This is a genomic window from Clostridium sp. D46t1_190503_E9 (assembly GCF_015555225.1).
Classification (GTDB): Bacteria; Bacillota; Clostridia; order Clostridiales; family Clostridiaceae; genus Clostridium.
In genome coordinates, this window is record NZ_JADNKB010000013.1 from 1 (window position 1) to 57671 (window position 57671).

Below are 57671 nucleotides of genomic sequence, written 5' to 3' on the forward strand. Positions count from 1 at the left end.
TGATAGGTCAGAGGTGTAAGTGTGGTAACATATTTAGCTGACTGATACTAATAGGTCGAGGGCTTGACCAATAAAAACAGGCTTAAAATTAATTCATGTGCAATTTTCAGAGAACACTCTGAAATCTGGTGATGATGGCGTAGAGGAAACACTCCTTTCCATTCCGAACAGGAAAGTTAAGCTCTACAGCGTCGATGGTACTGCATGGGAGACTGTGTGGGAGAGTAGAACGTTGCCAGGTTATATGGCTCGATAGCTCAGTCGGTAGAGCAGAGGACTGAAAATCCTCGTGTCCCTGGTTCGATTCCTGGTCGAGCCACCAGAATAAAAAGCACTAACATTAGTTAGTGCTTTTTTATTATGCTCTGTAATTTTATTATTTAAGTTCTTCTAGGACAGCATCAATATGTCCTTTAACTTTAACTTTTCTAAACTCTTTCACTAAATAACCTTTTTCATCAATTATAAATGTACTTCTTTCTATACCCAAAACTTTTTTACCATACATATTTTTTTCTTTGATAACATCGTATAATTCGCAAACAATCTTATCTTCATCACTTAATAAAATGAAAGGTAAATTAAATTTTTCAATAAATTTATTATGTGAATTTAAGTTATCTTTACTTATTCCAAGAACTATAGCATTTTGATCTGTTATTTTATCTATATTATCCCTAAAATCACATGCCTCTGTAGTGCATCCTGGTGTATTATCTTTAGGATAAAAGTATAGTATAACTTTTTTTCCTCTATAATCACTTAATTTATGTTCCTTTCCATCAGATCCCATAAGAGTAAAATCTGGCGCTAATTTTCCTATTTCCATTATATAATATCCTCCTTTTAAGCTTTATTTAATTATAATACCATTAATAATTATTATCAACAAATAATGCGAATCTTAATCGTAATTTAGACTAATTAGATAAATATTTATTGCAACTTATATATTTTATTATAAACTCTGTTATAATTAATAATGATTAAAATTTAAAATTTAAAATAAAGGAGATATTTCAATGGAAGATAAAATTTTAGCTACCATAGCGGGTAGAGAGATTAAGGAATCAGATTTACAAAATATGATAATGAGATACCCAGCTGATAAAAGAGCATATTTTGAAACAGTAGAGGCAAAGAAGCAATTATTAGAGCAAATGCTTTCTTTTGAATTAATCAATATGCTAGGCAAAGAGTTAAATATAGAAGATACAGAAGAATATAAGGAAAATGTAAAACAAGCAGAAAAGGATATATTAACTCAGCTAACACTAAATAAATTATTATTAGAAGTTACTGTTACAGATGAGGATGCATTAAATTATTATAACAATAATAAAGGAGAATTTACTCAACAACCAACAGTTTCTGCTAAGCATATATTAGTAGATTCAAAAGAACTTTGTGATAAAGTTAAGAGTGAAATAGATTCAAATGAATTAACTTTTGAAGAGGCAGCTATGAAATACTCAACTTGTCCTTCAAAAGAAGAAGGTGGAAATCTTGGTGCATTTGGAAGAGGTATGATGGTTCCTGAGTTTGAAGATGTAGCTTTCAAATTGGATATAAATGTTGTAAGTGAACCAGTTCAAACACAATTTGGATACCATTTAATAAAAGTTGAAGATAAAAATGAAGGAAAAGAAATGGCATTTGAAGAAGTTAAGCCTCAAATAGTTAATAAGCTATTACAAGAAATGCAACAAAGAAAGTATCTAGATGTTGTAAAAGAATTAGAAAAGAAATATGGAGTTACTAGAGCTTAAAAATAGTGAAAAAAGGAATTGATATATCAATTCCTTTTTTATTTATAATAGTTCATTAAAGCTAAGTATGTATTTATCTGATAATTCTATTAAAGCATCTTTTTGACTTTCAGATACTTTATCATATATTGAATAAACGTGCATACCGGCAAGCTTAGCCCCTTTAACAGCTTGTACTATATCTTCGAATACTAAGCAATTTTCAGGCGATATACCTAGTTTTTTAGCTGATAATAAATAGATATCAGGATTATCCTTTGATTTCTTTACTTCTTCAGTTGTAGTTATCGCATCAAAATATTGATATATATTATTATTTTTTAATGTTGCTTCTAATAATTGAACAGAATTACTAGTTGCTAATGCTATTTTAATGCCTTTTTCTTTTAATAAATCTAAATATGAAATGACGCCTTCTTTTAATTTGATTGTATTGGAATAGTGATAAAAAGCCATATCATGCCATGTTGAAATTATTTTATCTATATCATCATTTATATTAAATTTGTTTTTAAAGTAGGTTGCTGTTTCCGTTAAAGTAAGATGAGTTATCTCTTCTTGAAGATTTTCAGGGACAGGATAACCAAAGTTTCCTAGGTATTCTTCATCTATTTGTGCCCATATTCCCATTGAATCTATTAATGTTCCATCTAAATCAAATATGACTGCCTTAATATTATTCATATATGTAAACCTCCTTTTAAATACTGTTCAACAATATTATAGTAAGCTAAATATATAGCTTAGATGTAGTAATAATTTTATTAAAAGTTTTATTTATATATAAAAAACTTAAAAATTTATAGCAATAATGAAATCTTTTTCATATACTGATTGTAAGTAGAATTTTGAAAAGGGGATAAGATTTATGTGGATATTAATATTGTGTGCCTATATATCAATAATACCAATAGTATTAATTTCTTGTAAATCTATTGGATTTGACGATAAACTTAATGAAGTACATGATTATATAGATTGTAACTAGCTATATAAATAAATCCATTTCATAAATTATAAAAAAATAAGAAATCCTCTCGAATAGAGAGGATTTCTTTGGTCGGGGTGACAGGGATTGAACCTGCGACCTCATGGTCCCAAACCACGCGCGCTCCCATCTGCGCCACACCCCGAAGTACATTATAATTATAGTAAGTATAATCTATTATGTCAACACTTTTAAAATAAAATATTAAATTATTTATGTGAAACCTATTATGATTAAGTTATAGTATTAATATAAAATTATAATGATTTTATATAGCCAAATAGAAGTAGAGTTATATTTATAATATCTTTACTTATGACTATTAAATATGGTATCTTTTAAGTAAATTATAAACTTTGTTTAGGGTATATCGTATATTTACTTTTAATTAGTTTAAGATCGTTAAAAGTAAATATTAATGAGCTTAATGAAACGTTATGAAATTATTTTAAGATTTAAAGTTTATATAAGCATAATTTAATTGGAGGTCAAAGTAATGAGAGGAAGTACTATAGTTATTATTTTAGGTAGCATAGGATTTATATTAATGGGATTTTTATCATTAAAAAGTAAAAAAATGAAGAATTTTCTGAAGGATAGTGGAGTCTATAGTGATATTGAAAAGTTTATGAAGCTTAACGGAATATTTAATATATCTATAGGTTTTGCAGGAATTATTTTAGGCGCATTAGATTATATATTCATAGAACAATCAAAGTATATAGTAATAATATTTATACTTACTATTGCTATTGCATCTTTTGTTCAAAATAAGATGCTTAAAAAATACAGGAATATATAATTTCATATATTCCTGTATTTTTATTTGAATGAACTTTTTATAGCAATAGTATTATTAGCAATGTCATTAATAATTTTATATAGAAGTTATTAATGACATTGCTAATAAATTTATATAGAAATTATTCATAAAACTATTATAAAAACGATAGTATACAACATATAATTATAGAGAGATTTAGATAAAATTAGTTATATTTACATAACTAAGCATTATCCAGATATGTACAGTATACATTTACACTGTCTAAATATCTCATTTTTTAAAAAATTACCATTGTCCAAGCTTTCCATAAGTGTTATAATGGTAATATATCACGTAGGGAGAGGGGGATGGTCTAAGGACCAAACACTTATGAAAAAGAGGATTTTATCTATTGTTATGGCTGGTGCTTTAACAATAACTTCAGTAACACCAGTTTTTGCTACTCCTAATCAGGAAGTAATAGAAAATCAACAAAAGTATGATGACATAAATAAGAAAATAGAAGATATTCAAGGTAAGATATATGGTTTAAATGAACAAATAGCTCCATTAGAAGAAAAGGTGAACAATAATCAAAAGCAAATGGATTCTATTAAGGATGAAATTGAAAACACTAAGAAAGAAATCGAAACTTCAAAGGTTGATATTTCAGAAAAAGAAGAAGTATTAGGAAAGAGATTAAGAGAGCTATACAAATCAGGTGGACAAGGTAGTTATTTAACACTTTTATTTAGTGCAGATAGTTTTAGCGATCTTATATCTAAATTAGATTCTGCTACTAGACTTGTAAATATTGATAAGAAAATAGTAAAAGATTTAGTAGATAAGAAAGAAAAGTTAGATGAGAAGGTTACTTCTTTAGAAGAAAAATCAAATGAAATAGCTAAAATAAATGAGGAAACTAAAAAAGTCTTAGCTGAGTCAGAAGGTAAGAAGAAGGAGCAAGAAGCTCTTGTTGCAGATGCAAAAGCTGAACAAGCTAAATTTGATGAAGAGTTCTTATCTGTTGCAGAAAGAAGTTTAGTTGAACCACAACTAGCAATACTAGAATCATCTAGTTCTATTACTGAGCTTCAAAGTGCTATAAGCCAATTAAGAAGTATCAGAGATAATCAACTTAAAAGCCCTATCGTAACAGAAGAGATTAATAATGCAATAGAAGCTGCTAAGGTTAAAGTAGAAGAGCTACAAGCTCAAGAAAATGCAGCTAGTATACCAAATAGAGGACCTGGATCTGGATCATCAGCTACAGGTAATGCAATAGTAGATTTTGCATATGGATATATTGGTAGACCTTATGTTTTTGGAGCTACAGGACCAGATAGTTTTGACTGTTCAGGATTTACTAGCTTTGTATTTAGAAATGCAGCAGGAATAGATATAACAAGAACTACTTATACTCAAATAAATGTTGGAACTCCAGTTTCATATGGAGAATTACAACCAGGAGATTTAGTATTTACTTATGGTTCAGACCACGTTGGAATATATGTAGGTGGAGGTCAATATATACATGCTCCTCAACCTGGAGATTATGTTAAAGTTTCACCAGTTACATCATTCTACGCTGCGAGAAGAGTACTATAATTAGAATTTTATTAATATTGTATTATAAACTCCGTCAAAATTTGGCGGAGTTTATTTGTTTATATCATGTAAATTGAACTTTAATAAAATATTTATAAAGTAATTGATTTATATGATATAATTTAGAAAGATTACAAAGCAATAATATAGATATAAATAAAGATAATGAATTTGTAATTAATAGTATTAGTTTATAATAATGGTTGATAATAAGAATATAGTTATAGAAATAATTCGAGGTATTTAAAATGAATAAAGATGTGAATTTATTAGAAGATGAATCTATTGATGATTTACAATTAGATAACTTATATCTGATTCAAAAAAAATCAGGCTTTAGATTTGGTGTAGATGCAGTTTTACTGTCAAACTTTGCAAATGTAAAGAAAAAACATAGAGTTATAGATTTATGTACAGGTACTGGAATAGTTCCTTTTTTATTATATGGAAAATATAAGCCAGAAGAAGTAATAGGAATAGAAATTCAAAATGAAATGGTTGAAATGGCTAAAAGGAGCAGTAAGTATAATGAATTAGAAAGTGTTGTTAAATTTGAAAATGCTGATTTAAAGGATATCAAGTTTTTAAATCAATTAGGAAAATTTGATGTTTTAACAGTTAATCCTCCATATAAATTAAATAACTCAGGAATATTAAATCCTAATGATAAGTTAGCAATAGCTAGGCATGAAGTTTTATGTACATTAGAAGATGTGATAATAGCAGCTAGAAAGCTTTTAAAGGATAATGGAAGAATGTATATGGTACATAGACCTGAGAGATTAATAGATATATTTGAGCTTATGAGAAAGCATAAGATTGAACCTAAGAGAGTTCAAATGATCCAGCCAAATAGTAAAAAGGCTCCTAATATAGTATTAGTTGAAGGTCAACGTGATGGTGGAGCATATTTGAAATGGGAAGCACCACTATATGTATATAATGATGATGGTAGTTATTCAGATGAATTAAATAGAATATATGGTAGGGAGGAATAGATTTATGGAAAAAGGTAAGTTGTATTTAGTACCAACTCCAATAGGTAATTTAAAGGATATAACATTGAGGGCATTAGAAGTATTAGAAAATGCAGACATCATAGCTGCAGAAGATACTAGGCAAAGTTTAAAACTATTAAATCATTTTAATATAAAGAAAAGTTTATTTAGCTATCATAAACATAATGAACAAGGAAAAAGTGAAGATATAATAAATAAATTAAATGATGGAATGAATATAGCACTTATTACTGATGCCGGCACTCCGGGGATATCTGATCCAGGAAGTGTTATAGTTGAAAAGTGTATAGAACAAGAAATAGAATTTGAAGTATTACCAGGAGCAACAGCAATAACTACTGCTTTGGTTTACTCAGGTTTAGATACAACAAAGTTTATATTTAGAGGTTTTTTACCTAGAGAAAATAAAGATAGAAAACCTGTAGTTGAAGAAATTAAAAATGTTAGAGATACTATAATATTATATGAAGCTCCACATAGATTATTAGATACCTTAGAATATTTATTAAATAATATAGGTGATAGAAAAATTGCAATATGTAGAGAACTTACGAAGCTTCATGAAGAAATTTATAGAGGTAGAATATCATTAGCATTAAATTATTTTGTAGAAAATAGACCAAGAGGTGAGTTTGTTTTAGTTATTGAAGGTAAATCTGAGGATGAAATAAAAGCTGAAAAAGAGGCTTTATGGATCGATTTAACAATAGAAGAACATTTAATAAAGCTAATAGAAAGTGGAATAGAAAAAAAAGAAGCTATAAAATTAGTTGCAAAAGAGAGAAATATACCTAAAAAAGAAGTTTATAAATACTCAACAGAACTATAATTAAATCCCCTATGATTTTATAAAGTCATAGGGGATTTAATTATAAATAACTTTTTAAATATAAGTATTAAAAATTATTTTTTTAATTCAGTTAAGCAATTTTTACAGATGTTTTTACCTTTATAGTTTACAACATCTCTAGCATCTCCACAGAAGATACAAGCTGGTTCATATTTCTTTAAGATTATTTGCTCTCCATCTACATAGATTTCTAAAGCATCTTTTTCAGCTATATCTAATGTTCTTCTTAATTCAATAGGAATAACTATTCTTCCTAATTCATCTACTCTTCTTACTACACCAGTTGATTTCATTATATTTCCTCCTTAAAACAAGTTTCGACATCTTGCAAGTTAATATTACTAAAAATGTAATTAAAAGTCAACAGAAAAGAGAAATATTTTAAAAAAATACACATTTAATTTGCCTTTCAAAGTCATAAATACAATATACTACCATAAATTAGAAAAGTCAATACTATTTAATCAAATTTCTAGGGAAATAGTAAAAAAATGTAGAATGGCTTGTCTACTAACTTATAAAGAAGAAAGAAGAGATCTTAGAAAAATAAAATTAAAAAAAAACTAATAAAAAAAGAAAAAAATGTAAAAAATAATAACAGATATGAGGTTTAGATTAAAAATTAAAAAAGCGACAATTATTTTTTATTGACTTTTAAAGAAATAATAGAATAAAATTAAACAGGCAGAAGTAACTTGTAATAAGTTTATATATACTATATAATTAAAATAAGAATAAGTTTTTAGAGGTGGATATAATGGTAAAAAAAATAGATACTAATTATATAACAGAAATTGCAGAAGAAATGTCTAATAGTACCATGGTTGGCTATAATGATTTACCTAAATATGATCTATTTTTATCTCAAGTTATAGATTTTTTAAATGATAAATTTATAGAGGATAAATATACAAATAATATAGTGCAAAATTATATAAAGAGCGAAGTTATTAGCAAACCAGAGGATGGAAAAAAGAGAGGCTATACTAAAATACATCTTATACAATTAGTACTATTAAGCTACATGAGGCCAGTATTGACAACGGAAGAAATTAAAAAGGTTTTCAGTTTGGCATTTAATGAAATAAATGATAGATCAGATGATATAATATCTTGGGAAAATGCATATAAGATATTTTCAGAAACTCAAAGTGAAAGCTTTAAAGATTTCCTAAGTAAGCCGGCTGTAAATGAAGAAAAGTTAGATAGTATAATTGCAGAATTAAAATTAAATGAAAAAGATGAAAATAGTATAAGAACATTTGTTATTGTAATGTCACTTATTGCACAAGCGAGTGCTATAAAAAAATTAGTTCAAAAGATAGTGAATGAATATCATTCAGAATAAATATTATAAAAACTATATTAAATTAATATATAAATTAAAAAATCCTCACTTAAGTGCATATGTAAATAGTGGGGTGATTTTATGGAAGAGGTAGTTAATTTAGTGGCTAATCTAGGTTTTCCTATAGCAATTTCCTTATATTTATTAATAAGAATAGAAGGAAAGCTGGAGAGTCTTACTAATAGCATAAATAATCTATCACAAACTATTAATTCAATTAAATAAAAGCTTTCAAAATAAGGTATTGTTAATAATAAGTAGCAGTACCTTATTGATTTTATATCCTATTAAATATTAGTTTTTAGGATTATAATATATATATATATATTTTGCTTAATGAAATAATTAATTAATACTAGCAATATATTAAATAGTTAATATGCTTATTTAAATGAAATAGTAAAAGTAGAAGCATGGATTATTTAAAATATATAGATAGGAAAGAACTTTAATGAAGAAAAAAATAATTATTAAAGAATCTGTTAGAGGAATAATAGAATATGTCTTGAAAACTGGTAGTTTAGATGATAGATATATGGGGAAAAGTAGAGCTTTAGAAGGTACATTAGCACATCAAAAGCTACAGAGCAGTAATGAGGATATATATAGTCAGTATCAGAAAGAAGTAAGAATGGAACATGCCTTCGAAATTGAAGATATAACATTATTAGTAGAAGGAAGAGCTGATGGTATTATTATAGAAGATACTAATATTTACATAGAAGAAATAAAATCCACAATGAAATCACTTATATTTATAGAGGAAGATTATAATGAATTACATTGGGCTCAAGGTAAATTTTATGCATATATATATTCTATTCAAAATAAATTAGAAGAAATAAGCGTAAGATTAAGTTATTTTAATATAGAAACTGAAGAAGTAAAAAGCTTTGATAAGAGATTTAAATTTAATGAATTAGAAGAGTATATTGATTTTATAATAAATGAATATAAGAAATGGATATTATTAAAGTCTAAATTAAATAGTCTAAGAAATGAATCTATAAAAACATTAAAATTTCCCTTTGATAATTATCGAAAAGGTCAAAAGGAGTTAGCAGTTACTTGTTTTAATACAATAAAGGAAAATGCTGTGCTATTTGCTCAGGCACCTACAGGAATAGGTAAAACAATATCTACTATATTTCCTGCCGTGAAATCTTTAGGAGAAGATAGAGGAGAAAGAATAGTATATTTAACTGCTAAAACAATAACTAGGACGGTAGCAGAAGAGGCAGTGAATAAATTAAAGGATAATGGACTTAAATGCAGAAATATTACATTAACATCTAAGGAAAAAATATGCTTTAAAGATAAAACTAATTGCAATCCAGAGAATTGTGAATATGCAGTAGATTACTATGATAAAGTAAATAATATTATATTTGATATGCTGGGAAAAGAAGATGATTTTACGAGAGGAAAAATCGAAGAATATGCGAGAGATAATAAAGTATGCCCCTTTGAGTTATCATTAGATTTGAGTTTATGGTGTGACATAATAATATGTGATTATAATTACGCTTTTGATCCTAGGGCTAAACTGAAACGCTTTTTTGAGGAAGATGTTGATAAAAATATATTACTTGTGGATGAAGGTCATAACCTTGTGGATAGAGCTAGAAATATGTTCAGTGCGGAAATTTATAAGGGTAAGATAATGCAAGCAAGTAAACTTATAAAGGGTAAAGTACCTAACTTATATAAGGTACTAAATTCTATTAATAAGGAATTAATAGAAATACGAAGGGAAGTTCAAGAAATTGAAAGTAATAGTATTTATAAAAAAGAGCAGTATAAAGATTTATATAAATTGCTGAGAATATTTTTAAAGGAATGTGATGAATACCTTATAAAGTCTGTAAATACAGAAGGCTATGATGAAATAAGAGATTTATATTTTGAAGTAAGAAGTTTCATATCAATTTCAGAACTATATAGCGATGAATACGTAACTTTAGTAGAAGTTACTAAGAATGATGTTAAGGTTAAGTTGTTTTGTGTTAATCCATCTAAGAATTTATCTAAAGTCGTACAGGGAAGTTATTCTACTACAATTTTTTCGGCAACACTAACACCAATTAATTATTATATAGATTTGCTTGGGGGCAATGAAAAGAGCTATAGAATGAAATTACCATCACCATTTAAAAAGGAAAATTTAAAAATCTATGGTCATCCGCTTAATATGAGATTTAAGCAAAGGGAAAATAATATTGATAATCTATGTGAATTGATTTACAAATTTGCAAATGAACAAATTGGTAATTACATGGTTTTTTTACCTTCTTATCAATATTTAAAGCAGATATATCAAAGATACATAGAGTTATATGGTGATAATAATACTATTTGTCAGGATGAAGTCTTAACTGAATCTCAAAAGGAGGATTTCATAAATAAGTTTCAAGATGGTGCAAATATTCTAGCTTTTTGTGTTATAGGAGGAATATTTTCTGAGGGGATAGATTTGCCAGGGAATAGGCTAATAGGAAGTATAATAGTTGGAGTAGGATTTCCTAAAATATCTAACGAAGGAGACATAATAAAAGATTATTATGAGGAAAAGGGATTTGATTATGCATATATATATCCAGGAATAAATAAAGTAATGCAAGCTGCTGGAAGAGTTATAAGGACTGAAACAGATAAGGGGAGAATATTACTCATAGATGATAGATATTTTACTTTAAAGTATAAGAATTTACTTCCAAAAGAGTGGGATATAATTAAATAAAATAATAAAGGGAGAGTATAAATGAGAGTTATTGATTTAAGTCACACTATAAATAAGAATATGACTACATATACAAAAGATGAGAAACCTGAAATATATAATATAGCTACAATTGAAAAAGATGGATTCAATGAGAAACTCTTGAGACTATGTACGCATACAGGAACTCATATAGATGCACCAAGTCATATGATTAACAAAGGAAAAACCATTGAAGAATTTAATATAAGTGAATTTATAGGAATAGCATTTATGATTGATATTTCTAATATTAAGGAAGTAAAGATTAGTGATTTAATTCAATATGAAGAAAAATTGAGAAATTGTGATTTCTTAATATTAAAAACAGGATGGGAGAATTATTGGGGAACCCAAAATTATTTTAATGACTTTCCAAGCCTAACAGAAGAGGCAGCTAAATGGATTTGTGATTTTAGTTTAAGAGGTATAGGAATAGATGCTATTTCAATTGATAAATTTGATAGTATAGATTTTGAAATACACAATGTTGTGTTATCTAGAGGTAAACTCATAATTGAGAATCTAACGAATTTGGATAATATAAATGCTGATGAATTTACTTTAGTAGCTACTCCGTTAAAGATAGAAGATGGAGATGCTTCACCTGTTAGGGCAATCGCATTAACGAATTAATGTTTAAAAAGTACAAATACAATTATAATTTAATTGTAAAATTAGAAATATAGGAAATATAGATAACAGGTATTAAGTATATACCTGTTATCTATATTTTATATTTTAATATGAATTAATATAAGTTTCGGTTCTATAAATTAAAGGTTAGTTTATAAAATTGATAGTTATATAGTTAGCTAAAGATTATTTTATACATAAGTTGTAACTAGCAGTAAAGGATTCTCCAACACTAAGTTTTTGAATTCCCTCCTTATCTTTAAACTCTCCATCAAAATTATCAAAATCTGAGTGCCCATACCAAGGCTCTATACAAACAAAAGGCGCTCCTGTTGGTTTAGTCCATATAGCTAAATAAGGAAAACCTGAAAAATCCATAGATAAACTTTTATTATGATTCTTAGATTTTAAACTTATTATATTTGAATCTAAATCACCAAAAACTATAGCATCATCTTTAAATAAATCTAAAGATAAGTTTATAATACTTTCATTATTAAAAAATGGTTTTTTAATACCTGTGAAGTAGCCAGAGTTACCGTTAAGTTCCATTGAATCAGAATTTTCTTTCTTGTTGAACTCAAAGTAATAATCTTCAAATTTTTCTCCGTCCATTAATGGGCACATAAATGCAGGATGTCCACCAATTGAGAAGTAGATATCTTTGTTATCAAGATTTGTAACATTATAACCAACATTAACTCCATTATCTAAAAGTTCATATGAAAGCTTTAAAGAAAACTTATATGGATATACTTTTAATGTATCTTCAGACCATAAAAGTTCAAATACAATATGATTATTGTCTTTTTCAATCATATTAAATTCTCTAGTCCTTGCTAGACCATGTTGTGGTAATTCATATTTTTTATTATCAACAGTATATTCTCCATTTTTAACTTTTCCAACTATAGGGAATAATATTGGAGAATGATACTTCCAATACTCTGCATTTCCATTCCATAAGTATTCAATTGAATCTTTTTTGCTAATTAAGTTATTAAGTTCTCCACCAAAGGTATCAGCAGAAATTTTTATGTTTTCATTTTCTAATATATAATTCATCATAACACCCTTTCCATTTTAAATAGTTTACATAGAGATTATACTATATTGGAAGTTTTTTAGAAAGAAATAGATAGCTTTGCTTATATATTTTAAATTATTGTAGTATTATATATAAAGTAACAAAAATAAGATAGAATATTATAAATTAATATATTTAATAAATTTGATATATAATATAAAATATTAAATAATAAATAATGTGGTGGTTTAATGAGTAAGGATAAGAATGAGAATAAGAGGTCTGTTATAGATAGCATAATATATTTCATTGTAAAAATTAATAATGATGATATATTTGCTTTAGGGGCTCAACTTGCATATTATTTGATATTAGCTTTTTTCCCATTTTTAATATTTTTATTAACATTAATAGGATTTAGTAGATTAAATTCAGTAGATATTTTAGATGGATTAAGGGCTATATTGCCAAATAATGTTTTTACTTTGGTAGATACTACAGTAATCGAGATAGTAGATACTCAAAATGCAGGCTTATTAGGAGCATCTATTGCTATTACAATGTGGTCTGCATCTTCAGGATTCAGAGCTGTAATAAAAGGCGTTAATAAGGCTTATGATATTAGGGAACATAGATCTTTTATAAAAAGAGCATTTATAGCAATATTTTTTACATTAGCTTTAGCGTTAATAATAATGTTAACTTTAGCTATGTTAGTATTTGGAGAAGTAATAGGTAAATATTTAATATCAGTATTTCCATTTCATAATATAATAAAGAATATATGGAATATAAGTAGGTATATAATAGTAATACTTGCTATGATATGGATATTTGCATGTATATATAGATACACTCCAGCTAAAAAGATTCCTTGGAGAGAGGTTTTTCCAGGTGCTATCGTAGTTACTTTGGGATGGATAATAGTTTCGTTGGCATTTTCATATTATATTAATAATATAGCTAATTATTCTAGATTATATGGAAGTTTAGGAGCAGTATTTATATTAATGACTTGGCTCTATATTACATCAATGATATTAATTCTAGGAGCTGAAATAAATTCAGTTTTATCAATAACAAAAATAAAGTAGTTTCAAAAGTTAAGAATCTAAATGGTTTCTTAACTTTTAACTTAGAATAAAATATTTACTTGAAATGAATAATATTTTGTTTATTTTTGTATAGAAAAATACTAAGTGGATATACTCAAAGAAGAAATATTCAGGAGGTGCAAAAATGAATAAAATAGTTTTATTAGGAAAATTAATAAAGGACCCTGAACTTAGAGCATTAGAGGGAAGCGATAAAGTATTTACTAGATTTATAATTGCTGTAGATAGAAATTTTAAGGCGCAAGATGGCACAAGAAAGGCAGATTTAATCCCAGTTACAGTTTGGGGAAGAAAAGCAGAGGTAGTCTGTCAATATATGAGGAAAGGAAGTTATATAAGTTTAAGTGGAAGATTAAGAACTGGAAGCTATGAAGATAAGGACGGAAATAAAAAATATATAGCAGAAGTTGTTGCAGAAGATTTTAAATTCGTAGGAAATAGAAGGATTGATAAAGAATTAGAACAAACCGAGAATTTAGATAACTTTGCAAATTAAAGCTTAAAATATAAATTAAAATAAATAGTGTAAAAGGGTAAGCAATAAAATAGAGCTTACCCTTTTACATTTAGTATGATACTTCAAATTAAAATTTATATTGTACCTTTACTTAATACAGTTGACTTATCTTCTTCATTTTGAATTCCATTTATTATTTTAACTGAAGAAGATATATCACCAATTAGTATTCCGCCTACAAGTTTATTGTTAGCAAAGAATAGTTTTGAATATTTATTATTAGCATTATCAACATAACCTATTTTTTCTAAAGTAGGATCATCGAAGTTTATAGTTCCAGCAGAGAATATTTGAGTATTCATTGCTGCAAAGACTGTTGATGAAACAAATTTTTCGAATTTAATATTATCACCAGTAGCATTAGCACCAGCAACTTTTCCCATCTCTATTGCAGCTGGCCAGTTTCCATAATAAACTCCATCTAGTTCAGCTACATCACCACAAGCATAAATATCTTCTACGTTTGTTTGCATATATTGGTCTACGACAATACCTCTATTACATTCAATTCCTACAGGTTGAGCTAAGAAGATATTAGATCTAACTCCAACTGAGTATATAATAGTATCTACATCAATTATCTTTCCACTCTTTAGTTGAATTGATTTAACTCCAGTTTCATCTGCATTTATGAAATCAACAGCTTCTCCTAATAGTACATTGACTGAAGTTTTATTAACTAAGCTTTCAAATAATTTAGAGCCTTCTGTGTCTAATTGACGAGGAAGCATTCTTTCTGCTAACTCAACTACTGTAACATTAATATCACGTTTTTGAATCTCCCAAGCAGCTTCTAATCCTAATAATCCACCACCAATAACAACAACATTTTTTGAATTTGGCAATTCATTTTTTAGGTTTTCTACATCAGATAGTTTTTTGATTGTATGAATTCCCTTAATAGTAGTATAAGTCCAAGAATTTATTTCTACGTCTGAATCATTTAATTTAACTTTAGTTGGAGGAACAAAGTTGTAGCTACCGTTTGCTAAAACTAGTTTATCATAACGAATTCCTTGTTTATTATCTAATTTTATTGTTTTTGTTTCTTTATCTATGCTATCTACATTAGCTCCAAGAATTTCAATTATATTATTTTCTTTATACCAATTCTCTTTTGCAAGATAGAAAGTATCATCAATTTCTTCTGTTATTAAATCAGAAAGTTGAGTTCTAACATATGAATGTTCTGGTTCATTTGATATAAGCTTAATAATAGCACTAGAATTTCTTTCTTTTATAGCTTTCGCAGCATAGAACCCTGCAGCACCATTACCTATGATTACGTAGGTCTCTTCTGTATCAATTGAGTAATTTGTTTCTTCCCTCTTAATTTCAATAAATTGATCGCTTCCAGCTCCGCATACAGGACAAATTTCAGGAACTGTTTCAGATTCGAAGATTTCTCCGCAAATTACGCATTTCCATAGCTTTAGGCCACCTTCTGTAGGGATTTCTTCTACAGTTGTTTTAGTCTTTGTCATAGGTGTAAAAGTCTTCTTACCTACAATAATTTCTCCAAATCCTAATCCGAAATCATAAGCTTCTTTTAATTCATCATCTGATGGTTTGAAATTTATTTTTAGGCTAGGTCCATAAAGTTTCATATTTAATTCTTTAAATCTTGCTTCCATCCTAGGGATAGCTTCGCCACTCCAACCGTATGATCCAAATGCAGCGGCTAATTTTCCACCGTGAACAATTGGATTTAATTTTGAAAGTATATCACGAATTGGCTCAAGTAATTCACCAACTATAGTAGGTGAACCGCATAATAATCCGTCAGATTCTCCTATACTGTTAATTATATCACCCATTTCATGATGTATAACGTTGAATAATCTAACTTCAATATTTCCAGCAGCTTCTATACCTTTAGCTATTTCTTTAGCTAATGTCTCAGTGTAGCCATATGCTGAAACATAAGGGATTGTAACAATTTTCTTTCCATCTTCAGCTGGACTTGCAGGAGTACTCCACTCTCTATAAGTTTCAACTATTTTCATTGGTTCCTCAACTAGAACTGGACCATGTCCTGGTAAAATCATATCAATTTTTAAGTTTTCAATTTTATTAATAGCTTTTAATACATATGGCTTATATGGTCCAAAAATACAATCGAAGTAGTATTTTAGTGCTTCCATATAATGATCTTTATTTTCAACTTTACTATTTATTATTGCTTCGGATGAATAGTGAGATCCAAATGAATCACAAGTTATTAAAATTTCATCTTCAGGAACATAAGTGTAGATTGAATCTGGCCAATGTAGGAATGGAGCTGAAATAAATTGTAAAGTTTTATTTCCTAAACTTAAAGTATCTCCATCTCCAACTGTTATAGATTCAAAATCTCTATTTGCAATTTTTTTCATGAATTTAATTGCGGGAGCGGAACCTACTACTTTAGCATTTGGTGAAATTTCTAACAACTTAGCAACTGATCCAGCATGATCAGGCTCTGTATGGTCAACGACAATATAGTCAATATTAGAAATATCTATATCTAAATCTCTTAATCTTTCTATATATTCATCAAAAAACTCAGCCTTTACAGTTTCAAATACAGCAGTCTTTTCACTACCTTTAACTACGTATGAGTTATAGCTTGTTCCATAAGGTGTGTACATAATAATATCAAAAATTCTCAAATTTGGGTCAAGAGCTCCAACCCAGTGTATATCCTTTTTAAGCTCTAAAGATTTCATAAATCAACACCTGCCTTAAAATTAATATTATATAATAATAATTATCACAAAAATTATTATATGTCTAATTATTAACAATATCAATAACTATTTAAAATATTTATTATAAATTTACATTTTATATTCTTACATTATATAAAATATTTTTTTTATATTTAAATACTAGCATTAAATATATTTTAACAATAATAAGCTAATATTATTACTAAATCAGCAATATAACTATAAATTAGATAAACCGAATAATGGAAAAAGACCAAATTCGACAAACGATAAACGATATTTTTAGACAAATATTTTATTTAACTTAATAAATTGTGGATATTTTAAAATTGTTGAGAAAATAATGTAAAAATTTAGAGGAATATTTTGCAAACACGACAAACAATGTTTGACATTGTTTTGATATTATCTATGTTATGTTTTTAATGTAATAGTTAATTGTTCTATTTAGTAGCTTATGAAGGGGGAAATGAAATGTATATTGTTGATAGCTTGTATAATGTTATAAAAAGTGAAGAAAAAGAAAGTAGATATGCTTATAGGATGATAAGTGAGGATTTTTATGGTGGACAAGCTTTTGGTATAGAAGCGGAAAGGCAAGATTTAATAGAAGGAAATGTAATAAATATAGAAAGGGATGAAATTAAGAAGATTTCAAATATAGAAGAAAAAGTTAAAGATCTTCTTAGTTTGATACATGATAATCAAGTATCTCCAATACACCTTGTTGACATATTAGGAGAATATGTTGATGAATATGTATCAGATTTTAATTTGTAATTTTAAAGTAACAGTAAAAATCATATAAAATCTAATATTTATAGTAAAATATAATTAGAGGTGATTTTTATGATAATTGGAATAGGAACGGATATAATTGAAATAAATAGAATAGAAAGAGCTGTAGAAAAGACAAATGGTTTTTTAGAAAGGGTATTTACAAATAAAGAAATAGAAATGTTTAAAGAAAGAAACATGAGGGCAGAAGTAATTGCAGGAAATTTCGCAGCTAAAGAAGCAATAAGCAAATCATTTGGCACAGGCATAAGGGGGTTCTCGTTAAGAGAAATAGAGGTTTTAAGAGATGAGTTAGGGAAACCAGTAGTATTTTTAAGTGATAATATAGATAAATTAATAGGAAAAGAATATAAATTGAATTTATCAATATCACATAATAATACATCAGCAATAGCTTTTGCTATTTTGGAGGAATCATAATGTATATAATGTCAACAAATAAATGTAAAAAAGTAGATAAATATACTATAGATGAGATTGGTATACCAAGCATAGTTCTCATGGAAAATGCAGCAAATGAAGTAGTAAATAAGGTGATTAATTTAAGGGGAAAATTTATTGTTTTTTGTGGAAACGGAAATAATGGTGGGGATGGATTAGCCATTGCAAGAAAATTAATTTTAAATAACAAAGATGTTCATGTAGTTATTATAAGTAGAAATAGCAAATATTCTAAGGATTTTTCTATTAATCTAAATATTTTAAAACAAATTACTACTAATATTACTTATGTATCTACTGATGAAGACATTAAAAGTTTAATACCCATAATTAGTAATTACAACATTACGATAGATTGTATTTTTGGAGTAGGATTAAACAGAAATTTAGATTCTTTTTATGTAAAATTAATTAATATTATAAATGAATGTTCTGATATGAAAGTTAGTATTGATGTTCCTTCAGGGTTAAATGCAGATAGTGGGGAGATAATGGGAGCATCTATAGAAGCTGATATAACTTATACATTTGAAGTGGTAAAAAGGGGATTTATTGAATATAAAGCATTAAGTTATTTAGGGGAACTTAATGTATTAAATATAGGTATCCCAGAGTATGTAAAGAGAGTGAATTCGGAAAATATATTTATTTTAAATAGGGATCAATATTCAAAATTATTGAAAAAGAGAAGTTTATATGGTCATAAAGGAAAGTACGGAAAAATTGCGATTTTAGCAGGTAGTAAGGGATATACAGGAGCAGCATATATAGTTACTGAATCATGCGTTAAATCAGGAGCTGGGTTAACAACTTTAGTATCTTCAAAATATGTACAAGATAAATTAAGTTGTAAGTTGATTGAAGCGATGACTTTAGATATAGAGGAGGTTGATAAGGTAAAAAAAATATTGAATGATTCTGATGTAATTGCAATTGGCCCTGGCATGACTGAAGAAAAAGTATATAAGGATATATTGAGTGATATAGGGAGTTATGGGGATAAGTTTTTCGTAGTTGATGCAGGTGCACTTCAATTAATGTCAAGAGATAAGAATATTATGAATGTTTTAAAGGGGAAAGCGATATTTACTCCACATCCGGGAGAAATGGCAAGGATTATAGGGAAATCTATATCTTTTGTTGAGGATAATAGAATAGAGGTAGCTAAGAGATATGCAAAGGAAAATGAGATTATAGTTGTATTGAAGGGATATAATACTGTAATCACAGATGGTAATGATGTTTACATAAATAATTCAGGTAATAGTAAAATGGCTTCAGGGGGGATGGGGGATTGTCTAACTGGAATTATTTCAGCCTTAATAGGGCAGAGACATTCACTTATAAATTCAGCCTTACTTGGCACATATATACATGGATTAGCAGGAGAATTTGCATCTCATGAAAAATATTGTACAGTAGCATCTGAAGTTATAGAAAATATATCTAAAGTTATGAATTATATAGTTGGTTAAGGATTAAAGTATGAATAAAATCTGATTAAAGCTAATATTAGTAATTATAAATAGTAAAGCTTTAGGAGGATTTATGAAAAAGAAATTATTATTAATACTTATGGTATGTATACCTTTTATATCAATTATTTTAGTAATATTATTTAGAGCTACAGCAGAACCAACTAATGAGGAGATAATAAAATCATTAAAAGAAATAGAATGCTATAGTACAAGAGTAGAATATATAGTGAAAAATGCTAGAGGAGAAGAGAGAGAGGAAACTACACAATATTATTTAAAAGATATTGGTGGAAGAATTGATTTTGGGGAAGATAGATCAAAAATATATAAAGATAATAAAGTTATAGTGAAAGATAGTATTTCAAATAAAGAATATGCTATGGAAGATGATATGGATGAGATACATTCATTAGCCTTTTTAAATAAATTATTATCATATCCCATAGATGAAAATGGAATTAAAGAGGGACAAGAAGAATGGGGAGATACAGCTTATATAGAGTTTACATGTGAAGTGTTTTTAAAAAATGATCATTTAGATAAAATTAAAATTTTTATTGATAAACAAGAAAAAACTCCAATAGGAGCTATTATTTATGATAAGGATGGAAAAGACAGAATAAGAATTGTATATAGAGATTTTGAAAAATTAAAGCAATTAGAAAGCGGATTGCTAGAGTAAATAAAATAAAAATAACCAGTTCAATATTTAAATTTGATATTAGTACACGTTAAGAAGTTAAAGAAAATGGAGTACATAAGTATAAAAAATAGTTTTCACATTAAGAAAAAATAAAAAGCCAGGTAGATAAAAATCAAACAAATATAAAAAAGGGGAAGAAAATAATAATTATAATATTTCTCTTTTAATAAGCTATAAAAATACAAAAAAATATAAAAATAGAAAATTAATCAAAAAAAGTGAAACATAAGTTTTGACAAAGTGACATAATTTGCAATATAATTTATTCATACATAGATTTTTACTACCTGGAGGCAAATTATGTCTAAAAATGTTAAAAACCTACATTTTATAAAAAATGCAGTTAAAATTAAAAAAAATAGTCAATTTATTGAATGTAATTTAATAGAATATAATGAAAATCAATTTAATATGGAATTTTTAAAATTAATGAAAGCTGGCTATGAAGAGATGGCAAAAATTAATTTGGAGCTTTCACAACTTCCTTTCGAGTGCGGATGTGCAGATATTAATGAATATGAGAACTGGCTTTGCGGAGTGTGATATTTCTAATGACGACTATGGTAGTAAAAAGAGGGGATATTTTTTATGCAGATTTAAGTCCTGTTATTGGTTCAGAGCAAGGTGGAATTAGACCAGTTATAATAATTCAAAATGATATAGGTAATAAGTATAGTCCAACAGTTATAGTAGCAGCTATAACATCACAGATTAATAAGGCAAAGTTACCTACTCATGTTGAAATTTCTTCAGAAGAATATGGATTAAATAGAGATTCTGTTGTTTTATTAGAGCAGGTAAGGACTTTGGATAAAAAAAGATTAAAAGAAAAAATAGGGCATATGACAGATGCTGACATGAAAAAAGTTAATAAAGCTTTATTAATTAGTTTAAATCTTGCATAAAGTTTTATTTATTATAAAAGAGTATATTAAATACTTAAGGAACCCACAATGGGTTTCTTTTATTTTTATATAAAAAAGAATAAAGTGATATACTATATAGCAATAGTATATCACTTTTGGCGAAAATATATATCTTCATATAAAAAATAGAATAAATAGTATATACAAAAGAATTATATTATGCTAAAATAATTTTAGAAAATATAGCACAATATAGTTACAGGTAAATTAAAATCTTAGGAGGATATAAAATGATTAAAAATGTTGAAGAATTAAGGTCATTAGCTAAAACTGTACGTGGAGATATAGTTTCAATGTTGACAGAATCATGTTCAGGGCATCCAGGTGGTTCATTATCAGCGGCAGATATACTAACTACATTATTTTTTGGAGAAATGAACATAGATCCGAAAAATCCTAAGGATGCAGAAAGAGATAGATTTGTTTTATCTAAAGGTCATGCAGCTCCTGTTTTATATAGTGTATTGGCGAGAAGAGGATATTTTCCTGTTGAGGAGTTAAATACTTTAAGAAAGATTGGATCAAGATTACAAGGACACCCAAGTATGAAATGCTTACCTGGAGTAGATATGTCTACTGGATCATTAGGTCAAGGTATTTCAGTAGCTGTAGGAATGTCTTTAGCCGGAAAGATAGATAATAAAAATTATAGAGTTTATACACTTTTAGGCGATGGAGAGCTTGAGGAAGGTCAAGTTTGGGAAGCTGCTATGTCAGCAGCTCATTACAAGTTAGATAATTTAACTGCATTTATTGATTTTAATGGATTACAAATAGATGGAGATATAACAAAAGTTATGAATCCTTCACCAATAGATAAAAAGTTCGAAGCTTTTGGTTGGAATGTTTTGGTTATAGATGGTCATGATATAGATGAAATACTTAATGCAATAGAAAAAGCTAAAAATTACAAAGGGAAGCCAACTGTAGTTGTATGTAAGACAATAAAAGGAAAAGGTGTTTCATTTATGGAGAATCAAGCAGCATGGCATGGAACAGCACCAAGTAAAGAACAATGTGAGCAAGCACTAGCAGAAATTGGAGGTAACAATTAATGAGTAAGAAGATTGCAACAAGAGAAGCTTATGGAAAAGCGTTAGCATCATTAGCAAACGTAAATGAAAATATAGTAGTTTTAGATGCAGATCTTTCGAAATCTACAAAAACTGCAGATTTTAAAGCTGTTTGCGAAGAAAGATTTTTTAATATGGGAATAGCAGAAGGAAATATGATGGGAGTTGCTGCAGGTTTATCTACTTGTGGTAAAGTACCTTATGTGAGCACTTTTGCTATGTTTGCAGCAGGAAGAGCATTTGAGCAAATTAGAAACTCTATTTGTTACCCAAAGTTAAATGTTAAAATATGTGCAACTCATGCTGGATTAACAGTAGGAGAAGACGGGGCATCTCATCAAGCTATAGAAGATTTAGCTTTAATGAGAAGTATTCCTAATATGACTGTAATATGCCCTGCAGATGCTGTAGAAACTGAAGCAGCTATTAAGGCAATTGCAGAATATGATGGGCCATGTTATGTTAGATTGGGAAGAGCAGCAGTGAATGTTATAAATGATGAAAAAACTTATGAATTTAAAATAGGAAAAGGTGTAACATTAACTGAAGGAAATGACGTGACAATAGTTGCAACAGGAATAATGGTAGATGTTGCATTAGAAGCAAAGGAAGAATTAAAAAAAGAAGGAATTAATGCAAGGGTAGTGAATATTCATACATTAAAGCCTATAGATAGAGAAATATTAGTTAAGGCTGCAAAAGAAACAGGTGCTATAGTTACTGTTGAAGAGCATAGCATAATTGGAGGTCTTGGCTCAGCAGTATCAGAAATAATAACAGAAGAAATTCCAGTACCAGTATTAAAGGTTGGAGTAAATGATGTATTTGGAGAAAGTGGATTGCCAAACCAATTATTAGAGAAATATGGATTGACAGCTACTAATGTTGCAGAAAAAGCTAAAAAAGCAATTTCTTTAAAAAAATAATAAGCTTACTATAATAATTTAAAATAGATCACTAAAAATAGCTATATTTACCACTAAAGCTGTAGAATTATCTACAGCTTTTTATTTTAAATTTTAAATTACAATTAATAAAATTAGTAATATAATAGTAAATGAAGTTTATTTAATTATTGTAAGAAAATATTAATATAAGGTTTGGATAGAAAATAATAAAATGAGGAAAAATAATAAAAATTCTCTAAGAAAGGGGGATATATATGAATGATAAAATAAAAGAATATGTATTAATATTGCTAGGGGTATTCTTAGTTGCACTATCTTTAGAATATTTCTTTATACCTAACAATATTGCAGCAGGGGGGCTAACAGGTCTTGCAATAGTAATAAATTATTATATACCAGCTATATCAACTGGGCCTTTAGTATTTATTATGGATTTGTTGTTGTTTGTTGTTGGGTTTATTTTTCTTGGAAAAAATTTTGGAGTAAAGACTATAGTTTCAAGTTTTAGTTTAGCGGGAATGATGACTATAATTGAAAAATTCTTTAATCCTCAAGCTATAACAAATGATTTAATGTTAGCTTCAATATTTGGAACTTTAATTACTGCAATAGGTATGGCTATAGTATTTAATGCTAATGCATCAACTGGAGGTACAGATACAATAGCTAAGATACTAAATAAATTTTTTCACATTGATATAGGTAAGTCTTTATTAGCTGTAGATTTTATAGTAACCTTATTGGGGGCTATTACTTTTGGTATAAATATAGGGTTATATGGACTTCTTTCAGTAATAATTAATGGAATTGCAATTGATAAGGTGATTGAAGGATTCCATGCATGTAAAGAAGTAACGATTATAAGTAGTAAGCATAAAGATATTGCAAAGTTTATAATGAATGACTTAGAAAGAGGATGCACATATTTAAAAGGTGTTGGTGGCTTTACAGAAAAAGATATTTACGTTTTATATGCAGTTTTAGGAAGAAGCGAGTTTATAAAATTGAAGCAATACATAGGAAAAGTAGATGAAAAAGCATTCATAACAGTTGGTGAAGTTCATGAGGTTATGGGAGAAGGTTTTAAAAATATACAATAATAGTTGAGGATGGGACTATTTATTTAGGAGGAGAAGGACAGGACGTATGAAAAAATTAAAAGAATATATTTTATCTACAATAGGAGTAGCAATAGTTGCTTTTGGACTAGAATATTTTTTCTTTCCACTCGATATAGCAGCAGGTGGAGTTTCAGGTTTAGCTTTAGCTATAAACCAATTAATAGATATTAATCCAAGTATATTAGTTCTTATATTTAATTTTATTTTATTTGCTCTTGCATTTTTCTTAATTGGGGGATCTTTTGGAGCAAAGAGTATATATGCGACCATAATGATGTCAGTAATAATGTGGTTTTTTGAAGCGTTTTTTGAGCCAAAAGCAATAACAGATAATTTGTTTTTAGCTTGTGTGTTTGGTTCAGCAGTATTAGCGTTTGGAACAGCAATTACTTTTTATCAAGATGCCTCAACAGGTGGAACTAGTATAATAGCTAAAATTATTAATAAGTTTTTTCATTTACCAATAGGGCAAGGATTATTATTAGCTGATTGTACAGTAACTTTGCTGGCTATATATTCATTTGGTGTAGAAAAGGGGTTATTCGGACTTTTAAGTGCAATATTAATAGGAATATTGGTTGATAAATTTATCGCTGGATTAAATCCTGTTAAGCAAGTATTTATAATTACAAATAAGGAAAAGTTAGTTGTAGATTTTATAAATAATGATATTGATAGAGGATGTACAATATTAGTGGGGAAAGGTGGATATACAAAAGAGAATATGACGGTAGTGTATACTGTATTATCATCAAAGCAATTTATAACTCTAAAGCAATTTATAAAAAATAACAACCCAGAAGCATTCTTAACGGTAAGTGAATCAACGGAAGCACTAGGTAAAGGCTTTGCAGATTATTAAGAATTAATGAAAATTTTGAAGAAAACTGAATAAATATAAGTTTTCTTAGCTATAAAATCATAAAAAAAGTTTTTCCTTAGACTTTGTTATGCTATAATAACGCTATGGGTTTAACAACTTTAAAATAATACGCTGATGCGAGGTGTTGTGAAATGATAGAATTTAAGAATGTATCTAAGCTATATGATAATAATGTTAAGGCTTTAGCAGATGTAAATATAAATATAGAGTCAGGTGAATTTGTATTTTTAGTTGGACCTTCAGGAGCAGGGAAATCAACTTTTATTAAAATGTTAATTAAAGAAACTGATCCAACAGTTGGTGATATAACAGTTGCAGGAAAAAAGCTTTCAACAATAACAAGAAGGCAAGTGCCTTATTATAGAAGAAAGATAGGTATGGTTTTTCAGGATTTTAGATTGATACCTACATTAAATGTATATGAAAATGTTGCTTTTGCAATGAGAGTTGTAGAAGCCTCTCAGAAGGAAATTAGAAAGAGGGTTCCTATGGTACTATCTCTTGTTGGGCTTTCTCATAAGTATAAAATGTTTCCAAATGAATTATCAGGGGGAGAACAGCAAAGAGTTGCATTAGCAAGGGCAATAGTTAATAATCCATCAGTTTTGATATGTGATGAACCAACAGGTAATTTAGATCCAGAAACTGCTAAAGAAATAATGGATTTATTAGAGGATATAAATAGAGCTGGTACAACCATATTAATGGCAACTCATGCTAAAGATATAGTTGATAATATGAAGAAGAGAGTTATTGCTATAGAAAAAGGATGTATAGCAAGAGATACCAAGAGGGGGATGTACGAAAATGAAGATTAATACATTAAAGTACTTTTTTATAGACGCTTTAAAAAGTCTTAAAAGAAATAGAACATTAAGTATAGCAGCAATGATTACTGTACTAATAACATTCTTTATATTTGGTACATTTACTTTATTAGGGTTAAACTTTAATAAGGCAATAGAAGATGTTGCGTCAAAGGTTGAAATTAAGGTTTTCTTAAAAGATGATATAAAGTTATTGGATCAAAGAGAAATAGAAATGAAACTAAATGAACAAGAAGGAGCTAAAGAAGTAATATACGAATCTAGAGAAGAAGCTTTTATAAATTTTAAAGAAAGCTTAAAAGATAATCCAGGATTATTACAAGGATATGATTTACAAAATAATCCACTTCCAAGTTCATTTATAGTAAAACTAGAAGACCCTGAATATGCGAATGGTATTAGTAATGCTGTAAAAGATATGAGTGGTGTAGAAAATATATCAAATCAACAAGATATGATAAATACTATAAGCAAATTTGTTGGTGGGGTTAGGGTAGCTGGTTTAGTATTATTTGCTGTATTTATAGGGGTATCTATATTCCTAATAACTAATACAACAAAAATTACAGTATATTCAAGAAGAAAAGAAGTTGGAATAATGAAGTTTGTAGGAGCTACTGACTGGTTTATAAGATGGCCATTTATAATTGAAGGGATGATAATTGGGACAATTGGTTCATTACTTTCAAGCTTATTATTATATGTATTATATAAATGGGCTTATGGATACATAGTATCAAATATGTTCTTAGTTACATTGGTTTCTCCAGTGTTCGTACTTGGAACATTAACTTGGGTATTCCTTTTAGGTGGGATGATAGTTGGAGCTATAGGAAGTATAGTTGCATTAAGAAAATTCTTAGATGTATAAAATATTAAATAAAAAGAGAAAATAATTGATATAATTTAAGTGGAGTTTATCTCCACTTAAAACATATTTAAAGGAATCTAGGAGTATAGATAATGTATATATAAGTTAAGAGAATTTTATGAAAGGAAGTATTAGGATATGGAGGATAATAACAGTAGAAGAAGAAGCAATAAATTTAAAAAGCCACTAATTATAGTAGGAATAGTTATAATATTTTTATTTTCAAATGTAATGTTTTTCTATATGGGAAATGTATTTGCATTTAATGGATTAAGTTTAAAAAATGTAAGTGAAGATGTTGCAAAAGATTTAACTGACATCAAAGATGTGAAAAAATATGATTTATTGTTTCAAGTAAGGGATGCACTTCTTGCAAAATATGATGGAGAAATAGATGATAATTCTCTTTTAGAAGCTGCAATTAAAGGTATGACACAGTCACTAAAAGATCCATATACAGTATTTATGAATGCAGATGAATATAAGTCATTTGTAGAGCAAAGTGAAGGTCATTTTGTAGGAATAGGAGCTCAGCTTGGAATTAAAGACGATAAAGTAACAGTTGTCGCACCAATAGAAGGTTCACCTGCAGAAGTTGCAGGATTAAAAAGTGGAGATGTTATATTAAAAGTTGATGGTACAGATATAACAGAACCAAATGTAGAGAAAACAATATCTATGATAAAAGGTGAACAAGGAAATCCAGTAACATTAACAGTTGCTAGAGCAAACTCAAAAGACCTTGACATAACAATAGTTAGAGATGTAATTAAAGTAGTTTCAGTTAGAGGCGAAATAATAGATGAAAATATAGGATATATACAAATATCTTCTTTTGATGAGGATGTAGCAAAGAACTTTAAAGAAAAGATAGTTGAACTAAAAGGTAAAGGTATGAAGGGGATTATTCTGGATTTAAGAGGAAATCCAGGTGGTTTCTTAGGAGAGGCAGTTAACGTAGCTTCACAATTTATACCAAAAGGAGAAGTTGTAACTTATACTATAGATAAATACGGTAATAAACAAGAATCAAAATCTATAGGTGGAGAAGCAGAAGGTGTGCCTTTAGTAATATTAATAGATGGAGGTAGTGCATCAGCATCAGAAGTAGTTACTGGAGCATTAAGAGATTATGGTGCTGGAACTATAATTGGAACAACAAGTTTTGGTAAAGGTGTAGTTCAACAGTTAATAGAATTTAAAGACGGAAATGGTGGATTAAAAGTAACAACTTCAAAATATTATACTCCTAATGGAGAAAATATACACAAGATTGGAATAAAGCCTGATATTGAAGTGACAATTCCAGAAGAAATTTTATCAAAGGAATATGATAGAAGTATAGACCCACAATTTAATAAAGCAGTAGAGGCAATGAAAGATAAGTTAAAATAGGAGGCTCACAGATGGAGTTAGTACTATATACATTAAGAACAGTAGCATATGCCATAATTGAGCCAATGCACATAGTGATGCTAGTAGTTTTAGGAGTAATGTTCTATTTAAAGAACAAAAGAATAACAATAATGCAGAAGATGACTATTGGGGAGAGTATTAACTCCCCTTTAGAACTTACTTTATCACAAATTTCTTTAGGGATAATAGGTGGGGCTATAGTAAGTCTAATTATGAGTAGTTTAGGAATAATATTTAATGAGAATTCTGGGATAGAAATAATGTTTATGATATCAATTTTATTACTATTTATAAAAAAGAGATTTATATGTTTTTCTTATTCTGGAGCAGTCTTAGGAATAATAAGTATTTTATCGGGAATTTTAGCTAATGTAACCAATACTGAATCATATATCAATGTAAACATATTATCACTTATGACATTCGTTGGAATTATGCATGTAGTTGAAGGATTATTAGTTATTTTTGATGGTAGTAGAGGTGCTATACCTGTCTTCTCTAATAGAGACGATAAAATAGTAGGTGGATTTGCATATAATAGATATTGGGCTTTACCAGTGGCTATATTTATAGCTTTTTCAGGAAGTATTTCAAGTGTTACAACATCAGCTGTGGATACTCCAAATTGGTGGCCGATAATAAATAGGGCAGAAACATTATTGATTTTAAGTACTGCTATAATAGGGGCAATACCGTTATATGGAGTTATAGGTTATAATTCTGTATCATTCACTAAAGATAAAATCAAAAAGCCTATTTATTCAGGAATTGGAATATTAATTTACGGAGTCTTATTAACTTTAATAGCACAAGTTTCACAGTTTGGGGTAATTGGACAAATTATTGTCATAGTATTTGCACCATTAGGTCATGAAATAATGATTAAAATTCAAAATAAAATTGAAGAGGCTGGAAAATATCTTTATGTAACAGATAATGATGGAGTTTCTGTATTAGAAGTAGCACCAACTTCACCTGCTTATGAGGCTGGTATAAGAAGAGGGGATAAAATAATAGAAATTAATAATATGAAGACAGTTTCAGAAGTAGAAATATTTAAAATAGTTAGAGATAGCATCCAAAATGTTTCGGTTAAAATTAGAAAAATTTCCGGGGAAATAGTCGATTTAACTATAATACCGAAGAATAAGAGGTTAGGATTGCTTCTTGTGCCGAAAATGGTTAAAGTAGATGATACATTGAGTGTAGATAATAATGATTTTAAAAAAGTATTAGAGCAAATGAAGAGAAAGCGATAAGCTTTCTTTTTATTTAATAAAAAGATTATTATTGATTGTATAAGGCAAATATAAAGGATAAAATATAAACATAATAAATAAAATTTATGGGGGTGAAAAAGATGCCAGAATTTAAGATTGAATCAAAATTTAAGCCAACTGGAGATCAGCCACAAGCTATAGAAAGTATAGTAAATTCAATAAAAAGGGGAGATAGAGGTCAGACTTTATTAGGGGTAACTGGATCAGGTAAAACATATACAATGGCTAATATAATACAAAGAGTTCAAAAGCCAACAATTATTCTAGCTCACAATAAAACATTAGCAGCTCAATTGTGTTCTGAATTTAAAGAATTTTTTCCTAATAATATTGTAGAATACTTTGTGTCATACTATGACTACTATCAACCCGAAGCTTATGTACCACAAACTGATACATTTATAGAAAAGGATGCATCTATAAATGATGAAATAGATAAGCTTCGACATTCAGCTACATCAGCTTTATTAGAAAGAAGAGATGTAATAATAGTTGCGTCTGTGTCCTGTATATATGGTTTAGGTAATCCAGAAGAATACAAAAAGCTAACTATTTCTTTAAGAACAGGAATGGAAAGAGATAGAGATGAGATAATGAGAAAGCTTATAGAGATACAATATGAAAGAAATGATATAGATTTTGCAAGAGGAAGCTTTAGAGTTAGAGGAGATTCCTTAGATATAATTCCTGCATCATCTTCTAACAAAGGAATTAGAGTAGAGTTTTTTGGAGATGAAATTGAAAGAATTAGGGAGTTTGATGTTTTAACTGGAAATATATTAGGAGAAAGAAATCATGTCTCAATTTCTCCGGCATCTCACTTTGCTACTTCTCCAGAAGTTTTAGAAAAAGCTATAAGTAGAATTGAAGATGAATTAGAAGATAGATTAAGAGAACTTAATAGTCAGGAAAAATTATTAGAAGCTCAAAGGTTAAGACAAAGAACTAATTATGATATAGAAATGATCAGAGAAATGGGATATTGTAGTGGAATAGAAAACTATTCAAGAATACTAGATGGTAGGGCTGCGGGAACTCCACCTCAGACACTACTTGATTATTTTCCTGATGATTATTTGATGTTTATAGATGAGAGTCATGTTACTTTACCACAATGTAGAGCTATGTATGCAGGTGATAGATCTAGGAAGGATACATTGGTTGAATATGGATTTAGATTGCCATGTGCATATGATAACAGACCATTAAAATTTACAGAATTTGAAGATAAAATGAATCAAGTGGTTTTTGTGAGTGCAACTCCAAGTCAATATGAAATAGATCATTCAACTAATATAGCAGAGCAAGTCATAAGACCGACAGGATTAATAGATCCAGTTATAGAAATAAGACCAGTGGAAGGTCAAATAGATGATTTATATGCTGAGATTAAGAGGACTACAGAAAAGGGATTTAGAACTCTTATAACAACTCTAACAAAAAGAATGGCAGAGGATTTAACTAAATATTTAAAAGATTTAGGTATAAAAACTACATACATGCATTCAGATATTGAAACAATAGAAAGAATGAAAATTATAAGAGATCTGAGACTTGGAGAATTTGATGTATTAGTTGGGATAAATCTTTTAAGAGAGGGATTAGATATTCCTGAAGTTGCATTAGTAGCAATATTAGATGCTGATAAAGAAGGTTTCTTACGTTCAGAAACTTCATTAATTCAAACGATAGGTAGAGCTGCAAGAAATTCTGAAAGTAAAGTAATAATGTATGCTGATAATATCACTAAATCAATGGATAAAGCCATAAAGGAAACAGAAAGAAGAAGAGAAATCCAAATGAAGTATAATGAGGAACATGGAATTATTCCTCAAACTATAATTAAAGATGTTAGAGAAGTTATTGAAGCTACAAAGGTATCAGAAGATAAAGTTGAATATAAGTCTGAGGGTGATAAGAAGGTCTCAGAAAAGGATAAGAAGAAATTAATCAAGAAATATACTGAAGAAATGATGGAAGCAGCTAAGAACTTACAGTTTGAAAGAGCTGCAGAATTGCGTGACATAATTAATGATTTAAAAGGTAAAAAGTAAAAGTATTTATCATGTGAATTGTTAAATTTAGTAATAGAAGGATATAAATATTATACGACAGTGACTTGGAGCTAATCCAAGTCACTGTCGTATAATATTTTTATAGCCTTATTTTTATTGTTACTTGGAAGAATATATGGGATACTAGTTGATTTTTTTAGAATCACTTTTATCAAAAGATTTATGAACTGTACTTCTTGCTATGCCCAAAATGGTACACATAGTCTTAATATTATGGTTTATTTTATTACAATCTATATATTTTATTATTTAATCTAGTTTTTTGTTGCAAATTTTCCTAAGCTAATCCCAGCCTTAAATAACTCTACTATAATATCTTTATATTCTTAATCAAACCTTCTGCCTTTATTCATAGTGGATATATCCTTTCTTAACTAATTATTATTTTACTTAGTTCTAATAATTGTGACCATTACTTTATACTAACATTAATAGGAAAAATAAGACCATTTTTATCGATAAAAATGGAGAAATTTACATATATGTTTTTACTTATATATAATATAAAAAAAGAGTATTTAACTAATTAGTATAATGTATGTATAATAATTATTGCTTAGCAAATGAGAATTTTACTTATAAGTAGAAGATAAGATAAATAACAAAATTTTTATGTGAATTATATTAATTAATTTTGAGCAACCTAGGAATAACATAGTAATTATTTTATAGTATACAAATATGTTGCGGCAAGAAAAAATTTGAAAGGTAAGGAAGGATAAAGATGACACAAAACAAAAAAAACTTAAATAATAAAAGATATTTTATTGTATTTATTTGCTTTTTAATTCAAGCAATACCATATTGTATATCACAAAACTTGCAAGCTCAAATGCAAGTTCCAGTATCAGAATCAGGAATTATTTCTGAAATAGGATTTACAATGCTATATTTCTCAGGAACAATACCGGTTTTATTTAACCCTTTATTAGCAAAACTATATGATAAGTTTAAAATTAAATATATTTATGTAGCAGGTTTAATTATTGCTGGTTTATCTTTTGCATCTTACGGACTTGCACAAAATGCATTTATGTTTAATGCAAGTGCATTCGTAACTCAAGTTGGTACATTATTATTTACTGGATTATCATTACCTATTATGATGAGTCATTGGTTCCCAGGTGAAGGTAGAGGTACTGCATTAGGAATAGCTTTAGCCGGAGGATCAATCGGTAACGTATTCCTACAACAAATTGTTGTTAAATTCCTTGGAAATTATGGTTGGCAAAAAACTTATATGATCTTAGGTGCACTACTTATGATCGTAGGTATTCCTTTAGCGCTATTATTTATAAGATACCCTAAAGAAAATGAAATTGTAAGAGAAGAAGCTTCTACTACTAATTCAAAAGCTAAGAGAGTAACTTATGAAGGTTTATCAGATGCAGAAAATATGAAAAATAAATATTTCTGGATGTTCTGTGTAGGTGCATTATTTATATGTTTTGCAGCAGTTACTTTAGCAACACAAGCTATACCAGTTTTAACTACTAAAGGATTCTCAGCTTCACAAGTAGCAATGGCTGGATCTGCATATGGAGTTGCTTGCTTAATTGGTAATGTTGGTGGAGGAAAATTATTTGATAAATTAGGTTCATTTAAGCCAATGATGATATCATGTGTAGGGGTATCACTAGGATTATTAGTAATAATTTTCATGCCAGAAGCTAGTGCATTAGGATACTTAGTACCTATATTCTCAGGATTAACAGTATTTACAATAACATCAGGTCCAGCATATATGCCTGCTGATGTATTTGGACATAGAGATGGTACACAAAAATTTGCTAAAGTAGGTATGTTCTATGCTTTAGGTAGTGCTGTATCACCATTATTATTCACAATAGCATCTACTAACTTAGGATTATCAACAGCATCTATAATATTCTTAGCTGTGGGATTAGTAGGATATGCTTTAAATGGATATGCTATTATCAAATCTAAACAAATGTTTAGTAATACAAAATAAATTAAATTTTATTTAATATATGTGTATATAAATTGATTAGTATAATAATATTTTGATTATGTTTTAGTAATAACTGAAAAGTAGTGCTTGTAGAAAAAAGAGGAAAAGAGGCAAATAGTATGGAAAAAATAATATATTACAATGGAACAATTTTAACTGTAAATGATGAAATGCCTACAGTAGAAGCTGTTTTAGTAGAAAATCGACAAGTTAAAAAGGTTGGAACTAAAGATGAAATATTATCATTAAAAGATGATAATACACAATTAGTAGATTTAGAGGGAAAAACTATGTTACCAGGATTTATTGATCCACATGGTCATATTGTTGCAATAGCTCAAACTTTAATGATAACTGATTTAAGTGGAGCAAAATCTAAAGAAGAATTTATTGAAATATTAAAGAAAAAGATGGCTGAAAATCCTCCAAAAGAAGGAGAATGGTTAATTGGATTTGGCTATGATAACACTAAATATGAAAATGAAGAGCATCCAACTAAATTCGATTTAGATAAAATAAGTACTACTACTCCGATATATATAAGCCATGCATCAGGACACATAGCAGTAGTTAACTCAAAGGCTTTAGAGGCTTTTGGATATGTTGGTGAAGATTACGAAGTACCAGAAGGTGGTATAGTTAGAACTGTTGAAGGAAGCAAGGACCCAAATGGTATTTTAGAAGAAAATGCTTGTTTAGATCCAGAAAAGAAAAAATGTATTCCAGCACCATCATTTGAAACTCTTATGAATTGTGTTAAAAAAGCACAAGAAATATATGCTTCATTTGGTATAACTACATGTCAAGATGCAAGTGTTGATGAAGGAATGAATCAATTATTACAAGGCGCTGCTCAAGCAGGTGCATTAATGCTTGATATAGTTGGCTTTGCAGTTCAACATACTACAATGAAGTTATTAAAGAATGAAGGTACTCCTAAGAGAAATTATGTAAATCATTATAAATTATTAGGAGGAAAAACTTGGTTAGATGGTTCACCACAAGGAAAAACTGCTTGGTTAACAAAACCATATTATGAAGTACCAGCAGGAAAAGATGCAGATTATTGTGGATATGGAACTCAAGAAGATGATGTAGTTATAGATTACTTTAAGACTTTAATTGACAACAACATACAAGTGAATGTTCACTGTAATGGTGATGCGGCATCAGATCAATTTATAAGATGCTATAGAAAAGCTTTAGAGTTATCAGGAAATACTACTGACTTAAGACCAGTAATGGTACATTGCCAAACAGTAAGAGAAGATCAATTAGATGAAATGAAAGAACTTGGAATACTTCCAACATTCTTCTTAGATCATATTTACTTCTGGGGAGATTATCACTATGAATCTGTTTTTGGACCTGAAAGAGCTAATAGAATTAGCCCTGCTAAATCAGCTTTAGACAGAGGAATGAATTTTACATTACATCAAGATCCACCAGTAAAAATGCCTAATCAAATGTTAGCAATACACAATGCAGTAAACAGAAAAACTCTAGGTGGTAGAGTCTTAGGAGAAGATTTAAGAATTCCTGTAATGGATGCTATAAAAGCTGTTACAATAAATGGAGCTTATCAATACTTCGAAGAAGACACTAAAGGTTCTATTGAGGAAGGAAAGGTTGCAGACTTTGTAATCTTAGATAGAAACCCATTAGAAGTTAATAAAGAAGAATTAAAAGATATAAAAATATTAGAAACAATAAAAGAAGGTAAAGTAATTTACAAAAATAAATAGATCTGTATATAATAAAAGAAGTTTAATCTATATTAGATGAAACTTCTTTTATTATTTTATAGTATAAGTAAATTGGATGTACTAGCCTTTTATAATTACAATAAGGGATTACATTTATTAATTTATATGGTAAAAAAGTTTGAAGGTATTTGGAGTGATAATTAGTGGAATTACTAGAAAATTGTAATTTATGTCCAAGAAATTGTGGAGCAAATAGGTTAAGTGATAAAAGAGGGTTTTGTGGAGCCGGAGATAAAATAAGAGTAGCAAGAGCTGCCCTTCATTATTGGGAAGAACCATGTATATCTGGAGATGTTGGTTCTGGAACTGTATTTTTTTCTTATTGCACACTAAAATGTGTCTTTTGTCAAAATTATAATATAAGTCAATGCGAATGGGGAAAGGAAATAACTGTAGATAGATTAGCAGGAATATTTATAGAGTTGCAAAACAAAGGTGCTTTAAACATAAATTTAGTTACGCCTACTCATTATGTTCCTCAAATTATTGAAGCTATTAGTATATCTAGAAAAAGTGGTCTAAAGCTTCCTATAATTTATAATAGTAGTGGATATGAAAAAGTTGAAACTATAAAATTATTAAAAGGATATATAGATGTGTACTTACCAGATATGAAATACTTTGATACAAAATATTCAATGAAATATTCTAAGGCTAAGGATTATTTTAAATATGCTAAGGAAGCAATTAATGAAATGGTAAAGCAAGTTGGAGAAGCTAAGTTTGATGAAAGAGGAATAATACAAAAAGGTGTAATAATAAGGCATCTTATGTTGCCAGGATTATTATTTGATTCAAAAAAAATAATAGAACATATTCATAACATGTATGGTAATAAAGTTTATATTAGTATTATGAATCAGTACACACCTCTTGAGCACGTAAAAGCTTACCCAGAGTTAAATAAACCATTAAATGAAAAACATTATGATGCAATGATAGATTATGCATTGAGTATTGGGGTAGAAAATGGATTTATACAAGAAGAAGGAACGGACAAGGAAAGTTTTATTCCATTATTTAATTTTGAAGGAGTTTAGAAAAGAGCAAATGCACTTTTCTAATTTTTTTATATTAAATTTTTAAGAGGACTTTATATTTTTATAATTAATAAGGCATTATTAATGAAAGAAGGAAGAATTAAAAGTGAGAAAAAATTTGATGATGTTTTATTAATCAAACTTAAAAATAAGTATTTTAAACTATACCAATAGATTATTTGCATTAGTGAGCAGAATTAACAAAGCTTTTATAAATAATTTATTATATAATTGACAATAATTATAATAAAATTTAGAATATAATAAAGAACATTTGTTCGAGGTTAATTTTATAAAAGAAATGAAAAACTAATGTTATAAAATAAGAAGGGGCAAGTTAATATGAAAGATAAAATTATTATAAGAGGTGCAAAGGTACATAATTTAAAAAATGTATCATTGGAAATACCAAGAGATAAATTAATTGTATTTACTGGTCTATCAGGATCAGGGAAGTCTTCTTTAGCATTCGACACTTTATATGCAGAAGGACAAAGAAGATATGTAGAATCATTATCATCATATGCAAGGCAGTTCTTAGGACAGATGGATAAGCCTGATGTAGAGTATATAGAAGGTTTATCTCCAGCAATATCTATAGATCAAAAAACTACAAGTAAAAATCCACGATCAACGGTTGGAACTATAACTGAAATATATGATTATTTAAGGTTATTATATTCAAGGATAGGAAAACCATATTGTCCAAAATGTAAAATTCCAATTGAGCAACAATCTGTTGATCAAATTGTGGATAGTGTAATGTCCATTGGGGATAGAACTAAAATTCAAGTTTTAGCTCCTATGATAAGAGGAAAAAAAGGACTTCATGAAAAGGTGCTAGATAACATTAAAAGAAGCGGATTTGTTAGAGCAAGAATTGATGGGTCTATATATGAATTAGCGGAAGAAGAAGTTACATTAGATAAGAATAAAAAGCATAATATAGAAGCTGTTGTTGATAGAGTAATTATTAAAGATGGTATAGAAGGAAGACTAGCTGATTCGATTGAAACTGCATTAAAATTAGCAGATGGTTTAGTAATTATAAATGTAATAGATGGAGAAGATCTATTATTTAGTGAAAATTTTGCCTGCCCAGAATGTGGAATGAGTATAGATGAACTAGCACCTAGATTGTTTTCATTCAACTCACCTTTTGGTAAATGTGATTACTGTGATGGCTTAGGAACTTTGATAGAATTGGATGAAGATTTAATAATTCCTAATAAAGACTTAAGTATATTAGAAGGTGCTATTGCTACCTGGGGAGAAGGTAGATTAAAAGAAGATTCTTGGACTTATGCAATATTAAAAGCATTAAGTGAAGAATATGATTTAGACTTAAGTAGACCAGTCAAGGAACTTAGCAGAAAAGAATTAGATTTATTACTATATGGTACTAATGGTAAGAAAATGAAAGTTATTTACACCAAAGATGGCGTTAAATCACAATATTCATATGCATATGATGGTGAAATAAATTCATTAAAAAGAAGATATAGAGAGACTAACTCTGATATTATAAAGACTGAAATTGAACAATATATGAGTAATAATAAATGTCCTAAGTGCAAAGGTGCAAGGTTAAAAAATGAAGCGCTAGCAGTTAGAGTTGGTGACAAAAATATTTATGAATTCACAACATTATCAATAAAAGAAGAGTTTGAATATATTAATTCTTTAGTTTTATCTGAAAAAGATGAAATAATAAGTGATCAAATAATTAAAGAAATTAAAAATAGACTTAAGTTTTTAATTGATGTAGGACTAGATTATTTAGACTTAGCAAGAAATTCTGGTACATTATCTGGTGGAGAAGCTCAAAGAATAAGACTTGCAACTCAAATAGGATCTGCACTTATGGGTGTGCTATATATTCTAGATGAACCAAGTATAGGACTACATCAAAGAGATAATGATAGATTGATAGGTACTTTAAAGAACTTAAGAGATATAGGAAATACTGTAATAGTAGTTGAACATGATGAGGATACTATAAAAGAAGCTGATTTTATAGTTGATATAGGACCAAGAGCTGGAGAGCATGGGGGAGAGATAATTGCAGCAGGTACTGTGGAAGATATAAAGAAGTGTAAAAACTCTATAACAGGTCAATACTTAATAGGAGAGAAGAAAATCGAAATTCCAAGTGAAAGAAGAACAGGAAATGGAAACTTTATAACTGTTAAAGGTGCTAAAGAAAATAATTTGAAAAATGTAAATGTAAAATTCCCTTTAGGAACACTAACTATGGTAACCGGTGTATCAGGTTCTGGAAAAAGTACGTTAGTTAATGAAATATTATATAAAGGATTAAATAGGTTAGTCAATAGAAGTAAAACTCCTGTAGGAAATCACAAGGAAATAATTGGATATGAAAGTGTTGATAAAATAATAGATATAGATCAAAGTCCAATAGGAAGAACTCCAAGGTCAAATCCTGCTACTTACACAGGAGTTTTTGATATAATAAGAGAACTATTTGCATCAACTCCAGAAGCTAAAATGAGGGGATATAAACCAGGAAGATTTAGCTTTAATGTAAAGGGTGGTAGATGTGAAGCTTGTGCTGGAGATGGAATAATAAGAATAGAAATGCAATTTTTATCAGATGTATATGTTCCTTGTGAAGTATGTAAAGGAAAGAGATATAATAGAGAAACTTTAGAAGTTAAATATAAAGGAAAATCAATAGATGATATACTTAATATGACTGTTGAAGAGGCTTTGAAATTCTTCGAAAATCTTCCAAGAATAAAGAATAAGCTAGAAACTTTAAATGATGTTGGGCTTGGATATATAAGGCTTGGGCAACCTTCGACTCAATTATCAGGAGGAGAAGCTCAAAGAATAAAATTAGCATTTGAACTTTCAAAGAGAAGTACTGGTAAAACATTATATATTTTAGATGAACCAACAACAGGGCTTCATATAGATGATGTAAGTAAACTTGTTGAGATACTACAAAGGCTTGTTGAGGCAGGAAATACAGTTGTAGTTATAGAGCATAATTTGGACTTAATAAAGTGCGCAGATCATATAATAGATTTAGGTCCAGAAGGTGGAGATAAAGGTGGAACTATAGTTGCAACAGGGACTCCAGAAGAAGTGAGTGAAGTAAATAATTCATATACTGGGAAATATCTTAAAAAGATGTTAAGATAAGTTAAGTATACTTGTTATTTTTGACTAGAAGTTTTAATATATAATGGTAATAAAATACTGATTTTGAGGTGAAGAGATGGGTTTTTCAAAGCTAATGACATTAGTTTTTGGTGTAGCATTTATGATAATACTTTATTTTATAATTTATTATGCACTAAAAATAATGTACAAGGATGTAAAAGGCAGTGGAAGAAGAAAGCAACCTTCTGCTAAAAAGAATTATGGCATAGAAGTATTGAGCACAGGTGAGAACTCAAACCTAGAAGAAGGATCTATTTTATTGTTAAGAGGAACTATAACTATAGGTAGAAAAGAAGGAAATACAATAAAATTAGATGATCAATATGCTTCTGGAAATCATGCGAAAATCATAGTTAAAAATAATGAGATAGTAATAGAAGATTTAAATAGTACTAATGGCGTTTTTATAAATGATGAAAGAGTTAACGGATATTCAAAGATAAGAGCTAACGATCTTATAAGAATAGGTAGCGCTACATTTAAGGTTATAAGAGCAGAGAAGAACTAGAGGTGAGTTTATGAATAGTGCATTAAAGTTAGAAAAAAGAGTTCTGAAATTAATTTATTTACTATGCTTACTTCTGTTTACTAATTTAGCCTTACTAAAAAAACCATTTGATACTAAAGCATTAATTATAGGTATTATTTTGTGCATAATAATAGGATTTTCACACTATCTAGTGAGACGGTTTTATCCTGATGGGGATAAGTTTATGCTTATATTTTCAAGTATATTAGCTGTAGTTGGAATAGCAGTACTATATAGATTGGAACCTAGTTTTGCTATAAAACAATTAATATGGGCAGTACTTGGAATGATATCATATATAGTCATAGTTGTAGCATTACCAGATTTAAAAAGTTTTGCTAAGTATAAAAAAATATATATGATTATTACTTTAATATTTATGCCCATGGGATTGATATATGGGCTTATATTTAATGTAGAAACATATGGAGCTATGAATTGGGTTTATATAGGACCATTTGGATTCCAGCCATCTGAATTTGGGAAAATAGCACTAGTTTTATACTTAGCGTCTTCGCTTATGACATATGAAAGCAAAAATGTAATTAAAGAAGATTTTAAACAACTAATAGAGCCTGCTGTTGTTGTTATGTATTCATTAGTTTGCATGGTGCTTCAAACTGATTTAGGATCAACTTTAATATTTTTTGGTATATCTGTAACTATGCTATATATAGCAACTTCAAAGAAAAAATATGTTTTTACATGTTTAGGGCTTTCTGCAATAGGAGCAGTAGGAGCTTATGGAGTTTTTGGACACGTACAAAGAAGAGTGAAAATTTGGCTTGATCCATGGAAGTATGCAAGCAATGAAGGATATCAAATAGTTCAAGGTCTATATGCTATAGCATCAGGTGGATTATTTGGAGTAGGGTTAGGTAATGGATATCCTGACTTAATATTCGCAAGCGAGAGTGATTTCATATTTGCTGTCATTTGTGAAGAATTTGGAATGATATTTGCAGTAGGATTAATGATAATATATTTCTTATTGTTTTATAGAGGAATAAGAATAGCATTTTTAACTAATGATAAATTCAGCCAGTTAGCCGCTGTTGGATTTAGTACAATGATAGCTTGCCAAACTTTAGTTATAATAGGTGGAATATTTACTGTTATACCACTTACAGGTATAACTCTGCCACTGATAAGTTATGGCGGTAGTTCTATGTTGACAATGTTCTTTGCATTAGGTATATTGCAAAAAATATCAGAGGAGTATTAAAATATAGAAAAATATATAAAATTGGAATAAAATGTAGTATAGTATAATAAAAGGTAATGATGAGAATCATTACTTTTTTTGTTGTATAATTAGCTATTATAATTTCAAGAAAGAAGTATTTATGGATTTATGGGGGGGAGTATTTTGTCTAAAAAAAATAAAAAAATTACAGATGAAAGGAAAGCTAAAAAGAAGATTAAAGTTAAAAGTAGTAGAAAGTTGATGGCTGGTAATAAAAAAAGATTAACCATAACTCAAAAAATATTACTATTTCTTATTACAATTACTTTAATATCTAGTCTTTCATTGGCTATATATTCATCAGTAATATCCTATAAAAATGAAACAGGTAGGGTTAATGAGGTTTTAGATCAAACAAAGGGATTTGGGAAAAGTTTAACTAGTAAAACAATTGTTGATTTCGAGGATTTAATATATTCTTTAGAAAATGGGATAAAAGATAAGGATAGAGCAAGTAGTTTTATAGATTCATTTATGAAAAATAATTCAGCTGTAACCTCTATAGCTGTCAAAAATGAAAAGAATGAATTTATAACATATTCAGGAGGCTTAAGTAGAGCGTACATAGATGGATTAACCTTTGTTGAAGGTGGGTCAAGGGGAGTATCTTGGTCTAACTCTATAATATCAGGTGATAAAGGTTTTATTACTATTAAAGTTAATATAAATAATAAAGATTATTTTCTTCAGATTTCAACATCAATTTTTCAAGATCAAATTGATGTAATAAATATAGAAGGGATAGAAGTTAATTTAACCGATAGTTTTGGAACAATAATTGCAAGTAATAATAAAGAAAAAATAGGCACAAAAATTAATGATGAGCTTAGTAAAATAATTGATCAAGATAAAGAAGTAAATGAAGTTGCTATAGGTAATAATGAAAAAATATTTACTTATCATAAATTCACAAATGATTTTAAGTTAACAAGTGCATATGATAAGGGTATTTTAATGAAAAGCATTATTATAAATATAGTATCTACGTTAATACTAACTATAGTATTTTCTGCTATTATAATAGGTATTGCTTCTATTATAATAAAAAAATATTTGAATGCTATAATTGATATAAATAATATGAGTAAGTCAATGGGGAAAAAAGATTTTACTCAAAGATCAAAGATAGATTTAGATGATGAAATTGGTGATGCTATAAAGGAATTAAATAATTCTTTTGATATTCTTACAAAAGTAATGAAGGATAATATTTCTTTATCAGAAGTTTTAACTAAGAACACTACAAAGATAGATGAATCATCTAATGAAATGTATGAAGCTTCTAAGCAAGTTGCTACATCTATTGAAAATATTTCGGTAGTAACACAACAACAGGCCAATAGTATGACTAACATATCCAATAATATCAGTGCTTTAGGAGATTCTATAAAAGAAGTGTCTAAAACTATTGATGTGTTGAATAATTTATATTCAGTATTAAGTACAAATGCGAAAAGTAATAATGAAGGAATGCAAGAGTTATTAGTAGACAATTCAGAACTTCAAAAGTCTATAGGGGATTTATCTAAAGACATATTAGATATATCAGTAAGTATGAGTAAAATAAATGATTTTGTAAATATAATAGATGACATAGCAAACAGTATTAATTTAATATCTATCAATGCATCTATAGAAGCTGTACATGCAGGAGAGTTTGGAAAAGGTTTTGCTGTAGTTGCAAAGGAAATTAACAATTTAGCAGAAAACTCTAAAGGGGCAACTGAGATAATAAAAATTACAACATCAGATATTCATAAAAAGATAAATAGAACGGTTGAAATATTGGAGCAGACGAGAAATGTTTCTATAAAAGAAAGTAATAGTGTGAAAAATACTGTTGATTCATTAAAAGTTATAAGTGATGAGATTATGGTTATGAGGAGTGCTATAGAGTCTATAATAAATTCTAATAGTATCGTAACATCTAAAAAAGAGGAGATATTATATATAGTGGAGAGTAGCGCAGCTTCAATGGAAGAAATTGCAGCTACAACAGAAGAAATTACAGCAATAACAGAAGAGCAATTTGGCTCAACAGAAAAAATATCAAATATGGCTACAAAGCTAAAAGAATTAGCAAAAAAGATGGAAGAAAGTATTGGAGAATTTAAGGTATAATTAAAACTTTTGATGTATAATATAAAAGGAGTATTGCAATATTTACAATACTCCTTTACCTATTACTTAATATTATGTATATTTTTGATTTTACAGTTTAAATATATAATTTTATAGTTATAATGATATTAATAGGTTTTACAAAATAAGGAGGGCTTTATGAACGATTTAGCAAAAAGTATAAGAAACATTATGGTGATATTTCTTTTTTGCTTTATAGCATTAATATCATATATAGCCTATTTTCAAGTGTTTAAGGGGCCTGATATAGCAAATGATTCAGGAAATAAAAGACTTTGGGCGAGAAGAAATGAAATTTTAAGAGGAACTATATATGATAAAGATGGAAATCCACTAACTAATAGTATCAGATTAGATAAGTTTAATCAGAGCAGAGAATATGTATATGGAGATTTATATGTTCATGCATTAGGATATATAGATGAAAGATTTGGGATTACTGGTCTAGAGGAAGAATATGACGACGAGTTATCAAAGTACAGTAGTTTTTCAAATGGAATTAGAAACCTACTAAAAGATTATGATTTAAAGAAAGCATTTGAAAATAGAAATGAAGAGAAAGTAGGAAATGGGATAGTAACTACATTAGACTATAATCTTCAAAAAGTAGCTTATGATGCAATGGGAGATTTAAAAGGAGCTGTAGTTGCATTAAATCCAAAAACTGGTGAAGTATTAGCTATGGTGTCAAAACCTACATATGATCCGACTAATTTGGAGCAAGCTATAGAAGATGCGAATACTGGTGTAGATATAGAAAGCAAGTTATTAAATAGAACAATAAATGGACTATATCCTCCAGGATCTGTATTTAAAACAGTAACATTAGCTGCAGCTCTAGAAAATGATCCAAGTATAACTGGAAGAAAATTTAATGATACAGGAAAAATAACTTTTAATGATGGTACAGAACTAAATAATTATATGAAGCAAGCTCATGGTAATTTGGATCTACAGATGGCATATAGAGTTTCTAGTAATGTAGTTTTTGGAACACTAGCAATGGAAATGGGAAATGAAAAGTTGAAGGAAGTAGCAGAAAGATTTGGATTTAATTCTAGAGTGCCAGGTATAGGAATGTCTATTTCTGAAAGTATATTCCCTTCTTTGCAAGATTATGAATTAGGAAACATAGCACAAAGTGGGATAGGTCAGGCAAGTGTATTATCAAGCCCAATGCAAATGGCAATAGTAGCCGCAACAGTTGCAAATGATGGAGTGCTTATGGAGCCTAAGTTAGTAAACAAGATAGTAGATAAGGATGGAAATACAATTAAGGAAATGCCGAGTAAAACTCTAAAAAGTGATGTTATTTCAAAGGAAATAGCAAGTACAATAAAGGATTATATGGGGTATCTAGTTTCTAATAATATATATAGATGGCCAGCTTTTGAAGGAACTAATGCTGGAGGTAAAACAGGTACAGCAGATTATATGTTAGATGATGGCTCAGAAGGAGTACCTCATGGATGGTTCATATCAGCAGCTCCATTAGATGATCCTAAAATTGCAGTTGCGGTAATAGTAGAAAAAGGTGAGAATGGTGCAGGTTCAGCAGCTAATATAGCTTCACAAGTTGTAAGGGCAGCTGTTCTTGGGGAATAATAAAGTAAAAGGTCAAGAATTTATTTCTTGCCCTTTTTTTTCTACAAAATTTTAGTTTTTACTTTCATTTTCTCACTATTTAACTTTTACCTCATATATTAAAATAAGGACTTAATTCTTATACTTTCTTTCTAGAAAGCTAAATAACTTCAGAGGTAAAAAGGAGATTTTAGACTATGTTTAGAGTTAAACAATTAGATGTTGAAGGATGTTACTTAATAACACCAACTGTTTCTATGGAAAGCACTTGTGATTTAATTAAAGTTTTTAATGATACTCAATTTAATATATATGGATTAAGCACAGAATTTAAGGAAGAATATTATGCAATAGTAAAGCCTGGAGTTGTAAGAGGAATGCATTTTCAGTTACCTCCAGAAGAACATGATAAACTTATAACTTGTATAATAGGAGAAATACAAGATGTAGTAGTTGATTTAAGAAAAGAATCTAAAACTTATGGAAAGTACACTATGGTTGAGTTAAACGAAGATAATAAGAATCTGATATACGTTCCAAGCGGATGTGCGCATGGATATTATGTAAAAGGTGAAAAGGATACTTTAATTTATTATAAAGTAACAAAACAATTCGTAAAAGAGTTGCGGGGGGGAATACATTGGAGTTCTTTGAATATTCCTTGGGATTTTGACGATGAAGTTGAGGTTGAAAGTGAAGATAAACTTTGGCCTAAATTTGAGGATTTTAATTCACCTTTTTAATAACGAGTAGTTAATAATATGTAATGAATAATTAAGGGATAAACTTATATAGGATATTATTCCTTAATTATTGATTATTGACTATCAGAGTATTAATTGTAAAGAAATTTCCTTTGTTTACTTTCTTATATAGTGATAAAATTTATATTACAAGAAATGCAATTGAAGGGAGGAGTTTGATGTTTGATTTTGATTATCATCTTAAGAATTTACCAGAAAAACCAGGAGTTTATATAATGAAAAATTCTCTTGGTGAAATTATTTATGTTGGTAAGGCAAAAATTTTAAAAAATAGAGTGAGAAGTTATTTTCAAAACTCAAAAAATCACTCAGAAAAAGTTAGAGTTATGGTTAAAAATATTTCTGAGTTTGAATACATAGTAACTGATTCCGAAATGGAAGCCTTGATTTTAGAGTGTAATTTAATTAAAAAACATAGTCCGAGATATAATATAGCATTAAAAGATGATAAGTTTTATCCCTTCATCAAAATAACTACAAATGATGATTATCCAAGAGTATTTGTAACAAGAAAATATGCAAAAGATGGAGCAAAATATTTTGGGCCATATACAAATGGAACTGCTGTTTATGAAACAATTACTTTGATTAATAAAATTTTCCCGATAAGAACCTGTAAATTATTAATAAATGAAGGTGGGGAAAAAGTTAGGCCGTGTTTAAATTACCATATAAAAAAATGTGTTGCACCATGTGCTGGATATGTAACAAAAGAACAATATGGAGAAATGATTAATGATATCATGGATATACTTAATGGTAAGGATAAAACAATAATAAAGGCTTTAAAAAGTGATATGGAAGATGCATCGATGAATCTTGAGTTTGAAAAAGCAGCTAAGTATAGAGATAAAATTCTTGCTATTGAAGCAATAGTAGAAAAACAAAAGATATTTAAAACTATGGAAGGCGATGAAGATTTTATAAATATATATCAAGATGAGAAGGATAGCTGTATCCAAGTGTTCTTTTCTAGGGATGGGAAGGTTACTGGACGTGAACATTTTATTTTTGAAAATACAGCAGATGATAAAATTGGAGAAGTGTTAGAGGATTTTATAACATCCTTTTATGGGGGGACAGCTAAGATCCCTAAAACAATTTATTTACCAGATATAGATGACTCAGAGTTAATAGAGGACTTCTTAACTATAAAAAGAGGTGCTAAGGCTTGGGTTAAAATACCTCAAAAGGGTCAAAAGAAAGATATGCTAGAGATGGTTAGGAATAATGCTAAAATAACTTTAGAACAATTTAAAGATAAATTCCTTCAAGAAAAAGAAATAAATAGAATATCTTTAGAAGAATTACAATATTTATTAGATCTAGATGAAGCTCCTTTCAGAATAGAGGCATATGATATTTCAAATATACAGGGTGTAGATTCAGTTGGAACAATGGTTGTATTTGAAGAAGGAAAATCTAAGAACAGTGATTATAGAAGATTTAGGATTAAATCTGTAAAGGGAGCTAATGATTATGATAGTATGAGAGAAATATTAGAAAGAAGATTTTCTCATGGATTAGAAGAAATAAAAAAGATTCAAGAGAGAAACTTAAATTTTTCAAGTGGTAAGTTTTCGAGTTTTCCAGATCTTATAATGATGGATGGTGGAAAGGGTCAAGTAAATGTTGCTTTAGAAGTTTTAGAAAAGTTGAATATAAATATTCCAGTTTGTGGGTTGGTTAAAGACGATAAGCACCAAACAAGAGGGATTATATATAATAATAAAGAGCTTATAATAAATAGAAGCTCAAACTTAATGCAAATGATTAGAAGAATACAAGATGAAGTGCATAGATTTGCTATTACTTATCATAGAACATTAAGAGATAAGAGAACGTTACATTCCATACTTGAAGATATCCCTAATGTAGGTGAAAAAAGAAGACGAAACCTACTTATGAAGTTTGGAAGTGTTGAAAATATTAAAAATGCAACTTTAGATGAATTATTAGAAACGCCAAGTATAGATAAAAAAGCAGCTCAGAGTATAATTGATTACTTTACAACTAAGGAAAAATAGTGACAAAATGGTTACAATTTAAGTATTATATATAAATATGCATTTAATGGGTTGTTTATTCAAGAATTTTAATTTATACTATGAAAAGATATTACTACGTGTATTTTATAAGGAGTTAGGTATGAATAAATATAAAGTGTTTGAAGACTTATTTAAAGAATTTTACAAAAGCGAAAATATTATTCTTGATGCAGAAATGAAAAATTACGTTCACTTTAGAGTAGGCGGACCAGCGGATATCCTTTTAATTCCAGAAAAGAAGGAAGAAGTTATAAGAACAATAGAGATTTGTAAAGAAAAAAACATACCTTTCTACGTAGTTGGAAATGGATCTAACTTATTAGTAAAAGACGGTGGAATAGAGGGCGTTGTTATAAAGTTAAATGAAGTGAAAAACATAAAAGTTAATGGAGATATAGTTGAAGCCGAGTGTGGAGCTATGTTAAAAGATGTTTCTAATGCTGCTTTGAAAAGTTCTTTAACTGGATTTGAATTTGCTTGTGGAATTCCTGGAACTGTAGGTGGGGCTGTATTTATGAATGCCGGTGCATATAATGGTGAGATATCAAATGTAATAGAGAGCGCAGAAGTCATTAATAATGAAGGTAAAATATTAACTTTATCAAAAGATGAACTTGAATTAGGATATAGATCTTCTGTAGTAATGAAAAAAAATTATATTGTTTTATCCGCAAGGTTCAAATTGCAAAATGGTGATGAGAAGGAAATTAAAGAGGTAGTTGATGATTTAACTTGTAAGAGAGAATCAAAACAACCATTGGAGTATCCTTCTGCTGGAAGTACATTTAAAAGACCTGAAGGATATTTTGCAGGAAAGTTAATACAAGATGCTGGACTAAAAGGGTATAGTATAGGCGGAGCAGCGGTTTCTGAAAAGCATTCAGGATTTGTAATAAATAAGAATGGCGCTACGGCTAAAGATATATTAGATTTAATAGCATATATACAAAGTGAAGTAAAAAGGCAATTTAATGTAGAGTTGCATCCGGAAGTTAGAATAATAGGCGAAGATAAAAGATAAATATAATACGATTAAAAGGTTCAAGAGGATTCTTGAGCCTTTTTATTTTAATAAGCATCTATTTAATGTGAGATTATTTAAAAATAAGTAAGAGGTTATTGACAATTGAAATATGGTATAATATACTATATTTAAAGTTAAATAAAAATATATTATATTTTAAGGGGTGCGTGATTTATGAGAAGGTTTTATATTAAAGAGAGGCTATTTTCAATAGGAGCTAAATTTGATATTTTAGATGAATATGACAATATAGTATTTATTGCAGAGGCAGATAAATTTGATATAGGGAAAAATATTAGCATATATGATTCTAATAAAAGAAAAGTTCTATATATGAGGCAACAAATAAGGTTAGGAGCTCATAAGTATATTGCTTATGATGAAAATATGAGAGAAATAGCAACTATAAAAAAAGAATTTATGGTGCCAGAATACAATATTACAGGAACTGTAGGTACAATGAGTATGGAGTCAAATAGCATGTTAGGAAGGCACTATACAATAAAAAAGAATGGCGTAGATATAGGAAAAATTGATAAAGAGCTAACTTTAGGAAGAGACAGATATTCTTTAGAAGTATTAGATGAAAGCTACAATATATTTTTTATAGGGTTATTAGTAATGATAGATATGGTAAGGTTTCATAGTGATAATTAAAAATAAATAGTGCCAATATAAGTCTAATAAAATATTATGATTAATAAAATATTATAAAATTTAATAAAGAGAGGGAAATAATAATGGCTCATGAAGTAGATTATGAAATTTTAGGGAATGAAATGCAGTATGTGGAAATAGAACTAGACCCAAGAGAAACTGTGGTTGCGGAAGCGGGAGCAATGATGATGATGGATAATAGTATTACTATGGAAACAATTTTTGGAGATGGAAGTCAAAAATCTCAAGGAGGCTTCTTGGGGAAACTTGGAGGAGCAGCAAAAAGAGTAATGACTGGTGAAAGTTTATTTATGACATCATTTACAAATTCGGGAGTTTTAAAACAAAAGGTAGCCTTTGCAGCACCTTATCCAGGAAAAATAATGGCAATGGATTTAAGAAAATTTGGTGGTAGATTAATTTGTCAAAAAGACTCATTCCTATGTTGTGCAAAAGGGATTAGCGTAGGAATAGCATTTACTAAGAAACTAGGAACAGGATTCTTTGGTGGAGAAGGGTTTATATTACAAAAGCTAGAAGGGGACGGCTTAGCTTTTATACATGCAGGTGGAACTATTGTAAAGAAAACACTAATGCCAGGAGAAACTATAAAAATAGATACAGGTTGTTTAGTTGCTATGACTCAAAATGTAAATTATGATATACAATTTGTAGGTGGTTTCAAAAATGCTGTATTTGGAGGAGAAGGATTATTTTTTGCAACATTAACTGGTCCTGGAGATGTATGGATTCAAAGTTTGCCATTTAGTAAATTAGCATCAAGAGTATATTCAGCTGCGCCACAAAATATGGGGAAATCAGTTGACCAAGGAAGTGTTCTCGGGTCATTAGGAAATCTCTTTGAAAATTAGTTCTGGAATATTTAACCTTATGTATATATAATTATTTTAAGTTGTTAAATAAATTAAAATTACAACAATAAATAATAAAGGGGGATAGTCCAGAAACTGGACGAAAAAATGAAGTTTAATGTTAGAGATGAAGTTAAAAGATTAGGAAAATACGTAGCAGGAAAGCCAATAGATGAAGTGAAAAGAGAATTTGGAGTAGATAGGGTCGTCAAGCTTGCATCTAATGAGAATCCTTTAGGAACTTCGAATAAAGTTAAAAAACTGATGACTGAATTAGTAAATGAGATGAATATGTATCCAGATTCATCTTCCTATGATTTTAAGCAAGCTTTAAGCAGTAAGCTTGGAGTAAATAAGGATATGATATTTTGTGGGGCGGGATCAGATTCTTTAATAAATGTAGTATGTGAAGTGTTTTTGGATAAAGATGATGAAAGTATAATGGCGGAAATTACTTTTCCTAGATATGAGAGCAATACAATTCTTATGGGTGCAAAACCAATAAAGGTTCCATTAAAAAATAATGGGTTAGATTTAGAAGCTATGGTGGATGCGATAACAGACAAAACAAAGTTATTATGGTTATGTAACCCTAATAATCCAACTGGAGGTATGTTCACTAAACAGGATTTAGATAAAGTATTATATAAAATACCAGAAAATGTAATTATAATAATGGATGAGGCTTACTATGAATATGTTAATTCAGAAGAATATCCTGATTCATTAGAATTATTGAAGGTATATCCTAATATGATAATATTAAGAACTTTATCTAAGGCTTATGGATTAGCTTCGTTAAGATTTGGATATGGAATTGCTAATGAGGAAATAGTAGATTATATTAATAGGGTTATAAATGCATTTGATGTTAATTTATTTGCTCAAAGGGCAGCAGTTGTAGCTATAGAAGATGAAGAGTTTATAAATACTGTTAAAATCTTTAATAAAGAGCAAAGAAATTATTTAACAAAGAAATTTAATGAAATGGGATTAGAATGTATAGAATCGCAGGCTAATTTCATAATGGTTAATGTAAATGGTGATGATAAACCAATACATGAATATCTATTAAGACATGGATATATAATAAGGCCAGGATACTTACTAGATATGCCTGGATGGATAAGAGTGAGCATAGGGACTAAAGACCAAAATGTAGAGTTTTGCAAGTTACTATATGATGCTATAAAAGAAAGAGATAAAGAATAGTTTCAGTAGAGAAGAGTGATAGCTTTTCTCTATTTCTATTTTAAAATAAAAGTAATTTAAATTTTCATATAGTTAGTTTTCTATATATAATAGATACATAGTTAGGTATAAGTATAATATTTATTATAACTTATATAAATAAACTTGATATGTTATAATTTAACTATATAATCTTTGAATTATAAAAGGAGGCATTATCATGAGATTTATAATAGTTACAGGACTATCAGGAGCAGGTAAAACAGAAGCAACAAGAAGCCTTGAAGATATGGGATACTTTTGTGTAGATAATCTTCCTCCAAAGTTAATACCAAAGTTTGCGGAAGCCTGTGTTCAAAGCCAAGGAAAAATAAATAAAGTTGCATTAGTAATAGATATAAGAGGCGGAATTTTCTTTGATGATTTATTTGAAAGCTTAAATTATCTAAAAAAACAAGATTTTAAATATGAAATACTATTCTTAGATGCAACAGATGAAGTATTAGTAAAAAGATTTAAAGAAACGAGAAGAAGTCATCCATTAGCACCTGGAAGCAGAGTTATTACAGGGATTAATGAGGAAAGAAATAGACTAAGAGAAGTAAAAGACAGAGCAGATATAATTATAGATACATCAAAATATGCAATTAGAGATTTAAGGGAAGAAATGAATAAAAATTATGGAGATGTAAAGCAGCCAGAAAAGCAACTTTCTGTAACTGTATTAAGTTTTGGTTTTAAATATGGAATACCAGTTGATTCTGATTTAGTATTTGATGTTAGGTTTATACCAAATCCATTTTACATTCCAGATCTTAAACCATATTCAGGTAATGATGAACCAGTAAAAAAATATGTTCTTGAGCAAGAAGAAACTAAAGGTTTTATAGAGAGAGCAGATGATATGTTGGACTTCTTAATACCTAATTATAAAAAGGAAGGAAAGAGGCAGCTTATAATATCTGTTGGTTGTACAGGGGGAAGACACAGATCTGTAGCTATAGCTAATGCTTTATATAAGAAACTATTAGAAAGAAATTACAATGCTTCTGTTGAACATAGAGATATAAGAGAAGATGTGCATCAAGGAGCTAAAAAGCTATGAGTATAAAGGATTGGTTGAAACCAGGAGTTAGAATTAAAAGATGGCTTTTCTTTGGAATATTTGGGATTCTTTTAATTGCATTTGGATTCACAGAATTAGCAGTACGAAGAGTATATGATTTTTATTATAAAATATTTTATATATTTTTAAATATAACAGGAGTATTTGTTATATATATATCTGTTATAGAAAGTATGAAGTCAATAATAGCGCTTACAAATAAAGGATACATTCACTTATCATTAGATAGTAGAAAGATGGAGAATCTTATATATGAAAAGAGATTACTAGTAAAAGGACCTAAAATTGTAGTTGTTGGTGGTGGCACAGGCTTATCAACTATGCTAAGGGGACTAAAATACTATACATCAAATATAACTGCTATAGTAACAGTTGCTGATGATGGAGGAGGTTCAGGTGATTTAAGAGAAGATTTAGGTATGCTACCGCCTGGAGATATAAGAAACTGTATATTAGCGCTTGCAGATACAGAGCCACTAATGGAGGAATTACTTCAATATAGATTTCCAGATGGAAGATTAAAAAATCAAAGTTTTGGTAACTTATTTTTAGCTGCTATGGATGGGGTAAGCGATAATTTTGAAGATGCTGTCCAAAAAATGAGTTCTGTATTAGCTGTAACTGGAAAGGTGTTGCCAGTTACATTGGAAGATATGAAATTAATTGCAGAGCTTGAAAATGGTAATAAAGTAGTGGGAGAATCGCAAATTCCTGATGAAGTATTAAAGCAAAATTCAAGAATAAAAAAGCTAATGATAGAGCCAAAGGATGCAAAGCCATTGGAAGATGCTATAAAAGCAATAGATGAGGCTGATGCAATAGTATTGGGACCGGGAAGTCTATATACAAGCATAATACCAAATTTATTAGTAAAGGATATTTCAGAAAGTATAAGGAAAAGTGATGCAATAAAGATATATATATCTAATATAATGACTCAGCCGGGAGAAACTCATGGATTTAAAGCTTCAGATCATATAAAGATATTAAAAAAGTACGGTGGAAGAGGAATTGTAGATTATGTGATTGCTAATAGAGGAGATATTCCAGATGATATAAAGAAAAGATATTCATTAGATAATTCTCAATTAGTAGAGTTAGATTCGAAAGAAATAAAGAGTCTAGGAGTAGATGTAGTTGAGGCTTCTTTAGCCAAAATAGAAAAAGGTTATGTAAAGCATGATTCAGAGTATTTAGCTGAAGTTTTAGTAGATACAATAATGGAGAAGAAGTTGCTATATGATAGAAAGAAAATAATAGAATATATGTATGTATCTCAAAGAATTAAAGAGAGAGATAAAATGAATAAAATTAATAAAGGTACTGTACAAAAATAAATTTTGATATTAGCTGATACAAAGGGAAGTTCTAATTCGAGCTTTCCTTTTTGCGTATATAATAAGTAATAGAATAAATTTCTATTTAAGTTTAAAAGATATTTTAAGTAAGTAAAATCAATGGTTTAAAATGGGGTCGCGAAACGCGACCCCCTTTATAAAAATAAGAGATTAAATTTTATATTAAATAGATTTAAGAGACTACTCATTTTTAAAAGCAATATATTGTAATATTAATGCATAATATGGAAAAATATATAATAATTTGCTAGAATATAGTGTATAGCTGGGAAAAAATATATTGGGAGGTTAAAGTTACAATTAAATTTATTCCAAGCAAATTTATGGGGATAGAGGATGTATTTTATGGATGTATTGATGATATTTATAGAAATGATGTTGGTGGTTCTCTTATATAATGCGGTATTTAATAAAAGTAAAAAGGATAACTTGCTAAAATATTTTCTTATAGTAGTAGTTTGTAGTATCTTATTTTATAATTTAAAAAGTATAAATGGAGTACTAGTTTATATAATATTACTATTAGCAGAAATCATTGCAATAGCCGTAGTTGATAATAAAGATAAAAGCTTAGTGATAACAGAAATGGTTATATGTGTTGTTATAACTTTTATATTACAAACTACATTAGTAACTGTATTATATTTATTTACTAAAAAAACAAAGGAATTAGTTTTTGTGCAGTTAGTTCTTTTTGCTATTAATATATTATTAATTATTATATTTTCTAGGAGATATACAAAAAAGAAAAATTTAGATTTGGAAGAATATATTGAAGATAACCTTTTAATATCAAACATATTTTTAAATATATTTATGTTTTTTATGATATATAAAATTATTTATGATAGTGGAGAATTTTCAAGTTTAATTGTTATAGAAATAAATCTACTTATCTTCATAAATATATTTTTAAATATAAGTTTTTATAGGTCATTACATAAAACTATACTAAAGAATAAAAGTATAGAGGTTAAGAATGCTTACAATCCATTATTGGACGACATAATACAAAATATAAGAGCAAATGAACATGAATATAAGAATCACATAAATATACTATATTCAATGATACAAGTGTCAAAAGATATTCCAGAGTTAAAGAACAGAGCTAAAAAGTATATAGGTGGGTTGGATAATACGAATATATTAATTTCTGTAATAGATATTGAAAGCACGATACTAAAAGCTATTTTATATAGCAAATTAGTTGAATGCGAACAACATGGAATAAAGTTAAATTATTTTATTGATTTTAATATAGAAGAAAGTTGCTTAGATGACTCAGAGATAACAATAATATTAAGTAATTTATTAAATAATGCTATTGAAGCTACTAAAAACTCACTAAAAAAAGAAATTACAATACGGATTAATAAAAGTGAAAAAAATAAAATAGAAGTTATAAATAGTATTTGTGGCTTAAACATATCAAACGAAGAGATAGATAACTTTTTTAAAAAAGGATTTTCTAGTAAAGGAAAGGGCAGAGGATATGGCTTATATAATGTGAAAAAAATAGTAAAAAAATATAAGGGTGATATAAACGGTAGAATAGTTGGAGAAAATTTAGTTATAGAAATATCAATTTAAATTAATATTTAAAGCTATAATTTACATCTAAATTTTTATTATTATTTATGATATAATTACATGATAAGAATAGATAATAAGGAGAAATAGGCCATATGTCATTTTCATCAAAGGTAAAAGGAGAAATTTGCAGACATTCTGAATTAACCAAAGAAGAAGCATTAGCTGAGATTTCAGCAATAATGAAAGTAAGTGGAACAATATCCTTTAGTGGCTTAGGGTTAGCGTTTAGGATTACCACTGAAAATCCAGCATCTGCAAGGCATATATTTAGTTTATTAAAAGAACATTTTAATATACATTCAAAACTTATGGTTAAGAAAAGTAATTCATTAAAAAAAAATAATATATATATGGTGCTTATAGAAGAATCTATGGGGGTTAGAGATCTTTTAAGAGATACTGGAATACTAACAGAGGTAGAAGGAGTATTAACTTTAGACTACAGAATAGATGAAAATATGGTTAAGACAGAAGATTTAAAAAGAGCATATGTAAGAGGAGCGTTTATAGGTGGGGGAAGTATAAGTAACCCTGAAAAAACTTATCACTTAGAATTCGTTACTCATAGTGAAGATTATGCTAAGGATTTATCGGTTTTAATAAATACTTTTGGACTAAATTCAAAAGTAATACAAAGAAAAAATAGTTATATTATTTATCTAAAAGAAGGGGAGCAGATTTCAAATCTTTTAGGAATAATAGGAGCACATACATCATTATTAGAGTTAGAAAATATAAGAATAATGAAGGAAATGAGAAATAATGTTAATAGGCTTGTAAACTGTGAAACAGCAAATTTAAGCAAAACAGTAAACGCTGCAGTAAGACAGGTGGAAAGCATAAAGCTAATTCAAAGAGAAATAGGGCTTCAGAGATTGCCTAAAAACTTAAGGGAAATAGCAGAACTTAGATTAAGCTATCCAGATGAGTCCCTTAAGGAACTTGGTGAAATGTTAGATCCTCCTGTAGGAAAATCAGGCGTCAATCATAGATTAAGAAAAATAGAAAAAATTGCTGAAGAAGTTAGGTCAGGAACATATTAAATAATTAATAATTGACAATTAAAAATGGATAATTGATGAGATAATCCAGCTTAGCTAGATTATAACAATATATAATAGATGATTGATGATGCATGATTAAAGATATAATCTATTGTATTTAGACTATATTAATTAAGGAAATTTCATTAGGACTTCTTCCTAAATTATGAATTATGCATTATCAATTATCAATTGAAAGGACGGTGTTTTAGTTGAGTAAAAAATTTACCCATCTACATCTCCATACTGAATATAGTTTGCTTGATGGTTCAGGAAAAATAAAAAAAATAATAAGTAGAGCTAAAGAGTTAGGAATGGAAAGTATAGCTATTACTGATCATGGTGTTATGTATGGTTGCGTGTCTTTCTATAAAGAAGCTATAGAACAAGGGATTAAACCTATACTTGGATGTGAGATATACGTAGCTGCAAAGTCTATGGATATTAAAATGAATGATAAGGAAAATAGTACCCATCACCTAGTATTATTGGTTAAAAATGAAGAAGGATATAAGAATCTTATGGAAATAGTATCTCAGGCATCTATAAGAGGATTTTATTATAAACCAAGAGTTGACCATGAGTTTTTAAGAAGTCATAGTAATGGACTTA

General features: G+C 28.5%; 50 protein-coding genes, 2 tRNA genes and 1 rRNA gene (1 of these 53 running past the window's edge). 47 read left to right on the forward strand and 6 right to left on the reverse strand.

The genetic code is table 11. From position 1 onward, the window contains the following. Nucleotides 1–124: 124 nt before the first annotated feature. Both rrf and I2E83_RS14230 read left to right on the forward strand, forming a co-directional pair. A 5S ribosomal RNA gene (rrf, locus tag I2E83_RS14225) occupies nt 125–241 on the forward strand. 5 nt (nt 242–246) lie between these two features. After that, nucleotides 247–322: transfer RNA gene (locus tag I2E83_RS14230), tRNA-Phe, on the forward strand. A 54-nt stretch (nt 323–376) separates the two neighbouring features. On the opposite strand, the gene bcp is transcribed toward I2E83_RS14230, so the two are convergent. Continuing rightward, nucleotides 377–829 (reverse strand): thioredoxin-dependent thiol peroxidase, encoded by a 453-nt coding sequence (gene bcp, locus I2E83_RS14235; RefSeq protein WP_195264464.1) that lies wholly within the window; start codon nt 827–829, stop codon nt 377–379. Between the two features lie 193 nt (nt 830–1022). On the opposite strand from bcp, the gene I2E83_RS14240 reads away from it, so the two are divergent. Beyond that, nucleotides 1023–1769 (forward strand): peptidylprolyl isomerase, encoded by a 747-nt coding sequence (locus I2E83_RS14240; RefSeq protein WP_195264463.1) that lies wholly within the window; start codon nt 1023–1025, stop codon nt 1767–1769. Between the two features lie 42 nt (nt 1770–1811). On the opposite strand, the gene I2E83_RS14245 is transcribed toward I2E83_RS14240, so the two are convergent. Continuing rightward, nucleotides 1812–2453: an HAD family phosphatase gene (locus tag I2E83_RS14245; protein WP_195264462.1), complete on the reverse strand. Its 642-nt coding sequence runs from the start codon at nt 2451–2453 to the stop codon at nt 1812–1814. A gap of 373 nt (nt 2454–2826) precedes the next feature. Further along, nucleotides 2827–2902 (reverse strand) — tRNA-Pro (locus tag I2E83_RS14250). A gap of 351 nt (nt 2903–3253) precedes the next feature. On the opposite strand from I2E83_RS14250, the gene I2E83_RS14255 reads away from it, so the two are divergent. The 4 genes from I2E83_RS14255 to rsmI all read left to right on the forward strand — a co-directional run bounded on the left by I2E83_RS14255 (nt 3254) and on the right by rsmI (nt 6979). Beyond that, nucleotides 3254–3559, forward strand: a complete 306-nt coding sequence (locus tag I2E83_RS14255; RefSeq protein ID WP_195430628.1) for a hypothetical protein — start codon at nt 3254–3256, stop codon at nt 3557–3559. A 354-nt stretch (nt 3560–3913) separates the two neighbouring features. Continuing rightward, nucleotides 3914–5131: a C40 family peptidase gene (locus I2E83_RS14260; protein ID WP_195264460.1), complete on the forward strand. Its 1218-nt coding sequence runs from the start codon at nt 3914–3916 to the stop codon at nt 5129–5131. A gap of 248 nt (nt 5132–5379) precedes the next feature. Further along, nucleotides 5380–6129, forward strand: coding sequence for a tRNA1(Val) (adenine(37)-N6)-methyltransferase (locus I2E83_RS14265; RefSeq protein WP_195430631.1), 750 nt, complete (start codon nt 5380–5382; stop codon nt 6127–6129). A gap of 4 nt (nt 6130–6133) precedes the next feature. After that, nucleotides 6134–6979, forward strand: a complete 846-nt coding sequence (gene rsmI / locus I2E83_RS14270; protein WP_195264458.1) for a 16S rRNA (cytidine(1402)-2'-O)-methyltransferase — start codon at nt 6134–6136, stop codon at nt 6977–6979. Between the two features lie 74 nt (nt 6980–7053). Here rsmI and I2E83_RS14275 read toward each other — a convergent pair whose 3' ends face one another. Further along, entirely contained in the window at nt 7054–7293 is a 240-nt protein-coding gene (locus I2E83_RS14275; protein WP_008676225.1) for an AbrB/MazE/SpoVT family DNA-binding domain-containing protein, read from the reverse strand. 464 nt (nt 7294–7757) lie between these two features. Between I2E83_RS14275 and I2E83_RS14280 the strand changes: the two genes are divergently transcribed. The 4 genes from I2E83_RS14280 to I2E83_RS14295 all read left to right on the forward strand — a co-directional run bounded on the left by I2E83_RS14280 (nt 7758) and on the right by I2E83_RS14295 (nt 11742). Beyond that, nucleotides 7758–8348: a DUF1836 domain-containing protein gene (locus tag I2E83_RS14280; protein WP_195264457.1), complete on the forward strand. Its 591-nt coding sequence runs from the start codon at nt 7758–7760 to the stop codon at nt 8346–8348. 81 nt (nt 8349–8429) lie between these two features. Continuing rightward, a complete protein-coding gene (locus I2E83_RS14285) occupies nt 8430–8573 on the forward strand; it encodes a YvrJ family protein (RefSeq protein ID WP_195264456.1) in 144 nt (47 codons plus the stop codon). A 226-nt stretch (nt 8574–8799) separates the two neighbouring features. Then, on the forward strand, nt 8800–11088 hold the full coding sequence (locus I2E83_RS14290) for an ATP-dependent DNA helicase (protein WP_195430634.1): 2289 nt from the start codon (nt 8800–8802) through the stop codon (nt 11086–11088). A gap of 21 nt (nt 11089–11109) precedes the next feature. Continuing rightward, complete coding sequence (locus I2E83_RS14295) at nt 11110–11742, forward strand: cyclase family protein (RefSeq protein ID WP_195264454.1); 633 nt, start codon at nt 11110–11112, stop codon at nt 11740–11742. Nucleotides 11743–11928: 186 nt separating this feature from the next. Here I2E83_RS14295 and I2E83_RS14300 read toward each other — a convergent pair whose 3' ends face one another. Next, complete coding sequence (locus I2E83_RS14300) at nt 11929–12807, reverse strand: aldose 1-epimerase family protein (RefSeq protein WP_195430637.1); 879 nt, start codon at nt 12805–12807, stop codon at nt 11929–11931. A gap of 213 nt (nt 12808–13020) precedes the next feature. On the opposite strand from I2E83_RS14300, the gene I2E83_RS14305 reads away from it, so the two are divergent. Both I2E83_RS14305 and I2E83_RS14310 read left to right on the forward strand, forming a co-directional pair. Continuing rightward, nucleotides 13021–13863, forward strand: coding sequence for a YihY/virulence factor BrkB family protein (locus tag I2E83_RS14305; protein ID WP_195264453.1), 843 nt, complete (start codon nt 13021–13023; stop codon nt 13861–13863). A gap of 145 nt (nt 13864–14008) precedes the next feature. Continuing rightward, nucleotides 14009–14380, forward strand: coding sequence for a single-stranded DNA-binding protein (locus I2E83_RS14310; protein ID WP_195430639.1), 372 nt, complete (start codon nt 14009–14011; stop codon nt 14378–14380). A gap of 95 nt (nt 14381–14475) precedes the next feature. On the opposite strand, the gene I2E83_RS14315 is transcribed toward I2E83_RS14310, so the two are convergent. Continuing rightward, on the reverse strand, nt 14476–17109 hold the full coding sequence (locus tag I2E83_RS14315; protein WP_195264451.1) for an FAD-dependent oxidoreductase: 2634 nt from the start codon (nt 17107–17109) through the stop codon (nt 14476–14478). A gap of 477 nt (nt 17110–17586) precedes the next feature. On the opposite strand from I2E83_RS14315, the gene I2E83_RS14320 reads away from it, so the two are divergent. The 34 genes from I2E83_RS14320 to I2E83_RS14485 form a co-directional block, all read left to right on the forward strand. After that, complete coding sequence (locus I2E83_RS14320) at nt 17587–17892, forward strand: DUF6514 family protein (protein WP_195264450.1); 306 nt, start codon at nt 17587–17589, stop codon at nt 17890–17892. A 69-nt stretch (nt 17893–17961) separates the two neighbouring features. After that, complete coding sequence (acpS, locus tag I2E83_RS14325; RefSeq protein ID WP_195264449.1) at nt 17962–18330, forward strand: holo-ACP synthase; 369 nt, start codon at nt 17962–17964, stop codon at nt 18328–18330. Beyond that, complete coding sequence (locus I2E83_RS14330) at nt 18330–19826, forward strand: NAD(P)H-hydrate dehydratase (protein WP_195264448.1); 1497 nt, start codon at nt 18330–18332, stop codon at nt 19824–19826. The genes acpS and I2E83_RS14330 overlap by 1 nt, the downstream gene beginning before the upstream one ends. A 73-nt stretch (nt 19827–19899) precedes the next feature. Next, nucleotides 19900–20511, forward strand: coding sequence for a germination lipoprotein GerS-related protein (locus I2E83_RS14335; protein WP_195264447.1), 612 nt, complete (start codon nt 19900–19902; stop codon nt 20509–20511). A gap of 321 nt (nt 20512–20832) precedes the next feature. Then, complete coding sequence (locus I2E83_RS14340; RefSeq protein WP_195264446.1) at nt 20833–21075, forward strand: hypothetical protein; 243 nt, start codon at nt 20833–20835, stop codon at nt 21073–21075. Nucleotides 21076–21083: 8 nt separating this feature from the next. Beyond that, entirely contained in the window at nt 21084–21437 is a 354-nt protein-coding gene (locus I2E83_RS14345) for a type II toxin-antitoxin system PemK/MazF family toxin (protein ID WP_035284811.1), read from the forward strand. 251 nt (nt 21438–21688) lie between these two features. Continuing rightward, nucleotides 21689–22513, forward strand: coding sequence for a transketolase (locus I2E83_RS14350; protein ID WP_195430642.1), 825 nt, complete (start codon nt 21689–21691; stop codon nt 22511–22513). Then, a complete protein-coding gene (locus tag I2E83_RS14355; protein ID WP_195264444.1) occupies nt 22513–23457 on the forward strand; it encodes a transketolase family protein in 945 nt (314 codons plus the stop codon). Before I2E83_RS14350 ends, I2E83_RS14355 begins: the two co-directional genes overlap by 1 nt. A 236-nt stretch (nt 23458–23693) precedes the next feature. Next, the gene (locus tag I2E83_RS14360; RefSeq protein WP_195264443.1) at nt 23694–24539 is read left to right on the forward strand and encodes a YitT family protein; all 846 of its coding nucleotides are present in this window, start codon (nt 23694–23696) and stop codon (nt 24537–24539) included. A gap of 46 nt (nt 24540–24585) precedes the next feature. After that, entirely contained in the window at nt 24586–25422 is an 837-nt protein-coding gene (locus tag I2E83_RS14365) for a YitT family protein (RefSeq protein ID WP_195264442.1), read from the forward strand. Between the two features lie 152 nt (nt 25423–25574). Continuing rightward, the gene (gene ftsE, locus I2E83_RS14370) at nt 25575–26261 is read left to right on the forward strand and encodes a cell division ATP-binding protein FtsE (RefSeq protein WP_195264441.1); all 687 of its coding nucleotides are present in this window, start codon (nt 25575–25577) and stop codon (nt 26259–26261) included. Continuing rightward, entirely contained in the window at nt 26251–27141 is an 891-nt protein-coding gene (gene ftsX / locus I2E83_RS14375) for a permease-like cell division protein FtsX (protein ID WP_195264440.1), read from the forward strand. Before ftsE ends, ftsX begins: the two co-directional genes overlap by 11 nt. A gap of 138 nt (nt 27142–27279) precedes the next feature. Continuing rightward, nucleotides 27280–28536: a S41 family peptidase gene (locus I2E83_RS14380; RefSeq protein ID WP_195264439.1), complete on the forward strand. Its 1257-nt coding sequence runs from the start codon at nt 27280–27282 to the stop codon at nt 28534–28536. Nucleotides 28537–28547: 11 nt separating this feature from the next. After that, nucleotides 28548–29816, forward strand: a complete 1269-nt coding sequence (locus tag I2E83_RS14385; protein WP_195430645.1) for a PDZ domain-containing protein — start codon at nt 28548–28550, stop codon at nt 29814–29816. Nucleotides 29817–29917: 101 nt separating this feature from the next. Beyond that, nucleotides 29918–31891: an excinuclease ABC subunit UvrB gene (uvrB, locus tag I2E83_RS14390; protein WP_195430648.1), complete on the forward strand. Its 1974-nt coding sequence runs from the start codon at nt 29918–29920 to the stop codon at nt 31889–31891. Nucleotides 31892–32636: 745 nt separating this feature from the next. Continuing rightward, a complete protein-coding gene (locus tag I2E83_RS14395; RefSeq protein ID WP_195264436.1) occupies nt 32637–33884 on the forward strand; it encodes an MFS transporter in 1248 nt (415 codons plus the stop codon). Nucleotides 33885–34003: 119 nt separating this feature from the next. Next, nucleotides 34004–35629, forward strand: a complete 1626-nt coding sequence (locus I2E83_RS14400) for an amidohydrolase (protein ID WP_195430651.1) — start codon at nt 34004–34006, stop codon at nt 35627–35629. A 164-nt stretch (nt 35630–35793) separates the two neighbouring features. Beyond that, the gene (locus tag I2E83_RS14405; RefSeq protein ID WP_195430654.1) at nt 35794–36690 is read left to right on the forward strand and encodes a radical SAM protein; all 897 of its coding nucleotides are present in this window, start codon (nt 35794–35796) and stop codon (nt 36688–36690) included. 342 nt (nt 36691–37032) lie between these two features. Then, nucleotides 37033–39858 carry an excinuclease ABC subunit UvrA gene (gene uvrA / locus I2E83_RS14410; RefSeq protein WP_195430657.1) on the forward strand — a complete coding sequence of 942 codons (2826 nt, stop codon included), beginning with the start codon at nt 37033–37035 and terminating at the stop codon, nt 39856–39858. Nucleotides 39859–39934: 76 nt separating this feature from the next. Continuing rightward, on the forward strand, nt 39935–40387 hold the full coding sequence (locus I2E83_RS14415) for an FHA domain-containing protein (RefSeq protein ID WP_195264432.1): 453 nt from the start codon (nt 39935–39937) through the stop codon (nt 40385–40387). A 10-nt stretch (nt 40388–40397) separates the two neighbouring features. Beyond that, nucleotides 40398–41633, forward strand: coding sequence for an FtsW/RodA/SpoVE family cell cycle protein (locus I2E83_RS14420; protein WP_195264431.1), 1236 nt, complete (start codon nt 40398–40400; stop codon nt 41631–41633). 144 nt (nt 41634–41777) lie between these two features. Next, complete coding sequence (locus I2E83_RS14425; RefSeq protein ID WP_195430660.1) at nt 41778–43775, forward strand: methyl-accepting chemotaxis protein; 1998 nt, start codon at nt 41778–41780, stop codon at nt 43773–43775. A 159-nt stretch (nt 43776–43934) separates the two neighbouring features. Then, nucleotides 43935–45401 carry a penicillin-binding protein 2 gene (locus I2E83_RS14430; RefSeq protein WP_195430662.1) on the forward strand — a complete coding sequence of 489 codons (1467 nt, stop codon included), beginning with the start codon at nt 43935–43937 and terminating at the stop codon, nt 45399–45401. Nucleotides 45402–45577: 176 nt separating this feature from the next. Continuing rightward, nucleotides 45578–46123, forward strand: coding sequence for a dTDP-4-dehydrorhamnose 3,5-epimerase (gene rfbC, locus I2E83_RS14435; protein ID WP_195264428.1), 546 nt, complete (start codon nt 45578–45580; stop codon nt 46121–46123). A 179-nt stretch (nt 46124–46302) separates the two neighbouring features. Continuing rightward, nucleotides 46303–48171, forward strand: a complete 1869-nt coding sequence (uvrC, locus tag I2E83_RS14440; RefSeq protein WP_195264427.1) for an excinuclease ABC subunit UvrC — start codon at nt 46303–46305, stop codon at nt 48169–48171. A gap of 121 nt (nt 48172–48292) precedes the next feature. Next, entirely contained in the window at nt 48293–49213 is a 921-nt protein-coding gene (gene murB / locus I2E83_RS14445; RefSeq protein ID WP_195264426.1) for a UDP-N-acetylmuramate dehydrogenase, read from the forward strand. A 177-nt stretch (nt 49214–49390) separates the two neighbouring features. Beyond that, on the forward strand, nt 49391–49873 hold the full coding sequence (locus I2E83_RS14450; RefSeq protein ID WP_195264425.1) for an LURP-one-related family protein: 483 nt from the start codon (nt 49391–49393) through the stop codon (nt 49871–49873). 83 nt (nt 49874–49956) lie between these two features. After that, nucleotides 49957–50745, forward strand: a complete 789-nt coding sequence (locus I2E83_RS14455; protein WP_195264424.1) for a TIGR00266 family protein — start codon at nt 49957–49959, stop codon at nt 50743–50745. A 108-nt stretch (nt 50746–50853) separates the two neighbouring features. Continuing rightward, the gene (gene hisC, locus I2E83_RS14460; protein ID WP_195430664.1) at nt 50854–51957 is read left to right on the forward strand and encodes a histidinol-phosphate transaminase; all 1104 of its coding nucleotides are present in this window, start codon (nt 50854–50856) and stop codon (nt 51955–51957) included. Nucleotides 51958–52156: 199 nt separating this feature from the next. Further along, nucleotides 52157–53041 (forward strand): RNase adapter RapZ, encoded by an 885-nt coding sequence (gene rapZ / locus I2E83_RS14465; protein ID WP_195264422.1) that lies wholly within the window; start codon nt 52157–52159, stop codon nt 53039–53041. Then, nucleotides 53038–54399, forward strand: coding sequence for a gluconeogenesis factor YvcK family protein (locus I2E83_RS14470; protein WP_195430666.1), 1362 nt, complete (start codon nt 53038–53040; stop codon nt 54397–54399). Before rapZ ends, I2E83_RS14470 begins: the two co-directional genes overlap by 4 nt. Before the next feature lie 366 nt (nt 54400–54765). Continuing rightward, entirely contained in the window at nt 54766–56013 is a 1248-nt protein-coding gene (locus I2E83_RS14475; RefSeq protein WP_195430668.1) for a GHKL domain-containing protein, read from the forward strand. 95 nt (nt 56014–56108) lie between these two features. Continuing rightward, nucleotides 56109–57059 carry a DNA-binding protein WhiA gene (whiA, locus tag I2E83_RS14480; protein ID WP_195264419.1) on the forward strand — a complete coding sequence of 317 codons (951 nt, stop codon included), beginning with the start codon at nt 56109–56111 and terminating at the stop codon, nt 57057–57059. A gap of 212 nt (nt 57060–57271) precedes the next feature. Beyond that, nucleotides 57272–57671: the 5' portion of a DNA polymerase III subunit alpha gene (locus I2E83_RS14485; RefSeq protein ID WP_195264418.1), read on the forward strand. Its footprint extends 3155 nt past the window's final position; 400 of the gene's 3555 nt are visible here — the first part of the coding sequence; its start codon is at nt 57272–57274; its stop codon lies beyond the right edge, outside the window.

Coding starts and splice junctions, on each gene's coding strand:
- bcp (WP_195264464.1), bottom strand. CDS start 829: ATGGAAATAGGAAAATTAGCGCCAGATTTTACTCTTATGGGATCTGAT.
- I2E83_RS14240 (WP_195264463.1), top strand. CDS start 1,023: ATGGAAGATAAAATTTTAGCTACCATAGCGGGTAGAGAGATTAAGGAA.
- I2E83_RS14245 (WP_195264462.1), bottom strand. CDS start 2,453: ATGAATAATATTAAGGCAGTCATATTTGATTTAGATGGAACATTAATA.
- I2E83_RS14255 (WP_195430628.1), top strand. CDS start 3,254: ATGAGAGGAAGTACTATAGTTATTATTTTAGGTAGCATAGGATTTATA.
- I2E83_RS14260 (WP_195264460.1), top strand. CDS start 3,914: ATGAAAAAGAGGATTTTATCTATTGTTATGGCTGGTGCTTTAACAATA.
- I2E83_RS14265 (WP_195430631.1), top strand. CDS start 5,380: ATGAATAAAGATGTGAATTTATTAGAAGATGAATCTATTGATGATTTA.
- rsmI (WP_195264458.1), top strand. CDS start 6,134: ATGGAAAAAGGTAAGTTGTATTTAGTACCAACTCCAATAGGTAATTTA.
- I2E83_RS14275 (WP_008676225.1), bottom strand. CDS start 7,293: ATGAAATCAACTGGTGTAGTAAGAAGAGTAGATGAATTAGGAAGAATA.
- I2E83_RS14280 (WP_195264457.1), top strand. CDS start 7,758: ATGGTAAAAAAAATAGATACTAATTATATAACAGAAATTGCAGAAGAA.
- I2E83_RS14285 (WP_195264456.1), top strand. CDS start 8,430: ATGGAAGAGGTAGTTAATTTAGTGGCTAATCTAGGTTTTCCTATAGCA.
- I2E83_RS14290 (WP_195430634.1), top strand. CDS start 8,800: ATGAAGAAAAAAATAATTATTAAAGAATCTGTTAGAGGAATAATAGAA.
- I2E83_RS14295 (WP_195264454.1), top strand. CDS start 11,110: ATGAGAGTTATTGATTTAAGTCACACTATAAATAAGAATATGACTACA.
- I2E83_RS14300 (WP_195430637.1), bottom strand. CDS start 12,807: ATGAATTATATATTAGAAAATGAAAACATAAAAATTTCTGCTGATACC.
- I2E83_RS14305 (WP_195264453.1), top strand. CDS start 13,021: ATGAGTAAGGATAAGAATGAGAATAAGAGGTCTGTTATAGATAGCATA.
- I2E83_RS14310 (WP_195430639.1), top strand. CDS start 14,009: ATGAATAAAATAGTTTTATTAGGAAAATTAATAAAGGACCCTGAACTT.
- I2E83_RS14315 (WP_195264451.1), bottom strand. CDS start 17,109: ATGAAATCTTTAGAGCTTAAAAAGGATATACACTGGGTTGGAGCTCTT.
- I2E83_RS14320 (WP_195264450.1), top strand. CDS start 17,587: ATGTATATTGTTGATAGCTTGTATAATGTTATAAAAAGTGAAGAAAAA.
- acpS (WP_195264449.1), top strand. CDS start 17,962: ATGATAATTGGAATAGGAACGGATATAATTGAAATAAATAGAATAGAA.
- I2E83_RS14330 (WP_195264448.1), top strand. CDS start 18,330: ATGTATATAATGTCAACAAATAAATGTAAAAAAGTAGATAAATATACT.
- I2E83_RS14335 (WP_195264447.1), top strand. CDS start 19,900: ATGAAAAAGAAATTATTATTAATACTTATGGTATGTATACCTTTTATA.
- I2E83_RS14340 (WP_195264446.1), top strand. CDS start 20,833: ATGTCTAAAAATGTTAAAAACCTACATTTTATAAAAAATGCAGTTAAA.
- I2E83_RS14345 (WP_035284811.1), top strand. CDS start 21,084: ATGACGACTATGGTAGTAAAAAGAGGGGATATTTTTTATGCAGATTTA.
- I2E83_RS14350 (WP_195430642.1), top strand. CDS start 21,689: ATGATTAAAAATGTTGAAGAATTAAGGTCATTAGCTAAAACTGTACGT.
- I2E83_RS14355 (WP_195264444.1), top strand. CDS start 22,513: ATGAGTAAGAAGATTGCAACAAGAGAAGCTTATGGAAAAGCGTTAGCA.
- I2E83_RS14360 (WP_195264443.1), top strand. CDS start 23,694: ATGAATGATAAAATAAAAGAATATGTATTAATATTGCTAGGGGTATTC.
- I2E83_RS14365 (WP_195264442.1), top strand. CDS start 24,586: ATGAAAAAATTAAAAGAATATATTTTATCTACAATAGGAGTAGCAATA.
- ftsE (WP_195264441.1), top strand. CDS start 25,575: ATGATAGAATTTAAGAATGTATCTAAGCTATATGATAATAATGTTAAG.
- ftsX (WP_195264440.1), top strand. CDS start 26,251: ATGAAGATTAATACATTAAAGTACTTTTTTATAGACGCTTTAAAAAGT.
- I2E83_RS14380 (WP_195264439.1), top strand. CDS start 27,280: ATGGAGGATAATAACAGTAGAAGAAGAAGCAATAAATTTAAAAAGCCA.
- I2E83_RS14385 (WP_195430645.1), top strand. CDS start 28,548: ATGGAGTTAGTACTATATACATTAAGAACAGTAGCATATGCCATAATT.
- uvrB (WP_195430648.1), top strand. CDS start 29,918: ATGCCAGAATTTAAGATTGAATCAAAATTTAAGCCAACTGGAGATCAG.
- I2E83_RS14395 (WP_195264436.1), top strand. CDS start 32,637: ATGACACAAAACAAAAAAAACTTAAATAATAAAAGATATTTTATTGTA.
- I2E83_RS14400 (WP_195430651.1), top strand. CDS start 34,004: ATGGAAAAAATAATATATTACAATGGAACAATTTTAACTGTAAATGAT.
- uvrA (WP_195430657.1), top strand. CDS start 37,033: ATGAAAGATAAAATTATTATAAGAGGTGCAAAGGTACATAATTTAAAA.
- I2E83_RS14415 (WP_195264432.1), top strand. CDS start 39,935: ATGGGTTTTTCAAAGCTAATGACATTAGTTTTTGGTGTAGCATTTATG.
- I2E83_RS14420 (WP_195264431.1), top strand. CDS start 40,398: ATGAATAGTGCATTAAAGTTAGAAAAAAGAGTTCTGAAATTAATTTAT.
- I2E83_RS14430 (WP_195430662.1), top strand. CDS start 43,935: ATGAACGATTTAGCAAAAAGTATAAGAAACATTATGGTGATATTTCTT.
- rfbC (WP_195264428.1), top strand. CDS start 45,578: ATGTTTAGAGTTAAACAATTAGATGTTGAAGGATGTTACTTAATAACA.
- uvrC (WP_195264427.1), top strand. CDS start 46,303: ATGTTTGATTTTGATTATCATCTTAAGAATTTACCAGAAAAACCAGGA.
- murB (WP_195264426.1), top strand. CDS start 48,293: ATGAATAAATATAAAGTGTTTGAAGACTTATTTAAAGAATTTTACAAA.
- I2E83_RS14450 (WP_195264425.1), top strand. CDS start 49,391: ATGAGAAGGTTTTATATTAAAGAGAGGCTATTTTCAATAGGAGCTAAA.
- I2E83_RS14455 (WP_195264424.1), top strand. CDS start 49,957: ATGGCTCATGAAGTAGATTATGAAATTTTAGGGAATGAAATGCAGTAT.
- hisC (WP_195430664.1), top strand. CDS start 50,854: ATGAAGTTTAATGTTAGAGATGAAGTTAAAAGATTAGGAAAATACGTA.
- rapZ (WP_195264422.1), top strand. CDS start 52,157: ATGAGATTTATAATAGTTACAGGACTATCAGGAGCAGGTAAAACAGAA.
- I2E83_RS14470 (WP_195430666.1), top strand. CDS start 53,038: ATGAGTATAAAGGATTGGTTGAAACCAGGAGTTAGAATTAAAAGATGG.
- I2E83_RS14475 (WP_195430668.1), top strand. CDS start 54,766: ATGGATGTATTGATGATATTTATAGAAATGATGTTGGTGGTTCTCTTA.
- whiA (WP_195264419.1), top strand. CDS start 56,109: ATGTCATTTTCATCAAAGGTAAAAGGAGAAATTTGCAGACATTCTGAA.